This window comes from Streptomyces sp. NPDC041205 (assembly GCF_055591765.1).
Genome location: NZ_JBVIZH010000005.1, coordinates 512,956 through 569,701, shown reverse-complemented (window position 1 = coordinate 569,701; position 56,746 = coordinate 512,956). Strand labels below are relative to the sequence as shown.

The 56,746-nt window shown below is 72.0% G+C and carries 52 protein-coding genes (2 of these 52 running past the window's edge); 23 read left to right on the top strand and 29 right to left on the bottom strand.

Annotated features, from left to right (window positions below; all coding sequences use genetic code 11):
* Positions 1 to 1,101: the 5' portion of a peptidoglycan recognition protein family protein gene (locus ACZ6BG_RS25005; RefSeq protein ID WP_469005164.1), read on the bottom strand. It extends 330 nt beyond the left edge of the window; 1,101 of the gene's 1,431 nt are visible here — the first part of the coding sequence; its start codon is at positions 1,099 to 1,101; the stop codon falls past the left edge of the window.
* A 148-nt stretch (positions 1,102 to 1,249) separates the two neighbouring features.
* Here ACZ6BG_RS25005 and ACZ6BG_RS25000 point away from each other — a divergent pair, with 148 nt between their 5' ends.
* The 4 genes from ACZ6BG_RS25000 to ACZ6BG_RS24985 all read left to right on the top strand — a co-directional run bounded on the left by ACZ6BG_RS25000 (position 1,250) and on the right by ACZ6BG_RS24985 (position 7,561).
* On the top strand, positions 1,250 to 2,008 hold the full coding sequence (locus ACZ6BG_RS25000; RefSeq protein ID WP_469005162.1) for a TIGR03089 family protein: 759 nt from the start codon (positions 1,250 to 1,252) through the stop codon (positions 2,006 to 2,008).
* A gap of 228 nt (positions 2,009 to 2,236) precedes the next feature.
* Positions 2,237 to 3,604 carry an LCP family protein gene (locus tag ACZ6BG_RS24995; protein WP_469005160.1) on the top strand — a complete coding sequence of 456 codons (1,368 nt, stop codon included), beginning with the start codon at positions 2,237 to 2,239 and terminating at the stop codon, positions 3,602 to 3,604.
* A 235-nt stretch (positions 3,605 to 3,839) separates the two neighbouring features.
* Complete coding sequence (locus ACZ6BG_RS24990) at positions 3,840 to 5,663, top strand: LCP family protein (RefSeq protein WP_469005157.1); 1,824 nt, start codon at positions 3,840 to 3,842, stop codon at positions 5,661 to 5,663.
* 140 nt (positions 5,664 to 5,803) lie between these two features.
* Entirely contained in the window at positions 5,804 to 7,561 is a 1,758-nt protein-coding gene (locus ACZ6BG_RS24985; protein WP_469005155.1) for an LCP family protein, read from the top strand.
* A gap of 86 nt (positions 7,562 to 7,647) precedes the next feature.
* On the opposite strand, the gene ACZ6BG_RS24980 is transcribed toward ACZ6BG_RS24985, so the two are convergent.
* Positions 7,648 to 8,667, bottom strand: a complete 1,020-nt coding sequence (locus ACZ6BG_RS24980; protein WP_468459994.1) for a glycosyltransferase family 2 protein — start codon at positions 8,665 to 8,667, stop codon at positions 7,648 to 7,650.
* Positions 8,668 to 8,919: 252 nt separating this feature from the next.
* Here ACZ6BG_RS24980 and ACZ6BG_RS24975 point away from each other — a divergent pair, with 252 nt between their 5' ends.
* Positions 8,920 to 10,419 (top strand): LCP family protein, encoded by a 1,500-nt coding sequence (locus tag ACZ6BG_RS24975; RefSeq protein WP_469005152.1) that lies wholly within the window; start codon positions 8,920 to 8,922, stop codon positions 10,417 to 10,419.
* Positions 10,420 to 10,432: 13 nt separating this feature from the next.
* On the opposite strand, the gene ACZ6BG_RS24970 is transcribed toward ACZ6BG_RS24975, so the two are convergent.
* Together ACZ6BG_RS24970 and ACZ6BG_RS24965 are read right to left on the bottom strand one after the other, a co-directional pair.
* The gene (locus ACZ6BG_RS24970; protein WP_469005150.1) at positions 10,433 to 10,879 is read right to left on the bottom strand and encodes a nuclear transport factor 2 family protein; all 447 of its coding nucleotides are present in this window, start codon (positions 10,877 to 10,879) and stop codon (positions 10,433 to 10,435) included.
* Positions 10,880 to 10,947: 68 nt separating this feature from the next.
* A complete protein-coding gene (locus ACZ6BG_RS24965; RefSeq protein WP_469005147.1) occupies positions 10,948 to 11,490 on the bottom strand; it encodes an acyl-CoA thioesterase in 543 nt (180 codons plus the stop codon).
* Positions 11,491 to 11,661: 171 nt separating this feature from the next.
* Here ACZ6BG_RS24965 and ACZ6BG_RS24960 point away from each other — a divergent pair, with 171 nt between their 5' ends.
* Positions 11,662 to 13,020 (top strand): LCP family protein, encoded by a 1,359-nt coding sequence (locus tag ACZ6BG_RS24960; RefSeq protein WP_469005144.1) that lies wholly within the window; start codon positions 11,662 to 11,664, stop codon positions 13,018 to 13,020.
* Positions 13,021 to 13,310: 290 nt separating this feature from the next.
* The gene (locus tag ACZ6BG_RS24955; protein WP_469005141.1) at positions 13,311 to 14,471 is read left to right on the top strand and encodes a dipeptidase; all 1,161 of its coding nucleotides are present in this window, start codon (positions 13,311 to 13,313) and stop codon (positions 14,469 to 14,471) included.
* Between the two features lie 93 nt (positions 14,472 to 14,564).
* On the opposite strand, the gene ACZ6BG_RS24950 is transcribed toward ACZ6BG_RS24955, so the two are convergent.
* On the bottom strand, positions 14,565 to 14,963 hold the full coding sequence (locus ACZ6BG_RS24950; RefSeq protein WP_469005139.1) for a VOC family protein: 399 nt from the start codon (positions 14,961 to 14,963) through the stop codon (positions 14,565 to 14,567).
* A gap of 99 nt (positions 14,964 to 15,062) precedes the next feature.
* Here ACZ6BG_RS24950 and ACZ6BG_RS24945 point away from each other — a divergent pair, with 99 nt between their 5' ends.
* Entirely contained in the window at positions 15,063 to 15,578 is a 516-nt protein-coding gene (locus ACZ6BG_RS24945; protein ID WP_469005137.1) for a CGNR zinc finger domain-containing protein, read from the top strand.
* 67 nt (positions 15,579 to 15,645) lie between these two features.
* Here ACZ6BG_RS24945 and ACZ6BG_RS24940 read toward each other — a convergent pair whose 3' ends face one another.
* Entirely contained in the window at positions 15,646 to 16,989 is a 1,344-nt protein-coding gene (locus tag ACZ6BG_RS24940) for a UDP-glucose dehydrogenase family protein (protein WP_469005284.1), read from the bottom strand.
* A 189-nt stretch (positions 16,990 to 17,178) separates the two neighbouring features.
* On the opposite strand from ACZ6BG_RS24940, the gene ACZ6BG_RS24935 reads away from it, so the two are divergent.
* Entirely contained in the window at positions 17,179 to 18,336 is a 1,158-nt protein-coding gene (locus ACZ6BG_RS24935; RefSeq protein WP_469005134.1) for an acyl-CoA dehydrogenase family protein, read from the top strand.
* A gap of 287 nt (positions 18,337 to 18,623) precedes the next feature.
* On the opposite strand, the gene ACZ6BG_RS24930 is transcribed toward ACZ6BG_RS24935, so the two are convergent.
* From ACZ6BG_RS24930 to ACZ6BG_RS24890, 9 genes are all read right to left on the bottom strand, one after another.
* Positions 18,624 to 18,866: a hypothetical protein gene (locus ACZ6BG_RS24930; protein WP_469005132.1), complete on the bottom strand. Its 243-nt coding sequence runs from the start codon at positions 18,864 to 18,866 to the stop codon at positions 18,624 to 18,626.
* A 31-nt stretch (positions 18,867 to 18,897) separates the two neighbouring features.
* Positions 18,898 to 19,386 carry a glycine-rich domain-containing protein gene (locus ACZ6BG_RS24925; protein WP_469005129.1) on the bottom strand — a complete coding sequence of 163 codons (489 nt, stop codon included), beginning with the start codon at positions 19,384 to 19,386 and terminating at the stop codon, positions 18,898 to 18,900.
* Positions 19,387 to 19,919: 533 nt separating this feature from the next.
* Positions 19,920 to 20,753 (bottom strand): helix-turn-helix domain-containing protein, encoded by an 834-nt coding sequence (locus ACZ6BG_RS24920; protein ID WP_469005126.1) that lies wholly within the window; start codon positions 20,751 to 20,753, stop codon positions 19,920 to 19,922.
* Positions 20,743 to 21,267: a DUF6879 family protein gene (locus tag ACZ6BG_RS24915; RefSeq protein WP_469005123.1), complete on the bottom strand. Its 525-nt coding sequence runs from the start codon at positions 21,265 to 21,267 to the stop codon at positions 20,743 to 20,745. The genes ACZ6BG_RS24920 and ACZ6BG_RS24915 overlap by 11 nt, the downstream gene beginning before the upstream one ends.
* The gene (locus ACZ6BG_RS24910) at positions 21,251 to 21,460 is read right to left on the bottom strand and encodes a hypothetical protein (RefSeq protein ID WP_469005121.1); all 210 of its coding nucleotides are present in this window, start codon (positions 21,458 to 21,460) and stop codon (positions 21,251 to 21,253) included. Before ACZ6BG_RS24910 ends, ACZ6BG_RS24915 begins: the two co-directional genes overlap by 17 nt.
* 215 nt (positions 21,461 to 21,675) lie before the next feature.
* A complete protein-coding gene (locus ACZ6BG_RS24905) occupies positions 21,676 to 22,587 on the bottom strand; it encodes an alpha/beta fold hydrolase (protein WP_469005118.1) in 912 nt (303 codons plus the stop codon).
* 199 nt (positions 22,588 to 22,786) lie between these two features.
* Entirely contained in the window at positions 22,787 to 23,995 is a 1,209-nt protein-coding gene (locus tag ACZ6BG_RS24900; protein WP_469005116.1) for a dipeptidase, read from the bottom strand.
* 4 nt (positions 23,996 to 23,999) lie between these two features.
* Entirely contained in the window at positions 24,000 to 24,542 is a 543-nt protein-coding gene (gene purE, locus ACZ6BG_RS24895; protein ID WP_289949992.1) for a 5-(carboxyamino)imidazole ribonucleotide mutase, read from the bottom strand.
* A complete protein-coding gene (locus ACZ6BG_RS24890) occupies positions 24,539 to 25,690 on the bottom strand; it encodes a 5-(carboxyamino)imidazole ribonucleotide synthase (RefSeq protein ID WP_469005112.1) in 1,152 nt (383 codons plus the stop codon). Before ACZ6BG_RS24890 ends, purE begins: the two co-directional genes overlap by 4 nt.
* Positions 25,691 to 25,953: 263 nt before the next feature.
* Here ACZ6BG_RS24890 and ACZ6BG_RS24885 point away from each other — a divergent pair, with 263 nt between their 5' ends.
* On the top strand, positions 25,954 to 26,496 hold the full coding sequence (locus ACZ6BG_RS24885; protein ID WP_469005108.1) for a GtrA family protein: 543 nt from the start codon (positions 25,954 to 25,956) through the stop codon (positions 26,494 to 26,496).
* Between the two features lie 67 nt (positions 26,497 to 26,563).
* Here ACZ6BG_RS24885 and ACZ6BG_RS24880 read toward each other — a convergent pair whose 3' ends face one another.
* Positions 26,564 to 27,871, bottom strand: a complete 1,308-nt coding sequence (locus ACZ6BG_RS24880; protein WP_469005106.1) for an ATP-binding protein — start codon at positions 27,869 to 27,871, stop codon at positions 26,564 to 26,566.
* 1,097 nt (positions 27,872 to 28,968) lie between these two features.
* Positions 28,969 to 29,646: a response regulator transcription factor gene (locus tag ACZ6BG_RS24875; RefSeq protein ID WP_469005104.1), complete on the bottom strand. Its 678-nt coding sequence runs from the start codon at positions 29,644 to 29,646 to the stop codon at positions 28,969 to 28,971.
* Between the two features lie 539 nt (positions 29,647 to 30,185).
* Between ACZ6BG_RS24875 and ACZ6BG_RS24870 the strand changes: the two genes are divergently transcribed.
* Entirely contained in the window at positions 30,186 to 31,676 is a 1,491-nt protein-coding gene (locus ACZ6BG_RS24870) for a peptide MFS transporter (RefSeq protein WP_469005102.1), read from the top strand.
* A gap of 108 nt (positions 31,677 to 31,784) precedes the next feature.
* Complete coding sequence (locus ACZ6BG_RS24865; protein ID WP_469005100.1) at positions 31,785 to 32,735, top strand: alpha/beta hydrolase family protein; 951 nt, start codon at positions 31,785 to 31,787, stop codon at positions 32,733 to 32,735.
* A 13-nt stretch (positions 32,736 to 32,748) separates the two neighbouring features.
* Here the strand turns inward: ACZ6BG_RS24865 and ACZ6BG_RS24860 are convergent, their stop codons facing one another.
* The 6 genes from ACZ6BG_RS24860 to ACZ6BG_RS24835 form a co-directional block, all read right to left on the bottom strand.
* Positions 32,749 to 34,122: a hypothetical protein gene (locus ACZ6BG_RS24860; RefSeq protein WP_469005098.1), complete on the bottom strand. Its 1,374-nt coding sequence runs from the start codon at positions 34,120 to 34,122 to the stop codon at positions 32,749 to 32,751.
* 83 nt (positions 34,123 to 34,205) lie between these two features.
* The gene (locus ACZ6BG_RS24855; RefSeq protein ID WP_469005095.1) at positions 34,206 to 35,483 is read right to left on the bottom strand and encodes a hypothetical protein; all 1,278 of its coding nucleotides are present in this window, start codon (positions 35,481 to 35,483) and stop codon (positions 34,206 to 34,208) included.
* Positions 35,476 to 36,483: a COG1470 family protein gene (locus tag ACZ6BG_RS24850; protein ID WP_469005092.1), complete on the bottom strand. Its 1,008-nt coding sequence runs from the start codon at positions 36,481 to 36,483 to the stop codon at positions 35,476 to 35,478. Before ACZ6BG_RS24850 ends, ACZ6BG_RS24855 begins: the two co-directional genes overlap by 8 nt.
* 39 nt (positions 36,484 to 36,522) lie before the next feature.
* Positions 36,523 to 37,281: an LPXTG cell wall anchor domain-containing protein gene (locus ACZ6BG_RS24845; protein WP_469005090.1), complete on the bottom strand. Its 759-nt coding sequence runs from the start codon at positions 37,279 to 37,281 to the stop codon at positions 36,523 to 36,525.
* Positions 37,282 to 37,631: 350 nt separating this feature from the next.
* A complete protein-coding gene (locus ACZ6BG_RS24840) occupies positions 37,632 to 38,141 on the bottom strand; it encodes an ATP-binding protein (RefSeq protein WP_469005088.1) in 510 nt (169 codons plus the stop codon).
* A 281-nt stretch (positions 38,142 to 38,422) separates the two neighbouring features.
* Complete coding sequence (locus ACZ6BG_RS24835) at positions 38,423 to 38,791, bottom strand: STAS domain-containing protein (RefSeq protein WP_469005084.1); 369 nt, start codon at positions 38,789 to 38,791, stop codon at positions 38,423 to 38,425.
* A gap of 260 nt (positions 38,792 to 39,051) precedes the next feature.
* Here ACZ6BG_RS24835 and ACZ6BG_RS24830 point away from each other — a divergent pair, with 260 nt between their 5' ends.
* On the top strand, positions 39,052 to 40,044 hold the full coding sequence (locus ACZ6BG_RS24830) for an RNA polymerase sigma factor SigF (protein WP_469005082.1): 993 nt from the start codon (positions 39,052 to 39,054) through the stop codon (positions 40,042 to 40,044).
* A 125-nt stretch (positions 40,045 to 40,169) separates the two neighbouring features.
* Here ACZ6BG_RS24830 and hutI read toward each other — a convergent pair whose 3' ends face one another.
* The 4 genes from hutI to hutU form a co-directional block, all read right to left on the bottom strand.
* Positions 40,170 to 41,351: an imidazolonepropionase gene (gene hutI, locus ACZ6BG_RS24825; RefSeq protein ID WP_469005080.1), complete on the bottom strand. Its 1,182-nt coding sequence runs from the start codon at positions 41,349 to 41,351 to the stop codon at positions 40,170 to 40,172.
* A gap of 272 nt (positions 41,352 to 41,623) precedes the next feature.
* Complete coding sequence (locus ACZ6BG_RS24820; protein ID WP_469005282.1) at positions 41,624 to 42,979, bottom strand: formimidoylglutamate deiminase; 1,356 nt, start codon at positions 42,977 to 42,979, stop codon at positions 41,624 to 41,626.
* Positions 42,976 to 44,178: an allantoate amidohydrolase gene (locus ACZ6BG_RS24815; RefSeq protein WP_469005078.1), complete on the bottom strand. Its 1,203-nt coding sequence runs from the start codon at positions 44,176 to 44,178 to the stop codon at positions 42,976 to 42,978. Before ACZ6BG_RS24815 ends, ACZ6BG_RS24820 begins: the two co-directional genes overlap by 4 nt.
* A gap of 242 nt (positions 44,179 to 44,420) precedes the next feature.
* Positions 44,421 to 46,094 carry a urocanate hydratase gene (hutU, locus tag ACZ6BG_RS24810; RefSeq protein WP_469005077.1) on the bottom strand — a complete coding sequence of 558 codons (1,674 nt, stop codon included), beginning with the start codon at positions 46,092 to 46,094 and terminating at the stop codon, positions 44,421 to 44,423.
* 131 nt (positions 46,095 to 46,225) lie between these two features.
* Between hutU and ACZ6BG_RS24805 the strand changes: the two genes are divergently transcribed.
* Entirely contained in the window at positions 46,226 to 47,698 is a 1,473-nt protein-coding gene (locus tag ACZ6BG_RS24805) for a type III PLP-dependent enzyme domain-containing protein (protein ID WP_469005076.1), read from the top strand.
* 51 nt (positions 47,699 to 47,749) lie between these two features.
* On the opposite strand, the gene ACZ6BG_RS24800 is transcribed toward ACZ6BG_RS24805, so the two are convergent.
* The gene (locus tag ACZ6BG_RS24800) at positions 47,750 to 48,637 is read right to left on the bottom strand and encodes a LysR family transcriptional regulator (protein ID WP_469005075.1); all 888 of its coding nucleotides are present in this window, start codon (positions 48,635 to 48,637) and stop codon (positions 47,750 to 47,752) included.
* 129 nt (positions 48,638 to 48,766) lie between these two features.
* On the opposite strand from ACZ6BG_RS24800, the gene ACZ6BG_RS24795 reads away from it, so the two are divergent.
* The 9 genes from ACZ6BG_RS24795 (at position 48,767) to ACZ6BG_RS24755 (ending at position 56,215) form a co-directional block, all read left to right on the top strand.
* On the top strand, positions 48,767 to 49,408 hold the full coding sequence (locus ACZ6BG_RS24795) for a hemerythrin domain-containing protein (protein WP_469005072.1): 642 nt from the start codon (positions 48,767 to 48,769) through the stop codon (positions 49,406 to 49,408).
* Positions 49,409 to 49,549: 141 nt separating this feature from the next.
* Positions 49,550 to 50,551 (top strand): GNAT family N-acetyltransferase, encoded by a 1,002-nt coding sequence (locus tag ACZ6BG_RS24790; protein ID WP_469005068.1) that lies wholly within the window; start codon positions 49,550 to 49,552, stop codon positions 50,549 to 50,551.
* Between the two features lie 94 nt (positions 50,552 to 50,645).
* On the top strand, positions 50,646 to 51,068 hold the full coding sequence (locus ACZ6BG_RS24785) for a VOC family protein (protein ID WP_469005066.1): 423 nt from the start codon (positions 50,646 to 50,648) through the stop codon (positions 51,066 to 51,068).
* A gap of 8 nt (positions 51,069 to 51,076) precedes the next feature.
* A complete protein-coding gene (locus ACZ6BG_RS24780) occupies positions 51,077 to 52,279 on the top strand; it encodes a glycosyltransferase (RefSeq protein WP_469005064.1) in 1,203 nt (400 codons plus the stop codon).
* A 180-nt stretch (positions 52,280 to 52,459) separates the two neighbouring features.
* Entirely contained in the window at positions 52,460 to 53,827 is a 1,368-nt protein-coding gene (locus tag ACZ6BG_RS24775; RefSeq protein WP_469005062.1) for an APC family permease, read from the top strand.
* Between the two features lie 235 nt (positions 53,828 to 54,062).
* Positions 54,063 to 54,473, top strand: coding sequence for a hypothetical protein (locus ACZ6BG_RS24770; protein ID WP_469005060.1), 411 nt, complete (start codon positions 54,063 to 54,065; stop codon positions 54,471 to 54,473).
* Positions 54,470 to 55,276: a transcriptional regulator gene (locus ACZ6BG_RS24765; protein ID WP_469005057.1), complete on the top strand. Its 807-nt coding sequence runs from the start codon at positions 54,470 to 54,472 to the stop codon at positions 55,274 to 55,276. The genes ACZ6BG_RS24770 and ACZ6BG_RS24765 overlap by 4 nt, the downstream gene beginning before the upstream one ends.
* An 82-nt stretch (positions 55,277 to 55,358) precedes the next feature.
* Positions 55,359 to 55,775: a roadblock/LC7 domain-containing protein gene (locus ACZ6BG_RS24760; RefSeq protein ID WP_469005055.1), complete on the top strand. Its 417-nt coding sequence runs from the start codon at positions 55,359 to 55,361 to the stop codon at positions 55,773 to 55,775.
* Between the two features lie 65 nt (positions 55,776 to 55,840).
* Complete coding sequence (locus ACZ6BG_RS24755) at positions 55,841 to 56,215, top strand: hypothetical protein (protein ID WP_469005053.1); 375 nt, start codon at positions 55,841 to 55,843, stop codon at positions 56,213 to 56,215.
* Between the two features lie 47 nt (positions 56,216 to 56,262).
* On the opposite strand, the gene ACZ6BG_RS24750 is transcribed toward ACZ6BG_RS24755, so the two are convergent.
* Positions 56,263 to 56,746: the 3' portion of a MurR/RpiR family transcriptional regulator gene (locus ACZ6BG_RS24750; protein ID WP_469005050.1), read on the bottom strand. The gene runs 350 nt beyond the window's last position; only the last 484 of its 834 coding nucleotides appear in the window; the start codon falls outside the window, past its right edge; the stop codon is at positions 56,263 to 56,265.

Here is a 56,746-nt window from a genome sequence, read left to right as displayed (position 1 = left end):
CTTGGCCACTCCCCCGGCACGGCCTTCGTAGATGTTTCCGCACTTGTCGACGGCGAAGTTGTAGCCGAAGTCTCGCCAGCCGCTGCTCTTGACGTGGTAGCGGTAGATACTGCGCAGGACGGAGGGCGCCTGCGAGCAGCTGTAGTTGTTGCCGGTGGCGCTGTGGTGCACGAAGGCCGCCTTGACGGTCCTTGTGTACGCGAAGTTCCGCTCGCGCAGGCTCTCGTCGGCGCCCCAGCCGCGCCGGGTGACGATGCGCGGCCGCGGCCCGATGTACGGCCTGGCCTTGGTGACGTCACCGCCGTGCGCGGCCACGAGGTCCGCCCGCGTGTGGGCCCGGTCGAGCGCGGTGACGGCGGGGGCACCGAGCGGGGCGAGGTCGGCGTTCACGGCGGAGGCGGCCGCGGACTCGGCCGTCATGAGGCCTCCGGCCGCGTCCGGCAGCCCCGCCTGGACGCCGTCGGCCTTCGCCGGGGCTCCCTGCGGCGCCCCGCCCTCGTACAGGTCGGCGGGCGGCGCCGGGTGCTCCCCGGGGTCGACGAGTTCGAGGCGCAGGCCCGCGGGCAGCGTCGCCTCCGTCTCCGGCAGCGCGCGCCCGGCCCGTCCGGTGGCCCGCCCGGCGCCGCCCTCACCGCCATCGAGGGCTGCCCGCACCCGCAGCTCGACCCCGTCGGAGTCCCCGACCCACAGGGGCGCCGTCGAGCCACGAACGCGGCCGGAGTCGCCCTCGGCCGTGCCGGGGTCGGCCGCGTGTTCGTGGTTGTGCGTCTCGACCTCCTGCCATGAGGACCAGCTCGTGGTGCCGGTCGCGCGGGTGCGGACCTGGACCCGGCCGTGCAGTTCGGCGTCCGGGTCGTCCCAGACGACACCCACCAGGGAGAACGGGCGTACGTCGCGGCGGGCGAGCCCCTGGTCGCGCCGCTCGGCGCCGCCCGCGCGGTCGGCGCCGAGCGGTCCCAGGGCCAGCGACTGGGTGCTGCCGGGCAGCGTCGCCGCGGCGGGCCGGGTGACGGCCGCGGTATCGGACGCCGTCAGGGCGAGGGGGAGGGCGAGCGCCGTGGCGCAGGTGACACCGATCGAGGAAGCAAGGAATCCACGCATACAACTGATAGTTGACACACCGGTACATATCTGTCCATCGGGGGACGCCCGGAACTGACGGCCCGTCGGCCCGCCGGTCGCCCGACCGGCGGCCCCAACTGGGCGTCCCGCAGCGGCGACACGCCGTGGCCCGCGTACCCTTGCGGCCGTGAACGCCAACGACCGCACCCCTGCCGACCTGCTGCGATCCGCGCTCGCCGCGGACCCGGCGCGCCCGCTCGTGACGTACTACGACGACGCCACCGGAGAGCGCGTCGAATTGTCCGTGGCCACCTTCGCCAATTGGGTGGCCAAGACCGCCAACCTCCTCCAGGGCGAGCTGTCCGCCGAGCCCGGCGACCGGCTCGCGCTGCTGCTTCCCGCGCACTGGCAGACGGCGGTGTGGCTGCTCGCCTGCTCATCCGTGGGCGTCCTCGCGGACGTCGGCGGCGACCCGGCGGCGGCCGGCCTCGTCGTCAGCGGCCCCGACCCCGACAGCCTGGCCGCGGCGCGGGCCTGCTCCGGCGAGCGCGTGGCCCTCGCCCTGCGCCCCCTCGGCGGCCGCTTCCCCGAGGCCCCGCAGGGCTTCGCGGACTACGCCGTGGAGGTGCCGAGCCAGGGCGACCGCTTCGCCCCGTACGCGCCCGTGGACCCCGACGAGCCCGCGCTCGCCGTCGGCGGCCTGGAGCTGACCGGCGCCGATCTGGTGGCGCGGGCCCGCGCCGACGCCGCCGAGCTGGGCCTCGCCCCGGGCTCCCGGCTGCTCTCCGACCTGCCCTACGGCACCTGGGACGGCCTGAGCGCCGGGCTCTACGCGCCGCTGGCCGCGGGCGGCTCGGTGGTCCTGTGCCGCCACCTCGACCGGCTGGGCGAGGGCGGCCTGGAGAAGCGGATCGAGAGCGAGCGGGTCACAGCGACGGCCCGCTGAGGTGCCACCGAGGTCCCACTGACGCCCCGGCGGGGCACCTCAGGGGCCCCGGCGGCCACCGCCCCGCCCCCACCGGAGCCCCGCCGACGTCCCCCGTTCGGCCCAGCGGAGCCCCTGGCCCGCAGGCCCCCCGGCGCACGCCGGTCCATGGTCGTAAGAGCACGCAGAGCGCACAGAGCGAGCAGAGCGACCGCGCACCGACCGCAGCCATGAGGGGTGGACCGCCACGTGACCGACACCGCGCGCACGCCGTCCGAGCCGGGCGAGGAAGCGGCAGCGGCCGCGTCCGCGCCACGCGAGGCCACGTACGCGCCGGGGGCGGGCGCGAGCCCCGCCGGGTTCGGGCCGCGCCGCCGCAGGCTCCGTTGGCTGCGCCGGGCCGCGCTCGCCACCGCCGTCCTCGTGCTCGCCGCGGGCGGCGTCGGCTGGGCCGCGTACACGAAGCTGAACGGGAACATCACCAAGGACACCGGCGCCGCCGCCGAGCTCGCGCGCTACGACGCGGAGCGGCCGACGCCGCTCGTGCACGACGCCCAGAACATCCTGCTGATCGGCTCCGACTCCCGCTCCGGGCGCGACAACCGCAAGTACGGACGCGACCCGGGCACCCAGCGCTCGGACACGACGATCCTGCTGCACCTGGCCGCGGACCGGCAGAGCGCGACCGCCGTGTCGCTGCCGCGCGACCTGATGGTGGACATCCCGAGCTGCCGCCGCCCGGACGGCTCCCGTACCCGCGCCCAATTCGCCCAGTTCAACTGGGCGTTCGAGTTCGGCGGCACGGCCTGCACGATCCGTACGGTGGAGAAGCTCACCGACATCCGGATCGACCACCACATGGTCGTGGACTTCGCCGGGTTCAAGGACATGGTGGACGCCGTCGACGGGGTGCGGGTCTGCCTGGAGGAGCCCGTCGACGACCGCGCCGCGAAGGTGCGGCTGCCCGCGGGACCGCAGACCCTCGACGGCGAGCAGGCCCTCGGCTACGTACGCGCCCGCAAGTCGCTCGGCAACGGCAGCGACACCGATCGCATGGACCGGCAGCAGGAGTTCCTGGCGGCGCTCGTCAACAAGGTGCGCAGCAATGACGTCCTGCTGAATCCCGTGAAGCTCTATCCCGTTCTGGACGCGGCCACGTCCTCGCTGACGACGGACCCGGGCCTGGCGAGTCTGCGTGGTTTGTACGAACTGGTGCGCGGGGTGCGCAATATCCCCACAGAACGGGTTCAGTTCCTCACCGCGCCACGGCGTTCCTACACCTATGACGCGAATCGCGACGAGCTGGTCGAGCCCGCCGCGGAGGAACTCTTCACACGGCTGCGGAAGGACGAGCCGGTGCGCGTGACGCGCGACGCCGCGGCGGCCACCTACGAGCGGACGGCTTCCACGTCGTACGAGGACGGCTCCGGGAAGTCGTACGACGAAGGCGAATCCGCGTACGAGGACGGCGAATCGGACGAGTACTCCGAAGACTCGGCGGACGCCCCCGGGGGCTACGAAGAAGAGAGCGACGAGAAGCCGGACGACCCGAGTCATACGCCGAGCCCCGCGCCCACATTCCGGGGCAACACGGCCGACCGGACCAGCTGCGAGTAGGACCGACATCGCCGGGAAGGGCACCTCGTCAAAGAAATTGGGTGGATTGCCCAGTTGTAGGCGCCCTGAGGAGGAGTGGAATTTGTCACCGGCGTCGTTGGACGCTGAACTGGGCGGATAGTGTGAGCCGATCCGGTGCCCGGTCTTCGCGACCGCGCACCGTTGTACGACTGACCGAGCGCCTTCTTGAGGGGGGAAAGGCGCCGCGTGGCCCTGACGGAGGACGCAAACAACCGTGGACGCGCAAGGCCGTGGGCGGGCTGATGACATCGACCCCGCAGACCAGTGGGTACTGAACCCGCAGACAGGCGACTACGAACTGCGACTGAGTCCTTCCGCAGGGCAGTCGGCGCCGCCTGGAGTTCCCGGACCCCGGGGTGCCGCGCCCCGGCCGCCGGGGCACGGTTCCGAGCGCCCGGGCGGCCGTGAGCGCGGCCGCGACCAGGGCCGGGACCAAGCACGCGAGCCCGGCCGTGACCACGGACGCCGCCAGGGGTCCGAGCACGGCTCCACCGGCGGCCGGGAGCACGGCCGCGAGCAGGTGCCGGGCCAGCGCAGGCGGCGCGGCGCGCAGCCGGAGCCGGCCGGGCGGCGCAACAGGCGGCCCAAGAAGAAGAACACCGGCAAGAAGATCGCCATCTGGACGGGCGGCACGGTGGCCTTCGTGGTCGTCGTCGCCGCGGTCGGCGGCTATCTCTACTACCAGCACCTCAACGACAACATCACGGCCGTCTCCGACGACGGCGCGGGCACCGGCGGGTTCAGCAAGGACCGCGCCATCAACATCCTGCTCGTCGGCACGGACAAGCGCAGCGGCAGCGGCAACAAGGGCTACGGCGACGAGGGCAGCGTCGGCCACGCGGACACCACCCTCCTGCTGCACGTCTCCAAGGACCGCTCCAACGCGACCGCGTTGAGCATCCCGCGCGACATGATCACGGACATTCCGGACTGCCCCACCAAGCAGGACGACGGCTCCATGAAGACCATCCCCGGCTCGAAGCAGGTCCGCTTCAACGAGAGCCTGGGCCAGAGCGAGCGCACGCCCAGCTGCGTCATGCGCACCGTCACCGAGATCACCGGCATAAAGCTCGACCACTTCATGGTGGCCGACTTCAACGCGGTCAAGACGCTGTCCAGCGCGGTCGACGGCGTGGACGTGTGCCTCGCCAAGGACATCGACGACCCCAAGTCGCATCTGAAGCTGTCCAAGGGCAAGCACACGATCGAGGGCGAGGAGGCGCTCGCGTTCGTGCGCACCCGGCACTCCGTGGGCAACGGCGGCGACCTCAGCCGGATCGAGCTGCAGCAGCAGTTCCTCAGCTCGCTGATGCGCAAGCTCAAGTCCGGGGGCACGCTGACCAGCCCGAAGAAGATGATAAGTCTGGCGGAGGCGGGCACGAAGGCGCTGACCGTCGACTCCAAGATCGCCGACATAATGAAACTCCGTGACCTCGGCATGGAGCTCGGCAAGCTCGACATGAAGAACCTGACCTTCGCGACGACCCCGGTGGACGACAACCCCGCCGAGCCGACGCCCATCACGGTCGTCCTGAACAAGGCCAAGTCCGACAAGCTGTTCTCGATGATGCGCGAGGACGTGTCGCTGACCGAGGTCAAGAAGAAGGAGAAGAAGGAGAAGGCCGCGGTGGCCGCCCGCCTCAAGGGCCCCAAGGCCGACCCCGCCGACGTGCGCGTCGACATCTACAACGGCAGCGGGAAGACGGGCGCCGCTCAGGCCACCCTCGCCTGGCTGCAGAACAACGAGGGCGTGACGAAGTCCAGCCAGCTCGGCAACGCGCCGAAGAACCTGGGCAAGACCACCCTGGAGTACGGCAAGGGCGAGGCCGACCAGGCGCGGCGGCTCGCCCAGCTGATGGGGCTGCCCGGGTCGGCGCTGAAGCCGGGCGAGAGCGAGAAGAACGCGCAGGGGCTGCCCGCGATGGTGCTGACCCTCGGTGCCGACTTCAAGGGCGCGGGGGTGCCCATAAGTGCTCCGTCGAAGGCACCGGACGGCATCCAGAAGGTCGGTGCCGACAAATCTGTGTGTGCCAAGTGACCTGAGACAGTTGTTTGACGTCTCACAGAACGCCACACCTGGCGGCGGGCCGGCGACCGCCGCCAGGTGTGGCGGCGGCACCGCGCCGCAAGTCGCCGTGGGGCGGCCGCACTTGTGAAGCAGGGCGGGGAGGGACAGGGATGGGGCAGCACAGTGTCCGTGGGGAGGGAGCGTCCGGTGGGGCGGGGACGCGGAACACTTCGCCCGACACGGACTCGGGCACGGCGGAGAAATCCGGCACAGGCGACACCGCCGTGGCGGCGGGATCCCGTGCGGTGGGGGCCGACGGGGCGCGGACCGGGGGCGCGGGCGCCAAAGGCGGACGTACCAGGAACGGCACCGTCAAAGGCGGCACCTCGGGCCCGCCCGGCAAGGGCACGCGGGGCGGTGGCGACGGGGGCGGCAAGCCCAGACGCCCCCGCAAGCGCCGCGTCCTGCGCTGGTCGGCGATCATCCTGTCGGTCCTGATACTCGGCACGGCCGGCGCCGGTTACCTCTACTACCAGCACCTGAACAGCAACCTGGAGACGGACGACCTGAACCTGGGCGACCACCGGGCCCCCGAGCCCACGCCCAACTCCGCGGGTCAGACGCCCCTGAACATCCTCCTGATCGGCTCCGACGCCCGGGACTCCAAGGAGAACCAGAAGCTCGGCGGCGCCAAGGAGACCTTCGGCGGCCCGCCCCTGGCCGACGTGCAGATGCTGCTGCACCTGTCGGCGGACCGCAGCAACATGTCCGTCATCAGCATGCCGCGCGACACCCTCCTGACCATCCCCAAGTGCACCGACCCGGACGACGGCAAGGTGTACCCGGAGAGCGGCCCGCGCGCGATGACGAACGAGTCCCTGGGCCGCGGCGGCCCGGGCTGCACGGTCGCCACCTGGGAGAAGCTGACCAACATCCACATCAACCACTTCATGATGGTCGACTTCTCGGGTGTGGTGTCGATGGCCGACGCGATCGGCGGCGTGCCCGTCTGCGTGGACAAGAACATCCACTCGCGCACCAGCGAGGGCAAGGGCTCGGGCCTGAAGCTGGAGAAGGGCACCACGAACATCAAGGGCGAGCAGGCCCTGCAGTGGCTGCGCACCCGCTACGGCTTCGAGGGCGGCACCGACATATCCCGTGCCAAGGCCCAGCACATGTACATGAACTCGCTGGTCCGCACGCTCCGCGAGAACACCGGGCTGACCAGCCCCAACCGGCTGCGCAAGCTCGCCGAGAACGCGACGAGGGCGCTGAAGGTCGACCCCGGCATCGGCTCCCCCTTGAAGCTCATCGGCCTCGGCAACGAGCTGAAGAAGGTCTCGCCGGAGCGCACGACGATGACGACCATGCCGTTCGAGTACTCCGGACCCCGGGTGGTCCCGAAGCCCGGCGACGCCGAGCAGCTCTTCCGGCTGGTACGGGACGACATCCCCCTCGACGGCAAGGGCAAGCGCAAGCCCGCCAAGGAGAAGCTGTCGGACGACCCGGCGGCGCCGGACGGGGAGATCGCCCTGCAGGTGCAGAACGGCACGCGCACGGCCACCGAGCCCGCCGTCGGTGGCCGGGCGAACGCGGTCGCGCAGTCCCTCGCCGGTCTCGGCTTCGTGAAGGCGGCGGCGGACACCTCGGCGTCGGTGACCGAGGCCAAGACGGTCATCCGTTATCCGAGCGTGGACCTGGAGGGTGACGCGCAGCGGGTCGCCAAGTCGCTCGGCATGCGGCTGAGTTCGGTGAAGAAGTCGACGGACGTCTCCGGCGTCACGCTGGTCGTCGGCGCCGACTGGCGCGAGGGCGACAAGCCGAAGAAGGCCGCGAAGCAGGACGACTCGACACCGGATTCGGCGGACGCCCTGAGCGGCTCCGACAAGAAGGCCTGCATGAAGGTGGACCCGAACTTCACCTGGTAGCCCGGGGTCATCGGGGAGGAGCCGCAGAGGCCCAGGAGGCGACTTCCGCCCTCCTGGGCCTCCGGCAAGCTGCCGACTGCCCGGGCTCAGGCCTCCTGGGTCTCCCCGAGCACCGCCGGGCGCCGCGAGGCGATGACGCGCTTGGCCAGCGAGCGCGGGCTGGTGAGGAAGCCCCAGCCCCACGACATGTGCATCGTCGCGAGCGCCACGGGGATCTGCAGCCGCGCCTTCAGGGGCAGGCCCTTGCCCGCGGGGACGGAGCCCGCGGCGATGGCGGCGAGATACCCGCCGGGCACGACGAGGCCCCACGGCGTGAGGGCCGCGCCCACGACGAGACCCGCGGCGATGGCGCAGACGGCGACCGGCGGCGCGAGGTAGCGCAGGTTGATGGAGCCCTGGTGGTAGCGGGCGACGACGTGGCGCCAGCGGCCGTAGTCCTTGTACTGCTTGGCGAGGGCCTTCACGCTCGGGCGCGGGCGGTAGGAGACCTTCAGCTCCGGCGAGAACCAGATGAGGCCCCCGGCCTCCCTGATCCGGAAGTTCAGCTCCCAGTCCTGGGCGCGGATGAACTCGACGTTGTAGCCGCCCTGCTGCTCCAGGGCCTCGCGCCGGAAGACGCCCAGGTAGACCGTCTCGGCCTGCTGGGCGTCGCCGCCGGTGTGGAAGGCGGCGTTGCCCACGCCGATCTTCGAGGTCATGGCGGCGGCGACGGCCTGCTCCCAGGCGTTGGTGCCCTGGGCGTGCATGATGCCGCCGACGTTCATCGCGCCGGTCTCCTCCAGGAGGCGCACGGCGGTCGTGATGTAGCCCGGCGAGAGCGCGGCGTGGCCGTCGACACGTACCACGATCGGATGGCGCGACGCCTTGATCGCGGCGTTCAGGGCCGCGGGCGTACGCCCCGTGGGGTTCGGGACCGTGTGCACCCGCGGGTCTTCCTCGACCAGCTCCGCGGCGATCTCGTCGGTGCGGTCGGTGGAGGGGCCGAGCGCGACCACGACCTCCATCTCGCCCGCGTACTCCTGCTGGAGGATCGCGTGCACGGCTTCACGCAGGTGCCGCTCCTCGTTGAGGACCGGCATGATCACAGAGACAGCGGGGGGATGCACGTCGGACTTCAACTGCGCGGGTTCCTTTTCGTCGCTCGGCCGGGGGTCCGGGGTCGCCCCCGGGAGACACGGCATCGCTCGGCCGGGGAGCCCGGGGGTCGCCCCCGGGAAAGTGGAACATCGGGCGTCACGTTACCGCGAACGGGGGACACCGGCGCGCGCCGTCCGGGTCGCTACCCCGGTCCGCAGATCGTATGGGCCTACGGTTCTGGCGTCCCCCGCCCAGGACCACGACCGCGGAGGTGCCCCGCAGTGCCCACACCGCCCCGCTCCCCCGCCACCCCACCGCGCCCCCCGCGACCACCGCGACCGGCCCCGAAGGGGGGTCCGCAGGCGGGCCCCAGGGCGGGCCGGCGGGTGCGGCGGCCCCGCTGGTCCATGCGGGTCGCGACCACCCTGTCCGTCGGGGTGCTCGCCGCCGCCGGGATCGGGCACTCCGTGGTCTCGGGCCTGGAGACCGGCATCAGCCGCGTCGACGCCTTCAAGGACATGAAGAACAGGCCCGAGGCGGGCAACGGCATGAACGTGCTGCTCGTGGGCACCGACGGCCGCGACAGGATCACCCGCGAGGAGCGCAGGAAGTACCGCCTCGGCGGAGCGCCCTGCCACTGCACGGACACCGTCATGATCGTGCACATCTCGGAGGACCGGGACCGGGCGAGCGTGGTGAGCCTGCCCCGGGACTCGTACGCCGAGATGCCCGAGCACATCGACCAGAACTCCCGCAAGCACCACCGGGCGCACCCCGTGAAGCTGAACGCGGCGTACGCGGAGGGCGGCCCGAATCTGACCGTGCGCACGGTCGAGAACATGACGAAGGTGAAGATCGACCACTATCTGGAGGTCGACTTCACCAGCTTCATGAAGACCGTGGACGTCCTCGGCGGCGTCGAGATCTGCACCACCCGCCCCCTGAAGGACTCCCACACCGGCCTGAACCTGCCCGTCGGCACGCACGAGCTGAACGGCGGCCAGGCCCTGCAGTACGTCCGCTCGCGGTACGTCGACGGGGCCGCCGACCTCGGCCGGATGCAGCGCCAGCAGCGCTTCCTCGCGGCGCTCATCGCGAAGGCGACGAGCAGCGGGGTCCTGCTCAACCCGGTGAAGTTCAACGACGTCACCAAGACGCTCCTGGAGTCGGTGCGGGCCGACAAGGGCTTCGGGACGACCGAGATGCTGACCCTCGGGCGTGCGATGCGGAACTTCTCGCCGTCGTCGTCGGAGTTCACGACGGTGCCGATCGGCAAGATGGGCTTCAAGGTGCCGGGCATCGGCTCCACCTTGAAGTGGGACCCCGTGAAGGCCGGGAAGCTGTTCCAGGCCCTGCGCGAGGACAAGCCGCTCGCCCCGCACCGGGTCAAGCGGAAGGCCGCGATGGTGCCGGTGTCCCCGCAGCAGATCCGGGTGCAGGTGGACAACGGCACGCGCACGCCGGACCTCGGCAAGCGGGTCGACGCGGCGCTGCGCACCACCGGGTTCCGCACCACGCGGACGCCGGGGAGCGCGCTGCCCCCGCCCGGCGCGGAGCCCGTCACGCGCAGCGTGGTCGCCTACGACCCGCGCTGGGACCGCTCGGCGAAGTCCCTGGCCACGGCGCTGCCCGGGTGCGAGATGCGGGTGGTGAAGGGGCAGGGCGCGATGCTGAAGGTCATCGCGGGCAGCGACTTCAAGGGCGTGCGTCCGGTGCGGGCGGAGGACGCGTACCAGGGCGAGTACGGGGCGCTGACCGGGGACCAGGTGGTGTGCCCGTAGGCGGGGCGGGGTCCTAGGGTCCCTCCGGCGGCTCGTCCTCCCGTACGGCGTCGGTGCGCTCGTAGCAGTCGTAGTTGTGCTGCTCGACGATCCTGCCGTCACGGAATGTCAGGAATGTGGCGATGTGGGCGCGCAGGACCTGCCCGGCGGGCAGATCGCCGAGCGGCACGGCGAGGACGCCGGTCCAGGTCACTTCGAGGGCGACCTGGTCGCCCGCCGCGACGGCGTTGAGCACGTCGAAGGACTGCCGGCTGAGCAGGTTGGCGCCCTGTTCGCCCGCCTTGAGGATGGCGGTGAGATCGCGCACCGCACCGTCCGGCAGGAAGGCGTTGGGGTATTCGCGGTGCACTGCCTCGTCGTGGAAGAACCCGGCGAGCTCTTCACCGAGGGCGCCGCGGGCGACGGCCCGGTGGTACCGGATCGCCGTGTCGATGTTCGGGTGCCGCTGCGCATCCGCCATGCCCTCAAGCGTAGGACGGGGCTCCTGGGGCCACCAGATCCCCGGCTCCCGCCGCCGCCCCGTCCGGCTCAGCTCGCGTCGGGCTCCTGGGCGCGCAGCTCCGTGATGGCGCGGCGGCGCGCCAGGCGGTGCGTACGGCGAATTTGAGCCTCCTTGAAGCGGCGCTCGTTGCGCTCGGAGTCCGGCAGGACCGGGGGCACCGTGCGCGGCTTGCCGTCCGCGTCGACGGCGGCGAAGACGAGGTAGGCGGAGCCGACCTGCTGCGCGGGGGTGGACTCGTTCCAGCGCTCGGCCATCACGCGGACGCCGACCTCCATGGAGGTGCGTCCGGTCCAGTTCACTTGCGCGTGTACGTGCACGAGGTCGCCGACGCGGACCGGCGAAAGGAACGCCATCTCGTCCATGGAGGCGGTGACGGCGGGCCCGCCCGAGTGGCGTCCGGCGACGGCGCCCGCCGCGTCGTCCACCAGTTTCATGATCACGCCGCCGTGCACCGTGCCGAGGAGGTTCGTGTCACCCGCGGTCATGATGTGGCTCAGCGTGGTGCGCGAGGCCGAGGTCGGCTTGCCGGAAAGGTCGTCTCCGGCCCCTATCGGGGCGTGATCAGTCATGGAACCAGCGTAAACGCCCGGTACGCGCCATCCACCGGCCAAAAACGATCGCGGGTCCCCGCCAAAGCGCCGAAGTGGCGTGCGGCACATTGCATCAGCTCTGCAACAGCCCTGACCCGAAACAACGCCCTCCCTGTGAGGCACGGGGCGCGGCACTGCACACTAAGCCACATGAGCGATTGGCCAGACGCGCGGAACAGCAACGGTGACCGCCACGGGTACGGCAGCGACGGCGCACAGCCCGAGGGCGCCCGTGTGATGCGCCATGTCCAGCGCGGCGGCCCCTCGGCCCCCGGCCAGCCCGGCTCGGTCCCGCGCCAGCCTCGCCAGGCGCGCCAGCCTTCGTACGACGACAACGTCTACGACGACCTCTACCGCGACCAGCGCGGCCAGGACCCGCACGCCCGTCCCGGCGGACCGGACGGACACGCCCAGGACGGCTACAACACCGGCCAGGTGTACGGCTCGCCGGCCGGCCGCCCCGCCGGTCCCCAGGGCCCCGGTGGTCCCGGCGGCCCGCCCGCGCCGCCCCGCGCGCCCAAGCCGCCGGTCAACTGGAAGAAGCGCATCACCTGGGGTCTGGTCACGTTCCTCGCCCTGCTGATCGTGGTCTCCGTGAGCACGTACTTCTGGGCGGACTCCAAGCTCAAGCGCGAGGTCGACCTGTCCAAGGTCATCGAGCGGCCCGAGGGCGGCAAGGGCACGAACTACCTGATCGTGGGCTCGGACAGCCGCGCCGGGATGTCCGACGAGGAGAAGAAGAAGCTCCACACCGGCTCCGCCGACGGCAAGCGCACCGACTCGATGATGATCCTGCACGTCGCGGACGACGGCGGGAACACGATGATCTCGCTGCCGCGCGACTCGAACGTCACGATCCCCTCCTTCAAGGGCGCCGAGTCCGGCAAGCTCTACCCGGGCACCGGCCGCCAGACGAAGCTGAACGCCGCGTACGCCGAGGACGGCCCCGAGCTGCTCGTGCGTACCGTCGAGGCCAACACGGGCCTGCGCATCGACCACTACGCGGAGATCGGCTTCGGCGGCTTCGCCAAGATCGTGGACGCGGTCGGCGGCGTGGAGATGAACATCCCCAAGGGCTTCAAGGACAAGAAGTCCGGCGCCGACTTCGAGGCGGGCAAGCAGACCCTGAACGGCGAGGAGGCCCTGGCCTTCGTCCGCACCCGCTACGCCCTGCCGGGCAGCGACCTGGACCGCACCAAGAACCAGCAGAAGTTCCTCGCGGCCCTCGCCAACCAGGCGGCGACGCCCGGGACGGTCATGAACCCGTTCAAGCTGTACCCGACGATGGGCGCGGGCCTGGACACCCTGGTCGTCGACAAGGACATGGACCTGATGGACGTGGCCTCCATGTTCTGGGCCATGAAGGGCGTCACCGGCGGCGACGGCAAGTCCATGAACATGCCGATCTCGGGGTTCTCGGGCGGCAACGTCGTCTGGGACAAGCCCAAGGTCAAGGAGCTGGTGTCGCAGCTCAACAACGACGAGAAGGTGACGGTGTCCAGCAAATAGCCGACCCGTCCGGCTCGCCGCTCACGGCGACGGCCCCGGTACCGCGTGCTCGCGCGGCGCCGGGGCCGTCGGCGTTCCCGGGGCATCGGCGTTCCGGGGCCGGGGCTCCGGGAGTCCAGGGGTCCGGGAGTCCAGAGCACCGGCTGTCCTGGACTCCCCGAGTGCGGACTTCCCAGGGGTACGAGCACGGGCGTACCCCGAACGCCTCGTCCGCCGCGAAGCCTCGCGGACCCCGTGGCACGGTGGACCGACCACCACCCAGAAGCCCCACCACCGAGCGGAGCCCTGCCATGGCGGACCTCCAGGACGAACTCGACTCCCCCGCCGAGGCCGGGGCGGACGACGAGCGCACCGCCACCCACGGCGTGCGCCCGGTGCCCGCCCCCACCGACGACGGCCGAACGCCCGAGCCCCCGCCGGAGCCCCTGGAGCCGGAGCTGCGGGACGCGCTGGAGCGGGCCGAGGCCCTGCTCGCCGCGCACCCCGTCGCCGACGGCTACAGCGGCCTGCCCGGCATGCTGCGCGAACTTCCCTGGTACGACCTGGAGTTGGGCGACAGCGGGCTACAGACCGACCTGCCGCGGCTGCGGGCGGGCCGGGTCGGCATGCAGTTCTGGTCGCTCCAGACGCCGGACATGGAGCCCGAGGGCGACCGCGCGGTCAGCTCGGCGCTGGAACAGCTCGACCTGGTCAAACACGTGGTCGCCCGGTACGCGGGCGGGCTGCGGGTGGCCCGGGACGCCTCCGAGACCACCGACGCCCGCAACTGCGGCCGCATCGCCACCCTGATCGGCCCGGCGAGCGCCCGCGCCATCGGCGACTCGCTCGGCGCGCTGCGCTCCCTGCACACGCTGGGCCTCAGCTCCCTCACCCTGGCAGGCACCTCCTGGGCGGGCGCGGACGGGCTGAGCACGTTCGGCGAGGAGGTCGTGCGGGAGATGAACCGGCTCGGCGTCCTCGCGGACCTCTCCGGGGCGTCCGAGGCGACGGCGCACCGGGTCCTCGCCGTCTCCAAGGCGCCCTCGCTCTGGACCCGCTCCGGGGCCCGCGCGCTGCGCGAGCACCCCGCGAACCTCAGCGACGAGCTGCTGGCCGCGGTGGGCGCGGCGAAGGGCCTGTGCCTGGTGCCGCTCGCGGCCGACCGCACGGGGCCGACGCTCGGGGACGTGGCCGACCATCTGGAGCATGTGCGTCGGGTGGCGGGGGTCGAGTGCGTCGGGATCTCCGGGATGTACGACACCAGGTCCGGGCACCCCGGGGAGCTGGCCGACGCCTCGCGCTATCCGCGGCTGGTCGCCGAGCTGTTCAGGCGGGGCTGGACCGAGGCCGATGTCACGGCGCTCACCTGGGGCAATGTGCAGCGCGTGCTGCGCGGCGCGGACTTCACGGCGCGGGCGGCGCGGGAGCGGCGGGGGGCGTCGACGGCGACGATCGGGCGGCTGGACGGCTGAGGGCGTTGCGGGCGGCCGCGGTCGGCTGAGGGCGGCCGCGGGCATCCCGGGGCGGGCGGCCGCGGGTTGCCCGCCCGGGGCGGGTCGGCCCGGTCAGGGCACCAGGCAGAAGCAGAACGGGTGCCCCGCCGGGTCCGCGTACACGCGCCAGTCCCGCTTGCCGCCGCCGTCGTCCAGGTCGAGCGGGCGGGCGCCGAGGGCGAAGGCGCGCTCCTGGGCCGCGTCGATCTCGGCCCAGGTCGAGCCCCCGTCGAAGTCCAGGTGGAACTGCTGGCCGTTGGCGTCGGAGCGCGGCCACTCGGGCGGGGTGTGGCCCTCGGCGCGCTGGAAGGCGAGCCGTACGCGGCCGGGGGCGAGCAGTTCGACCCACTCGCCGTCGCCGTCGTCGTCGTGGATCGTGCCGCCGATGAGCCCGGCGTAGAACTCGGCGAGGGCGTGCGGGTCGGGACAGTCGAGGGCGACAGTGCGCAGGCGGACGACAGGGGTGGCCATGACCTCTCCTCGGTCGAAATCTCCGTTACCGGCAATCGGCGTTCTCCGGTAACCGCTTCGGTTACCCCATAGTGGCCTCTTACGGGTAACGTCGCAACCATGAACGACAGAGCGCCCGCACCGGGGGGCCTCGCGCTGATCCAGGACCTGGTGAACACGCTGGACATCGAGGCGGGCACCGACCAGCTCGACACCGAGGCGGGGCGGGCCCGGTTCGACCTCGCCGCAGCGGACGTGGACGCGGCCCGGGAGCTGCGCGAGTCCCTACGGGCCGTCTGCCTCGCCCACGCCGGACACGCGCCGCACCAGGAGGTGCGCCCGCTCGGCGAACTCCTGGCCGGGGCACCCCTGTTGGTGCGCGTGGAGGAGTCCGGCGGCGCCGCGTCGCTCGCGCCCGCCGACCCCGGCCCGCTGGCGTCCCGGGTGGCGGCGGCCGTCGCAGAGGCCGTCGTGGCGGGCACCTGGTCCCGCCTGAAGGGGTGCGAGGCCGAGACCTGCCGCTGGGCATACTTCGACCGCAGCCCCGGGGGCAGGGGCCGCTGGTGCGACATGGGGGTGTGCGGGGCGCGGGCCAAGATGCGCGCGTACCGGGCGCGCCGGGCAGGCCCTGGCTGACCCGCCCGACAGGCCCTGGGCCTGCCTGACGGGTCGGCGCGGACGCCGCGCCGGGCCGCCCGAGTCCCTAGGCCGCAGGCCGCCCCATCGCCCGGTACGTCCACCCCGCCGCGCGCCACCGCTCCGGGTCCAGCGCGTTGCGGCCGTCCAGGAGGACCCGGCGGCCGACCACCGCGCCGAGGGCCTCGGGGTCGAGGTCCCGGAACTCCTGCCACTCCGTGAGGTGCAGGACGACGTCGGCGCCGCGCACGGCGTCCTCGGCGGTGTCGGCGTAGCCGAGGGTCGGGAAGAGGCGGCGGGCGTTGGCCATGCCCTTGGGGTCGTACACGGTGACCTGGCCGCCCTGGAGGTGGATCTGCCCGGCCACGTTCAGGGCGGGCGAGTCGCGCACGTCGTCGGAGTCGGGCTTGAAGGCGGCGCCGAGGACCGCGACCCGCTTGCCCAGGAAGGACCCGCCGCCGACGGCGTCGCGGGCCAGCTCCACCATGTGGCCGCGGCGCCGCATGTTGATCGAGTCGACCTCGCGCAGGAACGTCAGGGCCTGGTCGGCGCCCAGCTCACCGGCGCGGGCCATGAAGGCGCGGATGTCCTTGGGCAGACAGCCGCCGCCGAAGCCGATCCCGGCGCGCAGGAACTTCTTCCCGATGCGGTCGTCGTGGCCGAGGGCCTCGGCGAGCTTCACCACGTCGCCGCCCGCGGCCTCGCAGACCTCGGCCATGGCGTTGATGAAGGAGATCTTGGTGGCGAGGAAGGAGTTCGCGGAGGTCTTCACCAGTTCGGCGGTGGGGAAGTCGGTGACGATGAAGGGGGAGCCCTCGGCGACCGGCGTCGCGTACACCTCGCGGAGCATCTTCTCGGCGCGCTCGCTGCGGACGCCAACGACGATCCGGTCCGGGTGCAGCGTGTCGCTGACGGCGAGGCCCTCGCGCAGGAACTCCGGGTTCCAGGCCAGCTCGACCTCGCCGCCTGCGGGCGCGAGCTCGGCGAGGCGGGCGGCGATGCGCTCGGCGCTGCCGACCGGCACGGTGGACTTGCCGACGACCAGGGCGGGCTTGGTGAGGTGCTTGGCCAGCGACTCCATGGCGGCGTCGACGTAGCTCATGTCGCAGGCGTACTCGCCGTGCTTCTGCGGGGTGTTCACGCACACGAAGTGCACGTCGCCGAAGTCCGCGGCCTCGGTCCAGTCCATCGTGAAGCGCAGCCGCCCGGTGGAGCCCTCGATGCCCGCGACGTGCTTGCGGAGCAGCTCGTCGAGTCCGGGCTCGTACATCGGGACCTCGCCGCGGCGCAGCGTCTCGATCTTCTCCGGCACCACGTCGAGCCCGATGACCTCGAAGCCGAGCTCGGCCATGGCCGCGGCATGGGTGGCACCGAGGTAGCCGGTGCCGATCACGGTGATCTTGAGGGCCATGCGGTGCTCCAGTGGATCGGGTACGACGGCTGCGCGGTGCCCGAGCATAGTCCTGGCGTAACAGGGGCTCCCACCGGGCACATCTTCCGCTGTCGTCAAGCTCACGTATCCCTCACGTGAGCGGGCCCCTAAAATTCGGGTTACTTAACGGTAATTAGCATCCGTAGCGTGCTTGGAGCGTGAGACACCTTGGCCGGATCGGCTGACTTCGACCTGTACCGCCCGTCCGAGGAGCACGACATGCTCCGCGACGCCATCCGTTCGCTGGCGGAGGCGAAGATCGCCCCGTTCGCCGCCGCGGTGGACGAGGAGGCCCGCTTCCCGCAGGAGGCCCTCGACGCCCTGGTCTCCTCCGACCTGCACGCCGTTCACGTACCGGAGAGCTACGGCGGCGCGGGCGCCGACGCCCTCGCGACCGTCATCGTGATCGAGGAGGTGGCGCGCGTCTGCGCCTCGTCCTCCCTCATCCCGGCCGTGAACAAGCTGGGCTCGCTGCCCGTGATCCTCTCCGGCTCCGAGGACCTGAAGAAGAAGTACATGACGCCGCTGGCCAAGGGCGACGCCATGTTCTCGTACTGCCTCTCCGAGCCGGACGCCGGTTCGGACGCGGCGGGCATGAAGACGCGGGCCGTCCGGGACGGCGACTCCTACGTCCTGAACGGCGTGAAGCGCTGGATCACCAACGCGGGCGTCTCCGAGTACTACACGGTGATGGCCGTGACCGACCCCGAGAAGCGCTCCAAGGGCATCTCAGCCTTCGTCGTCGAGAAGGGCGACGAGGGCGTGTCCTTCGGCGCCCCGGAGAAGAAGCTCGGCATCAAGGGCTCCCCCACCCGCGAGGTCTACCTCGACAACGTCCGCATCCCCGCCGACCGCATGATCGGCGACGAGGGCACCGGCTTCGCCACCGCCATGAAGACCCTGGACCACACCCGCATCACCATCGCGGCCCAGGCCCTCGGCATCGCGCAGGGCGCCCTCGACTACGCCAAGGGCTACGTCCAGGAGCGCAAGCAGTTCGGCAAGCCGATCGGCGACTTCCAGGGCGTGCAGTTCATGCTCGCGGACATGGCCATGAAGATCTCCGCCGCCCGCGCCCTGACGTACCAGGCCGCCGCCGCCTCCGAGCGCGGCGACGCCGACCTCACCTACCTCGGCGCCGCCGCCAAGTGCTTCGCCTCCGACGTCGCCATGGAGGCCACCACGGACGCCGTCCAGCTCCTCGGCGGCTACGGCTACACGCGGGACTACCCGGTGGAGCGGATGATGCGCGACGCGAAGATCACGCAGATTTATGAAGGTACGAACCAGGTGCAGCGGATCGTGATGGCGAGGAACCTGCCGTAACTGGGTTTTCGCAGGTCATCGGCCACTTTCGATGGCTCGCGAGCGGTGATTGACTTCCGGTCCGTTCGGCCCTTTTCGGTCGACCTTGGGCGTCTTGCTGGAGAAATCCTGGGCTGACGCCGGGCCGGAAACCCACTTTCACCCGCACAAAAGCAACGGCCCTCGGCGCAATGCCGGGGGCCGTTCGTCTGGGCTCTGCCCGGCTACTTCCGCCTGTCCTTCGATGGGGCCGGCCACGTCGTTCTCAGGGCACCCGCGTACAGCAGGCACGATCCGTAAGGAAGCGGTCAGTCGTCCTTGGGCGGGATCACGAATCCCCGCATCGGCCCTACCCCCGGCTTCCCCTCCGGGAACTTGGCAACTACTGATGCCAGCGAGTCAGCCGTCACGTCCTGGCGCGTGGCAGGGTCGGCCGTGTCGTACACGCGCCAGGGCCCCGCCTTGTTCTCGGGGTCCTCAGGCGCGACCACGCCGGGAATTCCCAACTTCCTTAGCAAGGCATCAACTTGCCGGGCCTGCTCGGCATCCACGCTTCCCGCCTTCCTTCTGCTTGCGATCAGCCTAGCCACCGCCACCGCCCGAGCAATGCGAAGCACACTTACCCGGATTGATCGGGCCGCAGCCACCGGGCTTGGGAGTGTGGGAGCAGTTCGCTGCCACCGCCACCAGGGCTTTGGTGGGTCCCGTCCACAGTTCGCTGTCCACAGGGTGCCCGGCCTGCTCGATCATGGCGACCGTGCGCGTAAGCGCGTGTTCGTCGTGCCGCTCGGCGTCGGGGCGCTCGGGCCAGTGGTGCACGAACCGCCCAAGGCGCGCGCACAGCTTCTCGTACAGGTTCGTGTGCAGGATCAGGGCGTGCCATCCCTCGTCCACCACGTTGGAAGGCGTGATCCTGACGGTGGAGAACTGCGCTGCGGCATCCATGAACTTGAGTGCTTCCACAACGATCCGCTCGGCCGTAGCCTGCTCCATGCCGGGGTTGTTGTCGACGACAGTTGCGACGACACCCCCGAACGCGGCAGGAGTGAGTAAAGCGCGTACATCGTGCATGTGCGTTCCTCCCTGGTGTGGCACTTCACAGCTCACCCCGGTAGCTCGACTCGCCAAAGTTTCCGCTGCCGGGGTGGGATACGCCGGTGGACCGTCACGGGGACAACGGACGCACCGGAGCTTTCTCAACCCGTTGCACGGAATCCGGCGAGACCAACCACTCAGCGCCTCCGGATTCGGGCCACAAAAACGCGGTCGGGCGCTTACGGCGGTCTTGCGGCAGGTCGGCGGGGTCCTCGAAGTCCGGGATCACGTCACGCAGAATTCCGACCCGGCCCCACGCATCCGTGACGAGGGTCCCGATGTCTCGGGCCGTGACCATCAGTGGCCCTCCGGGGGCCGCCGCCCACTCGGACAAGTTCTCGGATCACTCATGCCGACACTCCTTCGAGCGCGCACGCCGGGAACTTCCAAGTCTCTTCTGCCGATTTCGTCCTGCTCGCCATTCCGACTACCTCCCGCGATCCGTGAGATTCAATGTTCCCCCGGACCTGGGTGGCTTCCTCACTTTATTGGCGTTGTCGGGTAGACGATCACGCTCGGCAGTCTGCGGCCCACTGCCCGAGCAAGGCTCTGACTTCCTCTCCGAACACTGCGTGATGCTCGTACATGCGGAAAACGTCGAGATGTTCCGAGATATCCCTGGCGTCCTGGAAAACGATCCGTCCGGTGAATGTCTCGACTGTTGCTAGCCGTTGGTCATAGACAGTGAAGGTGTTCATTGGCCCACGGCCCACAACTGTCCCCGTAGGGATGACGCCGATACGCACGTTGGGCAGGTGAGAGATTGAGGTGAGCCGATCCATCTGAACGGCCATCGCCGCAGGCGGGACGACGGCCCACCTGACGGCTTGTTCTGTCAGCAGGAAGGTGAAGCTCTTCGTACTGTCGTAGAGGACCGCTTGCCGTTCCAGCTTCCTCGCGACCGTCTTGGTTGTGTCCACTGGGGAGTTGCTGAGGCTGGCCCTGATGTATTCAGGTGTGGCCAGGAGTCCCGTAACCATGGCAGGCAGGAAGTAGCGGAGCGCCGAGGCTTCGGCTTCGAGTCCTGCCAGCTCGGCTTGTCGCTTCTCCAGCCCTCTTCGCCAAGATGCCCGCTTACCCTGCCACTCTGTATTGGCGAGCCGCGCCAGGGCGGTAACTTCGGCCAGGAGTTCCGGGGGTGCATCGAGGGCTCTAAGAATCAACTCAACATCGACAAGGCCGGGGGTGACTCGTCCGGTCTCAATGTTGCTCAGCTTGGTCTGTGAAATATTGCAACGCTGAGCGAGCCAAACCTGTGTACGCCTGGCTCGCTTGCGCATGCTGCGGAGCGTTTCTGCTAGGTCGGCTTTCGACTGGCCTAGCTGGTCGGGGTCAAGCGTCAAGGCCCTTCACGTATTCCTCGAAAGGTACTGCGTGCTCCAGGGCGACCCGCTTCCACTCCCGATAAGGCCCTGCATCACCTTCATATGATTCGCGATTGATCTGCGTTCCGTCCGGACGGAAGTTCAGGTGCGCGACGCGGGAATCATCGAACATCCACCAGTCACGGCCAGAGAGCGGCAACTTGAAATCGTCTCGCGTCACATCCAAGATCCGGATGTCTTCCCCTGCCGCAATGTTTCCAGGGATGCCCCAGGCGAATTGATACCGCTGGTAGTCGGTGAGCGGCTGACGCACGATACGGACACGGCCGACGGCCTTGCCGGATTCGACATACCCGCGTACCCGTTCGTGCCAACGGGCATTGTGGCCGGCAGGCTTGCCCTCGCCGCGCAGGAAACGGGCTACGCTCTCCTGCTCCTTGGGCATGGTGTACGTGGGCTGCGCCTCGAACCGCCATGCTTCGCGCTCGAAGGCGTCGAAGAACCGGCGCCAGTCGTCACCATCCAAGAGCACGGACAGCCTCCCTCAGAATGTGCTCGGGGATCTCCACCAGTCCCTCACCCGAGGGCGGAGTGAACACGTCGGACACATCGCCCTGGACGACGATCGAACCACTCTTGGTCCGGTAGACGTTGGGGCAATCGTCATCGTCGCAGTTGGGTCCGCCGACATTGCCGGTAAGGCGGGTCAGTTCCTCACGCGCCATGGTTCCCCTCCTCGGGTACAGGGGCATTTCCTGCCTCCATGAGGACGGTAGGACGGACCTAGGCACCCGGTCCATGGCACATCACAAATATTCGTGTTGTCGGGTAGATGACCATGAGGGAGCGGAACCCGCCGTAGGTCCGGGGACGCCCCACCGCACGAGACGTCGCCCTCTCCCCGCGCCGGGGAGAGGGCGACGCGCGTGTCCGGGCGGGGTCAGGCGAAGAACTCCATCAGCTCCTTGGTGACCAGTTCCGGCTGCTCCTCCGGCAGGTAGTGGCCCGCGTCCGGGACCGCGCGCACCACCGCGTCCGTGGCGTGCCGGGTGAGGCTCTCGCGCAGGTAGTCGAGGTTGGCCTCGCCGGCGAGGCCGAGCACGGGGGTGCGCACCGGCTCGTACGTCGTGAAGTCGGCGATGTCCTGGCGGAAGGCCTGGTACCAGGCGTTGCCCGCGCGGACGGCGTCCGGGGTGTCGTACGCGGCCGCGTATACGGCGCGGGAGTGGGCGTCGATCGAGGACTGGTCCTTGAGCAGGTAGCCGAAGAGCCAGTCGCTCAGGAGGCCCATGCGGCCGTCGAGCAGTCGCTCCGGGAGGCCCTTGACCTGGTTGAAGGCGAACCACCACAGGTAGACGCCGGGGTCGGTCTCCCAGTCGGTTCCGGCTTCGACCGCGGGGAGCAGGGGGAACTGCCGGAGGTTCTCGTCGGGGTGCGCCACGTCCAGGAGCGCCAGCTTTCCGGTGGCCTCGGGGTGGTTGGCGGCGAAGGCGTACGCGACCATGGCGCCGATGTCGTGCCCGGCGAGGTGGGCGCGGTCGTGGCCGAGGTGGCGGATGAGTTCGTGGACGTCGCGCGCCATCGTCTTCTTGTCGTAGCCGGACTGCGGCTTCGCCGAACCGCCCATGCCGCGCAGGTCCACGGCGATGACGCGGTAGTGGCGGGCCAGGGTCGGCATGATCTTGTGGAACTGCCACCAGGTCTGCGGCCAGCCGCCGAGCAGGACCAGCGGCTCGCCGCTGCCGCCGATGACGTAGTGCAGCGTGGTGCCGTTCACGTCGGCGTGCGCGCTGGTGAAGTCGCCCTCCAGGGAGCGGGCCAGGTCGGCGTCCGTCAGTCGTGCGTCGGTCATGTCGTTCTCCCCCAGCGGAGTTGTGTACTGGTCATCCCAATATCGGGGCGAGCGGGTCCGCGTCACTCCGACACGAGAACGCTAGCCCATTTGGATCGATCAGTCCATAACTTGCCGCGAAGCCGGGGCGCGACCCCAACAGTCGCGCCCCGAAAGCCCGTTGGCCCGCAGTCGGCCCTCAGCCGTCAGCCGTCGGCCCTCAGCCGTCCAACTGCTCCAGCGTCGCGATCGACGGCCCCCGCCGTGACTGCTCGTCCCGCGCCACGTCCTCCGCCGCGCCGAGCACCCGCACCGCGTTCTGCCACGTCAGCTTGGCGAGGTCGGGCTTGGACCAGCCTCGGTCGAGGAGTTCCGCGACGAGGTTCGGATAGCCCGCCACGTCGTCCAGGCCGGCCGGGGTGAACGCCGTGCCGTCGTAGTCGCCGCCGATGCCGATGTGGTCGATGCCCGCGACCTCGCGCATGTGGTCGAGGTGGTCGGCGACCGTGGCGGCGGTGGCGATCGGGCGCGGGGTCGATTCCTCGAAGGCCGCGTGCACCTTCATCGCCTCGGGGGTGGTGTCGAGGTGGTGGAAGCCGTGGGCGCGCATGTTCTCGTCGGCGGCGAGGGTCCAGTCGACCGCCGCCTGGAGCACGAACTTCGGCACGAAGGTGGCCATCGCCACGCCGCCGTTCGCGGGCAGGCGTTCCAGGACGTCGTCCGGGATGTTGCGGGGGTGGTCGCACACCGCGCGGGCGGAGGAGTGCGAGAAGACCACCGGCGCGACCGAGGTGTCCAGGGCCGCCCGCATCGTCGTCGCCGCGACGTGGGAGAGGTCCACGAGCATGCCGACGCGGTTCATCTCCCGGACCACCTCGTGGCCGAACGGGGAGAGCCCGCCGACGCCCGGCTCGTCCGTCGCCGAGTCCGCCCAGGCGATGTTGTCGTTGTGCGTGAGCGTCATGTAGCGCACGCCGAGGGTGTGCAGCGCGCGCAGCGTGGCCAGGGAGTTGTTGATGGAGTGGCCGCCCTCGGCGCCCATCAGGGAGGCGATGCGGCCCTCGGCGCGGGCCGCCTCCATGTCGGCGGCGGTGAGTGCGGCGCGCAGGTCGCCGGGGTAGCGGGCGAGCAACTGCCGTACGCAGTCGATCTGTTCGAGCGTCGCGCTGACCGCCGTGTCGCCCGCCATGTCCGCGCGGACGTACACCGACCAGAACTGCGCGCCGACGCCGCCCGCCCGCAGCCGCCCGATGTCCGTGTGCAGGCGGCCCGTCTGGTCGGCGGCGATGTCGAGGCGGTCGATGTCGTACCCGGCCTTCTCGCGCAGCGCCCACGGCAGGTCGTTGTGACCGTCGACGACGGGGAACTCCGCGAGCAGGGCACGGGCTTCGGCCAGGGATTCGGGCGAGCGTTCGGGCAGCATGGTCATGCGCTCACTTTCCCGAGCCGAAGCCGAAACCGGAACCCGCGCCCTCGACCTTGGCGCGAAGGCGCTTGCCCTTCTCCGTCGCCTGGTCGTTCAGCTCCTGCTGGAACTCCCGCATCCGGCCGAGGAGTTCCTCGTCGTGCGCGGCGAGCATGCGGGCCGCGAGCAGGCCCGCGTTGCGGGCCCCGCCGACCGAGACCGTCGCGACGGGCACGCCCGCGGGCATCTGCACGATGGAGAGGAGGGAGTCCATGCCGTCCAGGTACTTCAGCGGCACCGGGACGCCGATGACGGGCAACGGCGTGACCGAGGCGAGCATGCCGGGCAGATGGGCGGCGCCGCCCGCGCCCGCGATGATCGCCTTCAGGCCCCGGTCCGCGGCCTGCTCGCCGTACGCGACCATCTCGCGCGGCATGCGGTGCGCGGAGACGACGTCGACCTCGTAGGGGATCTCGAACTCGTCGAGGGCCTTCGCGGCGGCCTCCATCACGGGCCAGTCGGAGTCGGAGCCCATGACGATGCCGACAACGGGGGCAACGGGAGAAGTCATTCGGTGATCGTCCCTCTGAGGTAGCCGGCCGCGTGACGGGCGCGGTCAAGGACGGCGTCAAGGTCGTCGCCGTAGGTGTTGACGTGGCCGACCTTGCGGCCGGGCTTCACGTCCTTGCCGTACATGTGGATCTTCAACTGCGGGTCGCGTGCCATGCAGTGCAGGTACGCGGCGTACATGTCGGGGTAGTCGCCGCCGAGGACGTTCGCCATGACCGTCCACTTCGCGCGCGGGCGGGGGTCGCCGAGCGGCAGGTCGAGGACCGCGCGGACGTGGTTGGCGAACTGGGAGGTCACCGCGCCGTCCTGGCTCCAGTGGCCGGAATTGTGCGGTCGCATCGCGAGTTCGTTGACCAGGACGCGGCCGTCGGGGGTCTCGAACAGCTCGACGGCGAGGTGTCCGACGACTCCCAGCTCCTTGGCCACGCGCAGCGCCAGCTCCTGGGCCTGCCCGGCGAGCTCCTCGCTCAGCCCGGGCGCGGGCGCGATCACCGTGTCGCACACGCCGTCCACCTGGCGGGACTCCACGACCGGGTACGCCACGGCCTGCCCGTGCGGCGAGCGGACGACGTTCGCCGCCAGTTCCCGTACGAAGCCGACCATCTCCTCGGCGAGCACCGGGACGCCCGCGCGGAACGGCTCCTCGGCCTGCTCCGGCGAGCGCACGACCCACACGCCCTTGCCGTCGTACCCCCCGCGCACGGTCTTGAGGACGACGGGGAATCCGTCACCCTCCGTGGCCCCCTCGGCCGCGAAGGCCACGACGTCCGCCGGATCCTTCACGATGCGGTGGCGGGGGCAGGGCACCCCGAGCTCGTCCAGCTTCGCGCGCATCACCCCCTTGTCCTGGGCGTGCACCAACGCGTCGGGCCCCGGGCGCACGGGAATGCCGTCCGCCTCCAGGGCCCGTAGATGCTCGGTGGGTACATGTTCGTGATCGAAGGTGATCACGTCGCAGCCCCGCGCGAAGTCACGCAGCGTGTCGAGGTCGCGATAGTCGCCGATGACGACATCGCTGACGACCTGCGCCGCGGAATCCTGCGGGGTGTCACTGAGGAGCTTGAACCTGATGCCGAGCGGGATGCCCGCCTCGTGTGCCATACGAGCGAGCTGCCCCCCGCCGACCATGCCGACTACCGGGAACGTCACACCCACAGGGTATCGGCCATCCGGGAGCGGCCCGATTCCGTGCACGGGCGTCACAGGGGTGCCACGGAGTGACGCCGTCCACGAGCGCCGACAGAGGTCGCTGGTTAGCATGGCTGGGTTGACGCGAACGAAATGACGGATCGGCCGGGAGAGACGACGGATCGACTGGGGAAACCGACCGGCGATGCGGACGCGGACCACCCGCTCGACATCGATCCCGTCGACGGACCACACGCAATCGACGGGGGCTGGGGCGACCAACCATGACGGAGCGCGGCGCACTGAGGGTGCGGTTCGACCGACTCGCACGTGAAGTGGCCAAGTTCGGGGCCGTGGGGGCGGTCGGGACACTGGTCAACTTCGCCGTGTTCAACCTGGTGCGGCACCTCACGGATCTCCAGGTGGTGCGCGCGAGCGTCATCGCCACCGTCGTCGCCATCGCCTTCAACTACGTGGGGTTCCGGTACTTCACCTACCGTGACCGCGACAAGAGCGGCCGCACGAAGGAGCTGACGCTCTTCCTGCTGTTCAGCGCGGTCGGCCTGGTCATCGAGAACGGCGTCCTGTACGTCGCGACGTACGGCTTCGACTGGGACAGCAGGCTCCAGTCCAACGTCTTCAAGTTCGTCGGCATGGGCATCGCGACGCTGTTCCGCTTCTGGTCGTACCGCACCTGGGTGTTCCGTACGCTGCCCGCCCGCGAGGCCGTGGCGCATGCGGAATCGTTCCTGGAGGAGCGGGAGCGCGAGCCGGGCGGCGGCGAGGGCCGGACGAGTACGGCTTCGGGGGCTCGGGGGCGGAGCTGAGGCGTCGCTCGCGCGGGCGGGGCGGCGCGGCTGTGGTGCGCCGCCGTCCCGCGCTGACCGCCCCGGCTCAGCGCACCGTGCCCTCGGACACGTCAGGACCGTCGTAATTCTTGCCGTCCCTGCCGTCCCTGCCGTCCCGATATGACGGCGTACGGGACAGGAACAGCCCGAACACCGGCGGCTTGCCCTGGAGCATCTCCAGGCGACCCCCGTCCGCTTCGGCCAGATCCCGGGCCACCGCGAGGCCGATTCCTGTCGAATTGCGACCGCTGATGGCCCGCTCGAAGATCCGCGCGCCGAGGTCGGCGGGCACGCCCGGGCCGCTGTCCGTGACCTCCACGACGGCCTGGTTGCCGGTGACGCGGGTGCGCAGGGCGACGGTGCCGCCGCCGTGCATCAGCGAGTTCTCGATCAGCGCGGCCAGGACCTGGGCGACCGCGCCCGGGGTGCCGACCGCGTGCAGATGGCGCTTGCCCGAGCTGACGATGGCGCGGCCCGCGCTGCGGTAGGCGGGGCGCCACTCCTCCAACTGCTGCTTGATCACCTCGTCCAGGTCGAAGGTGACGGCGGAGCCGGTGCTGGGGTCGCGGGAGTTGGTGAGCAGCCGCTCGACGACGTCCGTGAGGCGCTCGACCTGCGTGAGGGCGACCGTGGCCTCCTCCTTCACCGTGTCCAGGTCGTCGGTGAGGGTGATCTCCTCCAGGCGCATCGACAGGGCCGTCAGCGGCGTACGCAGTTGGTGCGACGCGTCGGCCGCGAGGCGCCGCTCCGCGGTGAGCATGCGGGCGATGCGTTCGGCGCTGCCGTCCAGGACGTCGGCCACGCGGTCCAGCTCCGGGACGCCGTAGCGGCGGTGGCGGGGGCGGGGGTCGCCGGAGCCGAGGCGCTCCGCGGTCTCCGCGAGGTCGGTGAGGGGGGAGGTCAGGCGGTTGGCCTGGCGTACGGCGAGGAGGACGGCGGCGACGATGGCGAGGAGGGCCACGCCGCCGATGATGAGCAGGGTCCGGCCGACCTCCTGCGTGACGGCCGTCCGGGGCTCCTCGACCGTGACCTTCTCGCCCTCCTCCCCGTCCCGGGCGGCGCGGATCACGTCCCCCGTGGGGCGGGTGCCGACCTCGATGGGGGCGCGGCCCGGGATCTCGATCCGGGCGTAGCGGTCCGTGTCGACCTGCTTGCGCAGCACCTCACCGCTGACGCGCTCGTCGCTCAGCAGCCGGCTGTCCACGATGCCCGCCAGGCGCAGGGCCTCCGAGTCCACCCGCTCCTGGGCGCTGTTGCTGATCGTGCGGGTCTCGACGATCACCAGCGAGACGCCGAAGACGGCGATCACCACGAGTACTACGGCGAGGGTCGAGTTGATGAGGCGACGACGCACGGGGCCCTCCGGCCGGGCAGGGGGACGGACCACCCCAGTGTGCCCCTCACCTGGGGTGCGCTGGGCCACCGCGCCCCCGCGGCAACCCTCCCCGCCGCTCCGCGGCGGTTTCCTCCCACCCGCCCACCCGCACTCTCGGCCCCGGCTCGCCGCCGGGCGCAGGCCTACGCGAACGCCCCCTGACCATGCCCCCGGTCCCTGCCCCTCCCGGGACCCGGCCATCGCACCGCCGCCCGAAGACCCAGCCCCCGGCAACCGCCCCGCCGCTCCGCGGCGGTTCCTCCCACCCACCCACCCGAACTCTCGGACCCGGCTTGCTGCCGGGGCGGGGTGGGGGGGAGCTGTTGGGCCCGGGTGCTCGCGGGGGGGGGCGGGGGCGTTGGGCCCGGGTGTTCGCGGGGCGGGGGCGTTGACCCCCAGCGCTCGCAGGCGGGGCAGGGGCGTTGAGCCCCAGCGCTCGCAGGCGGGGCAGGGGCGTTGACCCCCGGCGCTCGCGGGGCAGGGGCGTTGACCCCCGGCGCTCGCGGGGCAGGGCGTTGGGCCCCGGCGCTCGCGGGGCGGGGGCGTTGACCCCCGGCGCTCGCGGGGCAGGGCGTTGACCCCCGGCGCTCGCGGGGCAGGGGCGTTGACCCCCGGCGCTCGCAGGCGGGGCAGGGGCGTTGAGCCCGGGCATTCACCAGCGAGCCGAGGCCAGGGGCTCCAACCCGGGCGTTCACCGGCGGGCCGGGGTCGGAGGCCCTGCTTGCTCGGGCGGGGCGGGCCGGAGGGCGGGCGATGGTGGCCGTCGCGGAGCGGCGGGCGGTTCGGCGGTCAGCCGGGGACCACAGAAACGGGCGGGCGGGTGGGAGACGGCCGGCCGCGCAGCGGACGGGCAGGGAACTGCCGCCCGAGCGGCACCGACGCCCAGTCAGCACCGACTACCCGGGGGTGACACCGACTGCCCGGAGGCGGCACCGGCGGCACCGGGCCCCCGGCCGGGGCCGGGCCGAGGCCGGGGCCGGGCCGAGGCCGGGGCCGGGCCGAGGCCGGGCCGAGGCCGGGGCCGAGGCCGAGGCCGGGCCGCCCCGGCCCCCGATGGTGGAGGCCCCCGGCCAGGTTCAGCTCTTTTCGAAGCGGAACCCGACCCCCCGCACCGTAGCGATATACCGCGGATTCGCCGCGTCGTCGCCCAGCTTCTTGCGGAGCCACGAGATGTGCATGTCGAGGGTCTTGGTGGAGGACCACCACGTCGTGTCCCAGACCTCGCGCATGAGCTGGTCGCGGGTGACGACGCGGCCGGCGTCGCGGACGAGGACGCGCAGGAGGTCGAACTCCTTGGCGGTGAGCTGGAGTTCCTCCTCGCCCATCCAGGCGCGGTGCGACTCGACGTCGATGCGGACGCCGTGGGTGGCGGGCGGCTGGGCCGGTTCGGTGGCGCCGCGCCGGAGCAGGGCCCGGACCCGGGCGAGGAGTTCGGCGAGGCGGAAGGGCTTGGTGACGTAGTCGTCGGCGCCGGCGTCGAGCCCGACGACGGTGTCCACCTCGTCGGCGCGGGCGGTGAGGATGAGGATCGGCACCGCATGACCCTCGGCGCGGAGCCGGCGGGCGACCTCCAGGCCGTCCATGCCGGGCAGGCCGAGGTCGAGCACGACCAGGTCCACGCTGCCCTGCAGCCCGGCGTCGAGGGCGGCGGGACCGTCCTCGCGCACTTCGACCTCGTAGCCCTCGCGGCGCAGTGCGCGGGCCAGCGGCTCCGAGATGGACGCGTCGTCCTCGGCGAGCAGTACACGGGTCATGGGGTGATGGTAGTCCGCGCCGCACCAGCGCAGCAGGGTGATCGCCGGACGGTCCCGCGCCCCCGGCCGCGCCCACGCTCCCTCAGGACCGGAGGAACACGTTCCACCGTCCACCACATGAGATCCTTGGGGTGGTCTCGCGTACACCTTGGAATGTGGGCTGTTGGTTCCTGCGTCACCTGTGATCCATGTCTCAAGTCCTTCCAAATCCCGCTCTGTCGTGACGTATGGTGGCGAGACGCCTGTAGCACTACTCAAGGACCTTTGGCCCGCTATTGCGCGCCAAGGGTCTCTTCTGTGTGTGGGCCGGTTCTCGCCGGCCTTCGAAAGGAATGACCTGTGGTCGGGCCTCGCACGCGATGACGCGTCGGGGTGTGGATCTCGGTGTCACCCGTCCCTCGTGCCCCACGGACACCGTGGCACTAACCCCTCCTCAGGCGTGCGGGGTGGGCGGTACGACACCGGTGCCGACCGCCCCCCACCGGGCGCGCCCGCGGTCCCCCGCCGCCAGCCGCGTCCCGAACCACGAGGATCGACCCATGGCGTCCAGCCTGACGAAGGACTCGGCCAGCACTCCTGGTTCCGAGAAGACCTTCTTCGGCCACCCCCGCGGCCTGGCCACTCTCTTCATGACCGAGATGTGGGAGCGCTTCAGCTTCTACGGCATGAAGGCCCTGCTTCCCCTCTATCTGGTCGCCCCCGGCGGCATGGACATGGACGCCGCCACGGCGACGGCGATCTTCTCGATCTACATGGCGATGGTGTACCTGCTCGCCATGCCGGGCGGCTGGTTCGCGGACCGGCTGTGGGGCCCGCGCAAGACGATCACGATCGCGGCCCTGGTGATCATGGCCGGTCACATCACCCTGGCGCTGCCCGGCCAGGCGGTGTTCTTCCTCGGCCTGGTCCTGGTGGCCATGGGTTCCGGCCTCCTGAAGGCCAACATCTCCACGATGGTCGGCCACCTCTACGACGGCCCGGACGACCCGCGCCGCGACGGCGGCTTCACCGTCTTCTACATCGGCATCAACCTGGGTGCCTTCTTCGCCCCGCTGGCCATCGGCACCGTCGGCGAGAAGGTCAACTGGCACCTGGGCTTCGCCCTCGCCGCCTTCGGCATGGCCCTCGGCCTGGCCCAGTTCCTGCTCGGCGGCCGCCACCTGAGCGAGCGCAGCAGCGTCGTCCCCAAGCCGGTCGAGCGGCCGGAGCTGATGGGCCTGCTGCGCAAGGCCATGCTGTGGGTCATCGCCGCCGTCGTCTTCTACGGCGTCACGATCGCCACCGGCGTCTACACCCTGAACTGGGCCATCGTCCCGATCACGGTCGCGGGTCTGGTCATCCCGATCTGGGTGCTCGCCCGCATCAAGCGGGACAAGGAGCTCGACCAGGTCGAGCAGTCCAAGATGACGGCCTACATCTGGTTCTTCGTGGCCGCCGCGGTCTTCTGGATGATCTACGACCAGGGCGCCTCCACCGTGGCCCTGTTCGGCAAGAACTCCACGGACACCTCGATCTTCGGCTTCGACTTCCCGGTCTCCTGGTACCAGTCGGTCAACCCGGTCCTGATCATGGCGCTCGCGCCGGTCGCCGCCTTCCTGTGGCTGGCGCTGAACCGCCGCGGCAAGGAGCCGAACACGGTGGTGAAGTTCGCCTCCGGCCTGATCGTCGTCGGCGCCTCGTTCTTCGTCTTCCTGATCCCGCTGACCATGGCGGGCGACGGCGAGAAGGTCGGCGCGTACTGGATGGTCGCGATCTACTTCATGCACACCGTGGGTGAGCTGTGCGTCTCCCCGGTCGGCCTGTCGGTCACCACGAAGATGGCCCCGGCGAAGTACGCCTCGCAGATGCTCGGCGTCTGGTTCCTCGCCGTCACCGCGGGCGACTGCACCACCGGCCTGCTGTCCACGGCCGGCGTGGACCTGAACAAGACCGGCGTGGTCGCCATGGAGGCCGCTCTCGCCGTCATCGCGGGTATCGCCGTGTACATGTACCGCAAGAAGGTCAAGGCGCTCATGGGCGACGTCAACTGACACCCCCCTGAGGCCGTTCGTACGAACTGAGGGCCGCCGCACCACCCGGTGCGGTGGCCCTTGGCGTTTCCCGGGGCGCTCCGACGGCCCCCGGTGGACCATCGCCCCATGACCGTGCGCCATCGCCGCCCGACCGCGCGCCACCGCCGTCCGGCCGTGCGGCACCGCCCCCCGACCGTGCGCCGCGCGCTGCTGACCCTGGGCCTGTGCGGCACGCTGCTGTCCGCCAGCGCCGCCGCCGAGGCCACGCCCGAGGCTCCGCCGCCCGGCAGTGTCTCCTCCGTCTTCTCCTACGGCGAGCACGCGCGCCAGACCGTGACCGTGTACGGCGGCCCGTCCGGCGGCGGCAAACGGCCGTCCCTCGTCGTCCTGCACGGCGGGTCGTGGGCCCGGGACACCGACTGGAGCGGCTGGTCGCGGTGGTTCGCGGCGCGGGGCTTCACCGTGTACGAGGCCGACTACCGGCTCTCGTCGGACGCCGTCTGGCCCGCCCAGCGCACCGACGTCCTCGCCGCCCTGCGCTGGATCGCCCGCCGCGAGGGCCCCGGCGCGGCACGGCCGCTGCTGCTCGGCTCGTCGGCGGGCGGGCATCTCGCGGTGAGCGTGGGCGCGTACCGCGACGGCCGCGCCTCCGTACGCGGGGTCGCCGCCCTCTCCCCCGTCGCCTCGCCCTACCGGGCCTGGCAGGACGGGGCGCGCCCCGGCGCCCCGCCCCGGCAGCGGGCGCTGCGGCAGGCGGCGAAACGTCTCGCCGGATGTGACCCGGACACCGCGGGGCAGCGCTGCCGGGCGCGCTGGGGCGACCTGGCGGCGGCCTCGCACGCGTCGGGCGCCCGGGACGCGCCGCTGTACCTCGTGCACTCGGCCGGTGACTACGTACCGCCCGCGCACTCCACCGAGCTGGCCGCCGCCCAGCGCGGGGCGGGCCTGCGGGACGTGACCGTGCGGACCCTGCCGGGCTCCGCGCACGGCGGCCCGCTCCTGAAGGCGCCCGGGCTCGCCCGGGACGTACTGGCGTGGCTGCGGGCACACTCGGGCACCCGCAGCCGCCAGCCCTAGCTCAGGCCCTGCCTCAGCGCAGCCACCGGCGGCGTCCGCGCGGCAGGAACGTGAACACCGCGCCGCCCAGCAGGATCGCCGTGCCCGCGACCAGGCCGAGCGCCCGCAGCGCTCCGTCGTCCTCGGCGCCGGTGTCGGCGAGGCCGCCGCCCGACGTCGCCGCGCCGCCCGCCGAGCCGGAGGCGGAGCCGCCCGACGTACCGGATCCGCCCGCGGTGCCGCTGCCCGACGTACCGCCGGACGCCCCGCCCGGCTGCGCCGACGTGTCGAGTTCGAGGGACACCTCGGTCTTGGCCGGGGTGCAGGTCGTGGTGGTGCCGAGGGCCTTCACGGTGAGGACGCCCGGGGACAGCGTCGACTTGCCGTCGGCGCCCGGCTTGTACGTGCCCTTGAGGTCGGGGATGGTGATCGGGGCGCCGGACTTGATCGGCTCCTTGTTCGCGGGGCCCTCGACCGGCACCGTGCCCTTGTCGGCGCCGCCCAGCTTGACCTGCATCGACGGGGTGACGGAGTTCGCGGGGATGTCGGCCGGGCTGTCCATGACGGACTTCTTGAACCGCACGGTGAGACCGTAACTCCCGCCGTTCTTCTTGGCGTTGATCTGTACCGGCGAGGTGGCTTCCTTGTCGCCGATGGGGGTCTTGCACTGGTAGGGGATCTGGACTTCCTTGCCGGGGAAGTCGGTCTGGCCGTCACCGCCGCCGGTGGAGCCGCCGGACGTGCCGCCTCCGGAGCTGGATCCTCCGGTGGTCGTACCGCCGCTGTCCCCGCCACCGGACGCCGCACCACCGCTGGAACCACCGGAGTTGCCGCCGGACGTGTTCCCGCCGGAGTTGCTGCCCGAGCTTGTGCCGCCCGAACTTCCGCCGCTCTCGGTCACCTTGATGGTCGCCGCGGCCTTCACGGCCTCCTCGGGCTTGCACTTGGTGTCCGTGGAGATGGGCTTGTTGACGTTGATGTCGTACGCGTCCGGGGTGAGCGTCACCTCGCCCGGCTTGGTCAGCTTCAGCTTGCCCTTCATGTCGGACAGGACCATCGGACTTCCTTTGGGGATCGGCGGGTTGGTCCGGGTCCCCTCCAGCTTCAGGTCGCCGCTCTGCGCGCCGCCGACCTTGATCGTGCCGGTGGGCAGGACGGTGTCCTTGCCGAGGTCGAGGATGTCGGGGTTCTTGGACGCGGCCTCGACGGTCTTCCACACCACCTCGACCTCGTCGCCGACCTTCGCTTCGGCGGGCACCTTCACGTCGGCCTTCGTGGTGCCGTGCACCGGCGGCAGATTGGAGATCGGGGGCGGTACGCACTCGGTCTTGTACGCGACCTCCGCGGCCTGCGCCGGACCGGCGGCGGCGAGCAGGGTCCCGCCCACGAGCCCCGTGCCGCCGAGCATCAGGGCGACGCCTGCCGCGGTCGCTCTCGTACGGGGTGGTGCCGCTCCCGCCGCCCTCGCGCTCCCTTTCCTCCGCGTCCTCCTCATGATTCTCCCTTCGTCGTGGGGCCGTTGTCGGACGGTGCGGAGAGCTGTCCTGCGGGTGCGCCCGGATCGGCGTCCGGGCTGAACCAGGGCAAGTTGGTGGTGGTGGCCGCGGCGGGCGCGGCGGTCTCGCGTTCGGCGGTCACGGCCGACCGCGGCAGGCGCAGCCGCGGCAGGCGTACGGTGAACTCGCCGACGCGGGACGTGCGGTGGCGGCCGGGCGAGCGGCGGGAGCGGGCGGGGCGGAGCCGGCCGACGAGGACCATGCCGACGCGGAAGACGGCCGCGGGCACGACGACGCAGAGCAGGATCCAGAACAGCGTGACGCCCCAGGGGCGGCCCACTCCCCACGGCTGCTCGGCGAGGACCCGGTCGGCGTACCGCAGCGACACCAGATAGTCGCCGTGCGCCCCCGCCGGGAGGTCGACCGACAGCTTGATCCGCGCCTTCCTGCCGGGCGCGATCGTGCCGCGCCACTGCTGCTCCTCCCACTGCGGGGCGAACACGCCGTGCGAGGTGCCGACCTGGAACACCGGGTTCTTGACCGGGGTGGAGCCGACGTTGCCGACGGTGAAGACGAGCCGCCGCGACGGCGGGGCGCCGAACCAGGTGAGGAGCCCGCTCGACCCGTCGAGCCGGGTGTCCGTCAGGACGGACAGCCTGCCGCCGCCCGGCCGCGCGGGCAGCGGCCGCACCGGGTGCCCGGCGACCTTGAACGCCGCGTCCGCCGCGGCCTTCTCACCGGTCACCGTGGCGACGTGCACGACGCACGGGCAGGCCTCCGGAGGCTCGGCCACGGGCAGTGCCTTGCTGAAGGCGCCGTCGCCGTCGGTGGTGACGGCCCGCCCCCGTGCGTTGGCGCAGGAGTTGGTGCCGCCGGGCACGCCGACGGCGGGCGTGGCCTGCCCGCACACGAGCATCATCAGGAGGGCCCTGGGCCGCCAGCCCTTGCCCTTGACGGTGACCGAACCGCCCGTACCGGCTTGGGACTTGGAGAGGGTGAGGGTCGGCTTGTCGGCGGCGCGGGCGGGCGCGGGCGCGGCGAGGGCGGCGCCGAGGGCGGCGCCGAGGGCGGCGAGCAGCAGCCCCAGGGCCAGGGTGGCGCGCAGGAGGGCGGCGGGGGCGCGGAGGGGCACGGCGCGCCGGAGGCGGTGGTCGCCGCGCCGGGTGCGGGCGTACGCGGCGGGCCAGGGGCGGCGGCCGTCCCGCCGACCGCGTCCGGCGGGCCGCGGGGAGTGTGCCGCCGCGTCGCGGCGGGCTCGTGCCGACTCAACCATCACCGCAGACCTCCGCCCGCCGACGCCGACGTACCCAGACAAAGCCCCCCGCGAGGACCGCGGCGCCTCCGAGCGCGCTCCCCACGACCTCGGGCCACGGCACGATCCAGGCGGAGGCGCTCGCCCGCTCCGCCACCCCGCCCGCCGCGGTCACCGTGAGCCGTACGTCCACCGAGTCGAGCGCGGGCACCCCGTCCCAGGGCTCGCTCAGGGACACCCGCCGGCCGGGCGCGAGATCGCGCGGCACCTCCCGCGCCCGCCGGTCGAGCAGCTCGCCGAACAGCCCGTCGGCCCGCACCACGACCTTCGGCGCGAGCACGGTGGTGCCGCGGTTGACCAGGTCGTACGAGATCCGCCGTGCCCCCGCGTCGACGCGCACCCGCTCCACGGTGAGCGCGGCGAGCGCGGGCCCGCTCACCCGCAGCCGCACGGCGACCCGCGCGTCCTGCCCGCCGCCGCGCGCCACGACCTCACCGAGGTGGTCGCCGGGCGCGGCCCCCGAAGGCACCGTCACGGTGAACGGCACCTCGGCCCGTGTCCGCGGCGGCACGGTCACCTCGCGCCGCGCGAACGCGAGCCACTTCCCGGTGCCCGCGGGTCCGGCGCCGCGCAGGGTCACGGTGCGCGGCACGGATCCGGGGTTGGTGACGGACAGGGTGTCCTGGAGTACGGAGCCGGGGCCGCCCTCCGCGTAGAAGCAGGGCCGCCCGTCGGACCGCGCGGGCCGCGAACCGCTGCCCGCGGAGGGCGCGATGGACCAGGCGGGACCGCTGTCGGCCCGGCTTTCGATCCGGCTCTCGCCTCTGCTGTCGGCCCGGCTCTCAGCCCGGCCTTCGGCCCGGCCATGGACCGCGCCGCCGACGGAGCACGCCGGTCCGCCCGCGTCGGCGGCCCGCGCGCCCGGCGCCGGTCCCGCGCACCACGACGCGAGCAGCACGGCGGCACTCGCGCACAGCGCCCGCGCCCCGCGCGTGCTCCACGTCGACGGCATCAGCGGCATCGGCGGCTCCCCGCGTTCGTACCCGGCCTCCGGGACTGGTCAGCGCGACCGCGCCGCCTGGTTGCGCCGGGTCAGCCACAGCACTCCGGCCGCGCCCGCGAGCAGCACGGTGCCGCCGAGGGTGCCGAGGGCGATGGCGGAGTCGGTGGGTCCGGTCTGCGGGAGTTCCTCGCCGCCGGCCTGGTCACCGGAGCCGGTACCGGACCCGGACCCCGAGTCGGAACCGGAGCCGGACGTGGCGCCCGCCCCCGTGTCCTGACCCGTGTCGTCGGAGCCTCCGGAACCGCCGGGGCCCTTGACGTCCAGGGTCAGGGACGGCTTGGGGTTGTTCGCGGGCGTACACGTCGTGGTCGTACCGAGCGCCTTGATCGTCAGCACTCCGGCCGTGAACGTGACCTTCCCCGACTTCTTCGGCGTGTACGTGCCCGACAAGTCACTGATCTTGATGGGGGTGTTGGCCGGGATCGCCGCCGCGTTGGTGGGCCCGGAGACCGCGACCGTGCCGCTCTCGGCGCCGCCCAGCTTGATCACGGCGCTGGGCTTCATCGCGCCCTTGCCGAGTTCGACGGGGCTGGAGGAGACGCCCTTCTGGAAGGACATCGTGAGCTTGTGGCCGCTGCCGCTCTTGACGCTCTTGATCTCGATGGGCGAGACCGCCCCCTTGTTCCCGATGGGCGTCTTGCACTGGTAGTCCACGTCCTGGACCTCGGCCTGGGCGGCGGGTGCGGCAAGGAGCAGAGCCGATCCGGCCATGGCCGTGGCGAGTACGAGCGCGGCCGTCTGTTTCTGGTACGACACCTCGTTTTCCCCTCATGCCGGTGGTGCGGGCGAGTCCGTGCCGCTGTGCGAATTTACTGACGGCACATCAGATTTGGCGCTCAAGGTACGCCGGGGGCCTTGCCGAGGGAAGACAAAGGACGCGCCGGATCCGTGGTGATCCGACGCGTCGGGAAAGCGGGGCGGCGGCCGTTCGGCGACGGCGGCCGGGGGCGCGAGGGCGCCGGGGTGACAGGAGGGGCCCAGGAGGCGGGGGCCGGATGGCCGGAAGCCGGGGGCGGGGTGGGGGGGCGGAGCGAAGGGAGCCGGGGGCGAAGTCGCCCCGGAACCACGAGGGCGGGAGAGGCGGGGGAAGAACTCGGACTGCCGCGCTAGCCCGGCGCGCCCAGCTCCGCCCAGACCGTCTTGCCCGAAGAACCGGGCGTCCGCACGACCCCCCAGTCGAGGCACAGCCGCTGCACGATGAACATCCCGTGCCCGCCGGGCCGTCCCGCGCGGTGCGGGGTGCGGGGTGCGGGCTGGCCCGCGCCGCGGTCGGAGACCTCGACGCGCAGCACCTTGCCGTCGCACGACAGCCACAGCTCCTCGGGGCCCTCCGCGTGCAGGCACGCGTTGGTGACCAGCTCGGAGACGACGAGCAGCACGTCCTCGGCGGCGGCGCGGCGGTCGGCGCCCGCCGCGGGCAGCCAGCCCCAGGCGTGCAGCGCCTCCCGGGTGAAGTCGCGCGAGAGCGGCACGACGCCGCTCGCCCCGTTCAGGCTCAGCCTGCGGACCTGGCGGCCCCCGGACTCCGGGGCGGCCGCGGGCACGGGAGCATCCGCGACGGCGGCGTCCGGCTCCGGGCCGCGGTCGCCCGGCGAGTAAGGCCGGGTGGTGCTCATCAGCACTTCACCTCACCGACAAGAGGACTGGACAAGGGAGGAAGTGCGGCGACCGGCGGACCCCCGCCCGCCCGGCTGCCTTCCCGGCCGCTTGCCGTTCTGACTTTGACTTGATGAATGACTTGATGGATGTGGACGACGGACTCAGGGTGTCTCCTGCCCGGCCGAACCGCCCGGACACCCATGGATTCCGCACGAACCGTGTGACACTGGTAACGCAACGATCACACAGCGACAACTGACGCGTAACTCTTTGCGCCACACGCGAGAATCACCCCGACTCAGTCGACCAGCGCCGCTTCGAGCGTCTCGTGGACGGTGAAGACGGCATCGGCTCCCGTGATCTCGAACACGCGGGCCACCACCGGCAGCATCCCCGCCAGATGGACCCCGCCCCCCACGGCCTCGGCCTTGAGCCGGGCACCGAGGAGCACGTTCAGCCCCGTCGAGTCACAGAATTCGAGTCGTGAGCAGTCGACCACGAGGCGTTTGAAGCCGTCGTCGACACAGGCCTCAAGCGGCTCGCGCAACAGATCGGCGGTGTGGTGATCCAACTCACCCGCCGGGGTCACGACGGCGCTGCGGCCCTCTTTCCGGACTTCGACCAGAAGCCGGCCCCTGTGTGCACTGCCGACCGTCCCGCGGTCCATGCCGTCACTCTCTTCCCGACCGTCGTGGGCTGTTTACCGCGCGCGATGACGCGCGATGACGCCCTTGAACATTACGCCTTCCCTACGGCCTCGGGTAGCCGAACAACCCCCTGAATTCGGACATTTCACTACAGAACGCACTTGCGACTCCGGCGCGGAAGCGGGTAGGGGTAGAAGAGACATCAATCGACACGGACGGCCATGGAGGCGCCGCACACCGCAGTGCACGTAGTGGCATCGGCAGCCATATGCCGAGAACGATGGAGGAGACCATGTCACCCCGGCTCGACGAATCGCGCACTGACCAGGCGACGTCGACACCCCCGCCGAACCTCACCGACACCCGGATCCCGGGTCCCGCCCCCGAGGACGCACGGGCCGCGACGGCCGAGCCCCCGCTCGCCGACACCGCCGCCGACCCCACGCGGCCCGAGAGCGTCGGCGAGAGCCTTTCCGGGCTCCCCGAGATCCCCCCGTACGACGAAGTGGCGCCGCTGGACGCCCGCGCGCTGTCCAAGACCCTCTTCGAGCGGCTCGAGTCCCTCGAGGAAGGCACGCACGAGTACGCGTACGTACGCAACACCCTCGTCGAACTGAACCTCGCCCTGGTGAAGTTCGCGGCCTCCCGGTTCCGCTCCCGCAGCGAGCCGATGGAGGACATCATCCAGGTCGGCACCATCGGCCTGATCAAGGCGATCGACCGCTTCGAGCTCAGCCGCGGCGTCGAGTTCCCCACGTTCGCGATGCCGACGATCGTCGGCGAGATCAAGCGTTTCTTCCGCGACACGTCGTGGTCGGTGCGCGTTCCGCGCCGGCTCCAGGAACTCCGCCTCGACCTCGCCAAGGCGGGCGACGAACTCGCCCAGAAGTTCGACCGCGCGCCGACAGTGGCCGAACTCGCCGAGCGCCTCGGCATCTCGAACGAAGAGGTCGTCGAGGGCATGGCGGCGTCCAACGCCTACACCGCCAGCTCGCTGGACGCCCAGCCGGAGGAGGACGACTCCGAAGGCGCCCTCGCCGACCGCATCGGCTACGAGGACCACGGCCTCGAAGGCATCGAGTACGTCGAGTCCCTGAAGCCGCTGATCGCCGAACTCCCGCCCCGGGACCGGAAGATCCTCTCCCTGCGCTTCGTCGCCAACATGACGCAGTCGGAGATAGGCGAGGAACTGGGCATCTCGCAGATGCACGTGTCGCGGCTCCTCTCGCGCACCCTGGTGCGGCTCCGCAAGGGGCTGACGCTGGAGGAGTGACGGACGTCCGTACGGGACCCGTCCCGACACCGGACACACCAACGGCTTGGGGGCCGCCCTCTTCAGGGCGGCCCCCAAGCCGTTCCCGCGTCTTCGCGTGCTCCCGCGCTCCTGCGCCCGCCCCGTCAGCGCACCCTCGTGCCGCGCTGCCACACGCCCGACACCAGCGGTACGCCCGGCCGGTACGCCAGGTGGACGTGGCTCGGCGCGTCCAGGAGGGCCAGGTCGGCGCGGGCGCCCGGGGTGAGCCGGCCCACGTCCGTGCGGCGCAGGGCCGCCGCGCCGCCCGCCGTGGCCGCCCACAGCGCCTCGTCCGGGGTCATCCCCATGTCCCGTACCGCGAGCGCCACACAGAACGGCACGGACGACGTGAACGACGAGCCGGGGTTGCAGTCCGTGGACAGGGCCACCGTCGCGCCCGCGTCGAGGAGACGGCGGGCGTCCGGCCACTCGGCGCGGGTCGAGAACTCGGCGCCCGGGAGCAGGGTCGCCACCGTGGCGCTGTTCGCCAGGGCGTCGACGTCGGCGTCCGTCAGGTGCGTGCAGTGGTCGGCGCTCGCAGCGTCCAGCTCCACGGCGAGCTGGACGCCCGGGCCGTAGCTGAGCTGGTTGGCGTGCACCCGCGGGTGCAGGCCCTTCGCCTTGCCCGCCGTCAGGATCGCCCGCGCCTGGTCGCCGTCGAACGCGCCCTTCTCGCAGAACACGTCCACCCAACGGGCGTGCGGGGCGCAGGCGTCCAGCATCTCGCCCGTCACCAGCGCCACGTACGCCGCCGGGTCCTCTGCGAAGTCGGGCGACACGATGTGCGCGCCCAGGAACGTGACCTCGTCCGTGTGCCGGGCCGCGATGCGCAGGGCGCGGGCCTCGTCCTCGGTCGTCAGGCCGTACCCCGACTTCGTCTCGAACGTCGTCGTGCCCTGGAGCAGGGCCTCGCGGAGGTAGCGGACGACGTTCGCCTCCAGGTCGGCGTCCGAGGCGGCTCGGGTCGCCGCGACCGTCGTGCGGATGCCGCCCGCCTCGTACGGGCGGCCCTCCATGCGGGCGTTGAACTCCTTGGTGCGGTCGCCTGCGAAGAGGAGGTGGGAGTGGGAGTCCACGAAGCCGGGGATGGCCGCGCGGCCCTGGGCGTCGTACGTCTCGTCCGCCTGCGGGGCCTTGGCGGACGGGCCCACCCAGGCGACGGTCTCTCCGTCGAGGACGACTGCGGCGTCCTCGACGAGGCCGAGAGGGCCCTGGCCGAGGGCGGGGTCGTTGGTGACGAGGCTGGCGATGTTGGTGATGACGGTGGTGGTCGTGGTTGTGGTCATGGTCCTGTCCGGGGAGGGGTGCGGGGCGGGGGCCTTGCCGGGGGCTCCCCAACCCCGCCCCTTCCCGAACTGGGGCTCCGCCCCAGACCCCGCTCCTCAAACGCCGGAGGGGCTGAAAATCTCGCCGGTGCAGCCAGATTCCGGCCCGCCCCGGCCAAGTTCCAGCCCGTCCGGCGATTGAGGACGAGGCGCGGAGCGCCGATCAGCGGGGGTCCAGGGGGCGGCAGCCCCCGGTTTCGGTGAAGGGGCGGGACTGGGGCGCCCCGCGAAGGTCAGTGCAACGCTGCCACCGCCTCCGACAGCGCAGCCGCAACGTCCGGCACCGACGTGTGCGCACCGTCGCGGACGACGTGGCGGCCACCGACGACGGTGTGCCGCACGTCCACCGCGGAGGCGGCGAAGACGGCCACCTCCGCCGCGAGCCGCGGCACGGCCCCGGCCGTCCGGACGGAGTCGAGGGCGACGGTGGCGAAGTCGGCGAGGCCACCGGGTTCGAGGGAACCGGCGTCGGCCCAGCCGAGGGCGGCGTGCCCGTCGGCGGAGGCGGCCCGCAGCAACGCGGCGGCGGTCCAGTGCCCCCGGGTGCGCGAACGGAGGCGTTCGTCGAGCTCCATGGCCCGCGCCTCTTCGAAGAGGTCGATGACGGCGTGGCTGTCGCTGCCGAGGGAGAGGGTGCTGCCCGCGCGCTGGAGGGCGGGGGCGGGCCCGATGCCGTCGGCGAGGTCGCGTTCGGTGGTGGGGCACATGCAGGTGCCGGTGCCGGAGCCACCGATGAGGGCGATGTCGGCGTCGGTGAGGTGGGTGTTGTGGACGCCGGTGGTGCGCGCGCCGAGGACGCCGTGGTCGGCGAGGAGCCGGGTCGGCGTACAGCCGTGGACGGCGAGGCAGGCGTCGTTCTCGGCGGTCTGCTCGGAGAGGTGGACGTGCAGGGGCGCCCCGCGCGAGGCGGCCCACTCGGCGACGGTCCCCAACTGCCGTGCGGGCACGGCCCGTACGGAGTGGATGGCAGCGCCGACGCGCACGTGCTCCCGGCCGCCCTCCTTCAGGAGGGACACCCGCTCGGCCCAGGCCTCGGCCGTGCCGTCTGAGAAGCGCAGCTGGTGGCGGTTGGGCGGCTCGCCCTCCGCCGCGCTGCGCAGCCCCGACGCGACGTACGCAGTGTCGAGGAGCGTGATGCGGATGCCCGCGTCGGCCGCGGCGGCGATCAGGGCCTCGCCCATGGCGTTCGGGTCGGCGTAGCGGGTGCCGCCGGGCGCGTGGTGCAGGTAGTGGAACTCGCCGACGGCCGTGACCCCGGCGAGCGCCATCTCCGCGTACACGGCCCGCGCGAGCGCGTGGTACGTCTCCGGGGTGAGCCGGTCGGCCACGGAGTACATGACCTCGCGCCACGTCCAGAACGTGCCGCTGCCCACCTGCACGGTGGAGCGCAGGGCGCGGTGGAAGGCGTGCGAGTGGGCGTTGGCGAGGCCGGGCAGGGTGAGGCCGCGCAGGACGGTCGCGCCGGGCGGCGGGGTCTCGACGCCGGTGCGGACGGCCGCGATCCGGCCGTCGGCCCCGACGTCGAGCGCCACGCCGGGCTCGACGTTCGGCTCCAGCCAGGCGTGCTCCGCCCAGTAGGTGTGCGTCAGCGGCACGCGAGACCCTCCAGTACGTCGGCCAGTGCGCGCACCCCGGCCAGGCAGTCGTCCTCGGCGGCGTACTCGGCGGGCGAGTGCGAGACGCCCGTGGGGTTGCGCACGAACAGCATGGCGGTCGGGATCGACTCGGACAGGATGCCCGCGTCGTGTCCGGCGCCCGTGCCGAGCACGGGGATCTCCCGGCCGGTGCGCTCCCGCAGGACCGCGCCCAGCTCGTCGCGCAGGGCGTGCTGGAACTCCACGACCGGCGTGAAGGACTCCCGTACGACGTCCAGGTCGATGCCGTGCCGGTCCGCGTACTCGCGGGCCGCCTTCTCGATCGCGGTGACGACGGTGTCGAGGGTGTCCTGGTCGGCGGCGCGCGAGTCCAGCCAGCCGCGGACCAGGGACGGGATGGCGTTGACGCCGTTCGGCTCGACCGCGATCTTGCCGAAGGTGGCGACCGCGCCCGCCAGCTCCGCCTCGCGGCGGGCCGCCAGGACCGTCTCCGCGTACGACAGCATCGGGTCCCTGCGGTCCACCAGGCGGGTGGTGCCCGCGTGGTTGGCCTCGCCGCGGAAGTCGAAGCGCCAGCGGCCGTGGGGCCAGATGGCGCTCGCGATGCCCACGGGGTCGCCGGACAGGTCCAGGGCTCTGCCCTGTTCCACGTGCAGCTCCACGAACGCGCCGATCCGGGCGAGGCGTTCGGGGTCCGCGCCGATCGCCGACGGGTCGTAGCCCGCCGCCTCCATCGCCTCCGGGAGGCTGATGCCGTCCGCGTCGCGCAGTTCGTACGCCGCCTCGCGGGTCAGCTTGCCCGCGGTGAGGCGGGAGCCCACGCAGGCCAGGCCGAAGCGGGCGCCCTCCTCGTCGCCGAAGTTGGTGATGGCGAGGGGCTTGGTGAACTTCGCTCCCCTGGCGCGGAGTTCGTCGAGCGCCGCGAAGGACGACACGACGCCGAGGGGGCCGTCGAAGGCGCCGCCGTCGGGGACGGAGTCCAGGTGGGAGCCGGTGACCACGGCGTCCCCGGCGGCCGGGTCGCCCAGCCAGGCCCACTGGTTGCCGTTGCGGTCCGTCTCGTAGGTCAGGCCTCGGGTCTGTGCCTGTTCCTGGAACCAGGTGCGGCAGTCCGCGTCGGCGCCGGTCCAGGCGTGGCGGCGGTAGCCGTTCGACTCGGGGTCGCGGCCGATGGGGCTCAGGTCGGACCACATCTGGAGGAAGGTGGGCCCTGCCGGGGGCTCCCCAACCCCGCCCCTTCCCGGACCCGGGGCTCCGCCCCGGACCCCGTCGTCGGCGCTCCGCGCCTCGTCCTCAATCGCCGGACGGGCCAGAGGGTGCCGGGGCGGGCTGGAAGTGTGCCGGTGAGTTTCAGCCCCTCCGGCGTTTGAGGAGCGGGGGTCCGGGGGCAGAGCCCCCGGTTCGGGACGGGGCGGGTTGGGGGAGATCTCCTCGTTCACTCGGACTCCCTCATGGGAACGCGCACCCCACGCTCGGCCGCCACAGCCTCGGCGGAGTCGTACCCGGCGTCGACATGCCGGATGACCCCCATCCCGGGGTCGTTCGTCAGCACGCGCCGCACCTTCTCACCGGCGAGCTTCGTCCCGTCCGCCACGGACACCTGCCCCGCGTGGATGGAACGCCCCATGCCGACGCCGCCGCCGTGGTGGAGGGAGACCCAGGAGGCACCCGACGCCACGTTCACCATGGCGTTGAGGAGCGGCCAGTCGGCGATGGCGTCGGAGCCGTCGAGCATGGCCTCGGTCTCGCGGTAGGGCGAGGCGACGGAGCCGCAGTCGAGGTGGTCGCGGCCGATGGCGAGGGGCGCCTGGAGCTCGCCGGAGGCCACCATGTCGTTGAAGCGCTCGCCGGCCTTGTCGCGCTCGCCGTAGCCGAGCCAGCAGATGCGGGCGGGCAGGCCCTGGAAGTGGACGCGCTCGCCGGCCATCTTGATCCAGCGGTGCAGGGACGCGTTTTGAATGGACTCGGCCTCGGGGAAGAGGTCGAGGATCGCCTTGTCGGTCTTGTGGATGTCGGAGGCCTCGCCGGAGAGGGCCGCCCAGCGGAAGGGGCCCTTGCCCTCGCAGAAGAGGGGGCGGATGTAGGCGGGTACGAAGCCGGGGAACGCGAACGCCCTTTCGTAGCCAGCGAGTTGCGCCTCGCCGCGGATGGAGTTGCCGTAGTCGAAGACCTCGGCGCCCGCGTCCATGAAGCCGACCATGGCCTCGACGTGCTTGGCCATGGACTCGCGGGCGCGCTGCGTGAAGCCCGCCGGGTCCTTCTCGGCCGCCGTCGCCATGTCGTCGAAGTCGACGCCGACGGGGAGGTAGGCGAGCGGGTCGTGGGCCGACGTCTGGTCGGTGACGATGTCGATGGGGGCGCCCTCGGCGAGCATCCGCGGGAGCAGTTCGGCGGCGTTGCCGAGGAGGCCGATGGAGAGCGGGCGGCGGGCGTCGCGGGCCTCGACGGCGAGCTGGAGCGCGTGCTCCAGGGAGTCGGCCCGCACGTCCAGGTAGCGGTGCTCGATGCGGCGCTCGATGGCGCGCGGGTCGACGTCGACACAGATCGCGACGCCGTCGTTCATCGTGACGGCGAGCGGCTGGGCGCCGCCCATGCCGCCGAGTCCGGCGGTGAGGGTGATGGTCCCGGCGAGCGTGCCGTTGAACTTCTTCGCGGCCACGGCGGCGAACGTCTCGTACGTGCCCTGGAGGATGCCCTGCGTACCGATGTAGATCCACGAACCGGCCGTCATCTGGCCGTACATGGTGAGGCCGAGCGCCTCCAGGCGGCGGAACTCCTCCCAGTTCGCCCAGTCGCCGACCAGGTTGGAGTTGGCGATGAGCACACGGGGCGCCCACTCGTGGGTCTGCATGACGCCGACCGGGCGGCCGGACTGGACGAGCATCGTCTCGTCCTGCTTGAGGGTCTTCAGGGTGCGCACCATCGCGTCGAAGGAGCGCCAGTCGCGGGCCGCCTTGCCGGTGCCGCCGTAGACGACGAGCTTGTCGGGGTGCTCGGCGACCTCGGGGTCGAGGTTGTTCTGGAGCATGCGGAGGGCGGCCTCCTGCTGCCATCCCAGGGCGCTCAGTTCCGTACCGCGCGGGGCCCGTACGGGGCGGGGTCCTGACATGGCAGTGCCTCCTCGATGCTGTGACGGTTCGATGCTGTGACGCTGATATTCACATCCTGGGCTCGTGAATAGACCTAGTCAATAGCGCAGCGGGGCAGCGGGGGCGGCGCACGGGTGATTGTCTGGATCACATGGGCCTCGACGACAAGATCGACGACAAGGGCGGCAACGGCCGCACGGCGGACCGGCGGGCGGACGACGACGCGACGGACCAGCTCACGCGGGTCCTCGGGCAGGCGGCCCCGCCCCAGGGCGCTCCCGCCGACGCCCCCGCAGGCGACCGCCGCGACCAGGCGGTCCGCGCCGCCGTCGAGCAGGGAATCGTCGGCCCCGACACCCCCCTCGCCGGGCTCCTCGACGTGGCCGGGATCCGCGCGGGCGCCGCCGCCCTGCGTGCCGCGTTCGCCGAGGCCGCCGCGGACGGCACCCGGATCCTGCACGCCTTCGCCGTGAAGGCGACCCCCCTCGTCCCGGTCCTGCGGCTGCTGCACGACGCCGGGATCGGCGCGGAGGTGGCGAGCCCCGGTGAGCTGGCCCTGGCCCGCGCCGCCGGGATACCGCCCGCGCACACCGTCCTCGACTCCCCCGCCAAGACCCCGGCGGAGCTGCGCGAGGCCCTCGCCCTCGGCATCGCCGTCAACGCCGACAACCCGCAGGAACTGGCCCGCCTCGACGCCCTGGTCCAGTCCGCGCCCACCCGCTCCCCGCTCGGGATACGGGTGAACCCGCAGGTCGGCGGCGGCGCGATCGAGGCACTCTCCACGGCGACCGCCACCTCCAAGTTCGGGGTGCCGCTGCGGGACGAGGGCGCCCGGGAGTGGGTCGTGCGCGCGTACCTGGACCGGCCCTGGCTGACCCGGCTGCACACGCACGCCGGGTCGCAGGGCATGCCCCTGGAACTGATGGCCGCCGGTGTCGCGGCCGCGTACGCGCTCGCCGAGGAGATCAACGCCCGTGCGGGCCGCCGCCAGATAGACACCCTCGACATCGGCGGCGGGCTTCCCGTCAACTTCGCCTCGGACGAGCAGACACCGACGTTCGCCCAGTACGCGCGGCTCCTCAAGCGCGAGGTGCCCGGGCTGCTCGACGGGCGCTACGGCCTGGTCACCGAGTTCGGCCGCTCGCTGCTCGCCAAGCACGGGACGCTGCTCGCGCGGGTGGAGTACGTGAAGTCGGCGGGCGGGCGCGGCATCGCGCTGACGCACGCGGGCGTGCAGGCGGCCACGCGCACGGTGTACGCGCCCGAGTCCTGGCCGCTCAGGATCGCGGCGTACGACGCGAAGGGACGCCCCAAGTCGGGCCCCGGCACCGGCCAGGACATCGCGGGCCCGGCCTGCTTCGCGGGCGACCTGCTCGCCCGGGACCGGGAGCTGCCGCCCCTCGAACAGGGCGACTACGTGGCGGTGCTCGACACCGGCGCGTACTACTTCGCCCACCACTACTCGTACAACAGCCTCGCCAGGCCCGCGATCCACGGCTTCGCCGCGGGTCCCCGGGAGGAGGGCGGGGCCGTGCGGTTCTCGGTGGTGCGCGAGCAGCAGCGCGTGGAGGAGATCGTCGCCGAGTCGGGCGGCGGGGCGCGGGACGCGCTGCGCGGGCTCTGAGACCACGGGTCGGCGCGGAGAAGCGCCGGGCGGCTCAGCGGCGGAGCGCCCTCAGAAGCGGAACACGCCGAGGTCGCGCACCGTGGCGGCGAGCGCGCGGATGAGGTCGTTCTCGGCCTCGGTCCGCCAGACCAGGGCGAAGGTCATGGTCGTCAGGTCGGGGACGGGCAGCCAGCGGATGTTCGACATGCCCCAGTACCGGGTGACGTGGCCGGGGAAGCTGTGGATGATCTCGCCCATGCTGACCATGCCGATCAGTTCGTCGGCGTTGTCCGCGGCCGCGACGCGCTCGATCGCCCGGCCCCGCGGGGTGTGGAAGGGCAGATAGCTGTCCTCCCAGTAGTCCGGCAGGGCGAGGGCGGTGCTGTGCGGGAAGTCGGCGAACAGCTCCAGGGGCACGGAGTCCCGCACCGCGAGCGGGTGGTCGGCGGCCACGGCGAGGATCCGGGAGTCGGTGCACAGCGTCGGCCCGACGGTGAAGTCCGGCTCCGCCACCGGCAGCCAGGCGACCACGACGTCCATGGCGCCGCTGCGGAGCTGGCCGAACACGTCGGTGAAGGTGGCCTGGCGGATCTGGAGCCCCCACTGCGGGTGCCGTGCGCGGAACGCCTTCCAGTAGGGGTGCAGATCGACGAGGTTGAAGGGCAGCATGCTGACGCGGAGCTGCGCGGTGATCCCGCGGGCGGCCAGCTGGGCGCGCTCCAGGGACTGGTGCAGGCCCGCGTAGACCGGCTGCAGATCGTCGCGGAACTGGCGGCCGACCTCGGTCAGGCACACCGTGCGGCTGGTGCGGGTGAACAGCTCGGCGCCGATGCGCCGCTCCTGCTTCTTGATGGCCTGGCTGACGCGCGCCTGGGACACGTGCAGCCGCTGCGCGGTCCGGCCGAAGTGCAGTTCCTCGGCGAGGACCAGGAAGATCTCGATGTCCCGCAGTTCCACCGGCCCCCCGGCCCCCTGGCGATAACCCGGCGGTTATCGGACGTCTCGAAAATTCGCATTGATCATACGTGCGGGCCGCAAGAGGGTTGGGGGCATGCCAGTTCACGTACAAAGCCCCGCATTACGCCCATGAGCGACGCCGTCGATCCGACCGCGCTGTACGCGATGCATGACGCCCTGCGCCGGGAACTGGCCCAGTTGGACCGGGTCACCACCACCGCGGACCACGATCCCCGGCACGTCCTTGCCACCGCCGCCGGATGGCAGCTCCTGAAGAAGGCGCTGCGTGCCCACCAGTCGGCGGAGGACGACGCGCTGTGGCCGCCGCTGCGCCACCGTCTCGCCGGACGCCCGAAGGACCTGGTGGTCCTGGAGGTGATGGAGGCCGAACACGCTGCCATCGCCCCGGTGGTCGAGGCCATCGACGCGGCCCTCGCCGATCCGGCAGCCGACCCGCTGCGGGTCGGCCAGCTGACCGACGCGCTGACCAGCGGCCTCGCCGGGCACCTCGACCACGAGGAGGACACCGCGCTGCCGCTGGCCCTGCGGGAGTTGACGGCCGAGCAGTGGGGTCGCTTCGGCCGGGTGCAGGCCCGGCGGATCGGCCGGGACGCGCCCCTGCTGCTGCCGTGGCTCCTCGACGGCGCCGACGAGCCGACGGTGCGCAGGCTCCTCGCTCCGCTGCCCGCGTCCACGTGCGCCGCGTACCTCGCCCGGTGGGCCCCGGCGTACGCCGCTCTGGACCGCTGGAGCGCGGGCACCGCGGCCTGACGCGACCTGATCGCCTCGACCGGCCCGATCACCGCGCCGAGCCGATCACCATGCCGAGCCGATCGACTTGACCGGCCAACCGCCTTGACCGCCTTGACCGCCTCGACCACCTCGACCGCCTCGACCACGGGAGTCACCACCTTGTCCGAGCCCGCCCTGCCCCGCCCGCTCCCGCACGTCACGGCCGCCGACGCAGCCGCCTGGCACCGGGTCGTCGCCGCCTCCATGGCCCACGACCTGCCGGGCGTTCCGCCACCCGGCCCCGAGGCGATCCGCGCCCGGCTCACCAAGCCCGCCCTGGACAGCCACCGGCTGACATGGCTCGCCGCCGGGGCGGACGGCATGCCCGTCGGTGTCGCGAGCCTGCGCCTCTTCGCCTCCGCGGGGCGCGACCACCTGGCCGAGCTGGAACTCCACGTGGACCCCGCGCACCGGCGCCTCGGCACCGGCTCCCGCCTCCTCGCGGCGGCCGTGGCGGCCTGCCGCGCCGAAGGCCGGCGCAGCCTGATCGCCGAAGCCGCCGCCGACGGGCCCGGTGAGGCCTTCAGCGAACAGCGGGGCTTTCGCCGGGCGTTGACACTGGAGCACCTCCTGCTGCGCCTCGACGAGCCGGCCGGGGCCGACCTCCTGAGGGCCGCCGACGCCGAGCACCCCGGCTACCGGCTCACCGGCTGGACCGGAACCGTTCCCGACGACCTCGCCGACGCCTTCGCCACGGCCAAGAACGCGATGAACGACATGCCCGTCGGCGACCTCGACTTCGGCAGCGTGACCTGGGACGCCGACCGCGTCCGCGCCATGGCGAAGGTGGTGGACGACCGCGGGGACACGCTCCTGACGATCGCCGCGATCCACGACGACGGCACCATGGCGGGCTACACCGAGATCCTGATCCCCCAGGGCACACCGCCCCGGGTCCAGCAGTACGACACGGCGGTCGTGCCCGAACACCGCGGCCACGGAATCGGGTTGTGGGTCAAGGCCGCCATGGTGCGCCGACTGCGCGCCGAGCACCCCGACGTCACCGAGGTCGAGACGGACAACGCCGACGACAACGTCCACATGCTCGCGGTCAACCACGCCCTGGGGTTCCGCACCTACCGGCGCACGCGCGAGTTCCAGCTCGACGTGCCCGCCTCCTGATCCCTCTCCCGGCCGATCCCGTGTACCTCGTGATCCCGGCGTTGCCCTTGATCCCCCTGATCCTCATGATCCTCGCAGCCCTCAAGGAGCCCTCATGAACGTATCCGCCTCCACCCTCTCCCTGACCGTCGACGACGTGGACGCCTCCCGCGACTTCCTGTGCACCCACCTCGGCTACCGGGTGGCCATGGCCGACGACGGCTTCGCCTCCCTGACGCGCGGGGACGCCGCCGTCGACGTCGTCCTGCTCCGCCGGGGCCTGGAAGTCCTCCCGCCCGAGCAGCGCGACCAGCGGGCGGCCGGTCTGATCCTGGCGCTCACCGTCACCGACCTCGCGGCGGCGGAGGCCCGGCTGCGCGCGGCGGGCGCCCCCATCACCATGCCGCTGCGCGAGGAGCCGTGGGGCGAGCGGCTGTTCCAGCTGACCGACCCGAACGGGGTCGTCGTCCAGCTCGTCGAGTGGGCGACCGCCCCCGATGCCGCCGACGCCGCCCCGGCCGACAGCGACGCGAGCTGAGGACCGCCATGCGTGTGCTCTTGATGTCGTACGGGTCGCGCGGCGACATCGTGCCGCTGGCCGGGTTCGCGGCGCGGTTGCGGGAACTCGGCGCGGACGTACGGGTGTGCGCGCCCCCGGACGAGGAGTTCGTGGAGCTGCTCGCCGGGGTCGGCGTGGAGCTGGTGCCGTTCGGGCGGCCCGTGCGCGCGCTGGTGACCGGTCCGCCGCCGCCGGACGTGGCCGGGTTCGCGGCCGAGTTGGTCGCGGCGCACTTCGAGACCGTCGCCGCGGCGGCCGAGGGCTGCGACGTGCTGGTGGCGAGCGGGCTGATGCCGGCCGGTGCGCGGTCGGTGGCGGAGAAGCTGGGCATCCGGTACGTGTACGCGTGCTTCCACCCGTTCGAGATGCCGTCGCGGCACTACCGGCCGTCGCCGCGGCCGGGCCCGCAGGCCCCGCCGGAGACGACCGACAACCGGGCGCTGTGGGACCTGGACGCCCAGAAGGTGAACACGTCGTACCGCGCGCCGCTCAACGCCCACCGGGCGGCGCTCGGTCTGCCGCCGGTCGACAACGTCCGCGACCACGTCTTCGGCGACCGGCCGTGGCTGGCGGCGGACCCGGTCCTGGGACCGTGGCGGGAGCTGCCGGACGCCGACGTCGTGCAGACCGGCGCCTGGCTCCTGCCGGACGAACGCCCGCTCCCCGACGACCTGTCGGCGTTCCTGGACGCGGGCACGGCCCCGGTGTTCGTGGGCTTCGGCAGCATGCCCATGCGCGCCGCGACGGATGTCGCCCGGGTGACCGTCGAGGCGGTCCGCGCCCAGGGCCGCCGCGTCCTCGTCTCCCGCGGCTGGGCCGACCTGGGGCTCGTCGACGACTCGGCCGACTGCTTCGCCGTCGGCGAGGTCAACCACCGGGCGCTGTTCCGCCGGGTGGCCGCCGTCGTGCACCACGGCGGCGCGGGCACCACGACGACGGCCGCCCTCGCGGGCGCGCCCCAGGTGGTGGTGGCGCAGTTCGTGGACCAGCCGTACTGGGCCGCCCGGGTCACCGACCTCGGCATCGGCGCCGCACACGACGGGCCGGTCCCGACCTTCGAGTCCCTGTCGGTCGCGCTCAAGACGGCCCTGGCCCCCAAGACCCGCGCGAAGGCGGTCGCGGTGGCCGGCGCGGTCCGCACCGACGGCGCGACGGTGGCCGCGAAGCTGCTGCTCGACGCGGTCGGCTGATGAAAGCTGACGGAACCTGACGAAAGGGGCCGATGAGCGCGGGTGCTGCCGCGCGCACCGACACCAGGTTGTTCCCGAACTCCCGCTTCATCGGCCCCTCCGCCGGGAAGAAGATCCTTCCCAGCCGAAAACGGCACACCGCCGGGCACGGCAACACCGTCACCCTCGGGGGAGGCTCCTGTGACGACGTCAGGAACCAGCGGCACCACCAGCCCACCGTCGGTCGAGGATCCGGGCCTGAAACGGGTGCTCGGCCCCAGGCTGCTCATCCTCTTCGTGATCGGCGACATCCTCGGCACCGGCATCTACGCCACCACCGGCAAGGTCGCGGGAAAGGTCGGCGGCGCGCTGTGGCTGCCGTTCGCGATCGGGTTCGTCGTGGCGATCCTGACGGCGGCCTCGTACGTGGAGCTGGTGGGCAAGTACCCGAAGGCGGCCGGGGCCGCGCTCTACACCCAGAAGGCGTTCAAGGTCCCCTTCCTCACCTTCATCATCGCGTTCATGGTGATGGCGTCGGGCCTGGCGTCGGCGAGCGCGGCGGCGCGGGCCTTCAGCGGCGACTATCTGAGCGAGCTGACCGGGGACGCGCTGCCGCCGACGCTCGTGGCGATCACGTTCATCCTGGTCCTCGCGGCGCTGAACCTGCGCGGCGTCTCGGAGTCCGTGAAGACCAACGTCGTGCTGACCGTGGTCGAGCTGACCGGCCTGCTGATCATCCTCTCGATCGGCGCGTGGGCGGTGCTCAGCGGGGACGGGGAGCCCGCCAGGCTCACCGAGTTCGAGGCGGACGGCACCGGGTACGCCCTGCTGACCGGCGTGCTCGGCGCTACCGCGCTCGGCTTCTTCGCCTTCGTGGGCTTCGAGGACTCGGTGAACATGGCCGAGGAGACGAAGGACCCGACACGTACGTTCCCCAAGGCGATCTTCATCGGTGTCGCCGTCACCGGCACGATCTACGTCCTGGTCGCCCTGGTCTCGTCGCTCCTCGTCGACTACGAGACCCTGTCGGGCTCCAGCGGGCCGCTGCTCGAAGTGGTGAAGGCCGGGGGCGTGGACTTCCCGCACAAACTCTTCGCCCTGATCGCCCTGTTCGCGGTCACCAACTCGGCCCTCATCAACATCATGATGGCCTCCCGGCTCTGCTACGGCATGGCCAACGAACGCATCCTGCCCCGCGCCATGGGCCGCGTCCTGCCCCGCCGCCGCACGCCGATCGTGGGCATCGTCTTCGTCTCGGTCCTGGCCGTCGGCCTGGTGACGACGGGCGAGATCGAGGGCCTCGGCGACACGACCGCCTTCCTGCTCCTGTGCGTGTTCGCCGTCGTCAACATCGCCGTCCTCGTCCTGCGCCGCGACCCGGTGGACCACCCGCACTTCCGCGCCCCCACCGCCCTCCCGGTCCTCGGCGCGATCACCGCCCTGATCCTCGCCAGCCCGCTGGCTGACCGCCCGGCGGACGTCTACATCCGCGCCGGGGTGCTGCTCGCGATCGGCATCGGCCTGTGGGTGGTGAACAAGGTGGTACTGCGGGTGCGCGACGAGGGCTGACCCACCGGCCCGGGGGACGGCTCGATCACTTGCCCGATACACCCGATCAATGACGAGTCGTTCCCGAAACGCCCACCGAACCGATCTCGTCGAGCTCGGGCATGTTCCCGAGGGAAATACCCATTCCTCACGGAACTTCGGCTTCTCTGCGTACTTTCCTCCCACCGGGCGGTTGGGGCCTCCCGGTGGGGTGGTGGGGGCCACCCCTGTTCCACCCTGGGGAAGGGGAAGCCGCGTGCCCGGTATTGACGAGTGTCTGCTCGAGGCGATGACACTGCCCGGCGCGCGGGGAGCAGCGATCGTCGACTGGACCAGCGGGCTCGCCCTTGGTTCAGTCGGCGATTCGCCGAACAAGAACCACGAGGCCACCGCCGCGGAAACCGCCGAGGTGGCGCGCTCGGCGGCCGAGTACCGGGCCTTCGTCGATCTGAACGACGGCTTCCCGGGCGAGGTTCCGCCCGACGAGCGGCTCCCGGTCGAGGATCTCATGCTCAGCACGAGGAACGGGTTCCATGTGATCCGCTTCGTGGAGACGACCTTCGACAGCAGCGTCTTCCTCTACCTCTGGCTCGACCGGCACACCGGCAACCTCGCTCTCGCGCGCATACGGCTGCGGGACCTGTCCGAGCGGCTGGTGCTGATGTGACGGCCGCGTGGGCGAGCGCGCCGGCGCAGGCACCGGCGGCCGCACCCGCCGTCTTCCCGATGCTGATGCGCCTGGCCGACGAGCGCGCCACCGGGGCGTTCCTGCGCGACCAGGGCACCCTCTACCTCGCGGAGGGGCACGTCGTGCACGCCGAGAGCCCTTCGGCTCCCGGCCTCGACGTGCTGCTCACGGTCGGCGGCGCGCTGCCCGCGCAGGGCTGGCAGGAGGCCCTCACCCGGGCCGGGGCCCGGCACGAGGTGGGCCGGGACCTGGTCGGCAGCGGCCGGGTGACCGCGGGCGAGCTGGAGTTGTGCCACCTCGGCGCGCTGTTCGACGCCGCGTTCTTCGTCCTCGGCCCGGCGAGCGGGCCCACCCACTTCCGCTACGGCGTCACGCACTGGTTCGGCCGGGTGCGCCCGGTGCCGACCGCAGCCGTGGAGCGGGAGACGCGGCGGCGGCGGGCGCTCCTGGACAGCGTCTGGCCCTGCCCGGACGTCGACACCGCCCCGGTCGTGCCCCGTCCGACGGCGCCCGGCCAGACGGTCACCGGCCGCCAGCGCGCCGTGCTGCGGCTCGCCGACGGGGTCCGCACGCCGAAGGCGATCGCCTGGGCCCTTGGCCGTCCCACGTTCCACACCCTGGTCGAGATCAGACGCATGGCCGCTGCCGGACTCGTGGAGAGCCCACAGACACGGGCCCCGGACCCGGCCGCGGTCTTCCCCGGGCCCGTCTCGCTGGACTGCGCCGAGCCGGACATCGCCCTGCTGCGCCGGCTCCGCGACGCGCTGGAGGCAACGCTGTGACGCTCCGTACCGCTCGTCGGACCGAGCCCCCGATCCCATGAAGTTCACCGTGCCCTGGAAGCGCGCCGGGAGGAGACAGCTGATGGCTGCCGAAGCCGATGTACTCGGCGAACTGAGACGACTGCGGACCCGGGTACCCCAGCTCAGAGGCGCCCTGACCGCCAGCGTCGACGGGCTCGTGCTGGCCCAGGACACCACCGACATCGAGGCCGAGGGCGTCTGCGCGCTCACCGCGGCGGCGCTCGGGGTGGCCCTGCGGCTGTCCGAGGCCACCCACCAGGGCAGCTTCCGGGAACTGCTGATCCGCGGTGAACAGGGCTATGTGGCCACGTACACAGCGGGTTCCACAGCGGTGCTCACCCTGCTCGCCGAACCCCGCGTCAACGTGGGCCGGCTGCATCTGGAAGGCCGCCGCTCCAGCGTGCTCATCGGCGAGCTGGTCGACGCCGCCACCGGACGGGGCGCCGGCACCGGAGATACGGAGGACGCCGCGCCATGACCCCCACCACACCCTCATCGCCCTCGTCACGGGCATCCAACAGACGGAAAGGAAGTGCAGCACTCATGGCCAACACGGAGACAGCGCTCAAAGAGGCGAGCACGTCGATCGAAGGTGTCATCGGCGCCGCCCTGGTCGACTACACGAGCGGGATGGCACTCGGCACGCTCGGCGGCGGCAAGGACCTGGACCTGGCCGTGGCCGCGGCCGGCAACACGGACGTCGTCCGCGCCAAGCTGCGCACGATGGAACTGCTCGGCCTCAAGGACGAGATCGAGGACATCCTGATCTCGCTCGGCTCCCAGTACCACCTCATCCGTCTCATGAAGGGGCGCAACAACAACGGCCTGTTCCTCTACCTGGCGCTCGACAAGAGCAGGGCCAACCTGGCCATGGCCCGGCACCAGCTCAAGCGCATCGAGTCGAGCCTGGACGTCTGACCGGCCCGGGCGGGCGGACTTCCGGCCCCCCGGTCCCGCCCGCCCGGCTACTCCACGAACAACCCCCGCTCAGCCGCCCCCACATCGAACTCCTCGAGCCGCGCCTGCGCGTCGGGCAGCCCGTCGCACATGGCCTCCAGCAGCACCCGCCCGAGCAGCATCGGCGCGCAGGCCGTGTCGAAGGCGAGCCCCGTCCCGACGGCGGCGGGCAGCAGCAGATCGCTGTGGGCGGCGACGGGCGCGAACGCGGAGTCGGCGACGGTGACCACGGTCAGCCCGGCGGACCGGGCGTAGGCGAGGGCGTCGACGACCTCGCGGGGGTGGCGGGGCAGCGCGAAGCAGAGCAGCGCGGAGGCCCCGGCCCGCACGGCCGCGTCGACGCGGTCGGCCAGCATGGAGCCCCCCTCGTCGAGCAGCCGCACGTCGGGGTGGACCTTCGCCGCGAAGTAGGAGAAGCCGTAGGCCTGGGACGCGGCGGCCCGCAGCCCGAGGACGGGCAGCGGCCGGGAGGAGGCGAGGACGCGCCCGGCC

Excerpts from the sequence above, each read along its gene's own strand:
- ACZ6BG_RS24925 (WP_469005129.1), bottom strand. The coding sequence starts at position 19,386 with ATGCACGATGTACGCGCTTTACTCACTCCTGCCGCGTTCGGGGGTGTC.
- ACZ6BG_RS24885 (WP_469005108.1), top strand. The coding sequence starts at position 25,954 with ATGACGGAGCGCGGCGCACTGAGGGTGCGGTTCGACCGACTCGCACGT.
- ACZ6BG_RS24815 (WP_469005078.1), bottom strand. The coding sequence starts at position 44,178 with ATGTGGTCCGACCTGAGCCCCATCGGCCGCGACCCCGAGTCGAACGGC.
- ACZ6BG_RS24805 (WP_469005076.1), top strand. The coding sequence starts at position 46,226 with ATGGGCCTCGACGACAAGATCGACGACAAGGGCGGCAACGGCCGCACG.
- ACZ6BG_RS24955 (WP_469005141.1), top strand. The coding sequence starts at position 13,311 with ATGGCGGACCTCCAGGACGAACTCGACTCCCCCGCCGAGGCCGGGGCG.
- ACZ6BG_RS24795 (WP_469005072.1), top strand. The coding sequence starts at position 48,767 with ATGAGCGACGCCGTCGATCCGACCGCGCTGTACGCGATGCATGACGCC.
- ACZ6BG_RS24945 (WP_469005137.1), top strand. The coding sequence starts at position 15,063 with ATGAACGACAGAGCGCCCGCACCGGGGGGCCTCGCGCTGATCCAGGAC.
- ACZ6BG_RS24780 (WP_469005064.1), top strand. The coding sequence starts at position 51,077 with ATGCGTGTGCTCTTGATGTCGTACGGGTCGCGCGGCGACATCGTGCCG.
- ACZ6BG_RS24855 (WP_469005095.1), bottom strand. The coding sequence starts at position 35,483 with ATGGTTGAGTCGGCACGAGCCCGCCGCGACGCGGCGGCACACTCCCCG.
- hutU (WP_469005077.1), bottom strand. The coding sequence starts at position 46,094 with ATGTCAGGACCCCGCCCCGTACGGGCCCCGCGCGGTACGGAACTGAGC.
- ACZ6BG_RS24905 (WP_469005118.1), bottom strand. The coding sequence starts at position 22,587 with ATGACCGACGCACGACTGACGGACGCCGACCTGGCCCGCTCCCTGGAG.
- ACZ6BG_RS24910 (WP_469005121.1), bottom strand. The coding sequence starts at position 21,460 with ATGGCGCGTGAGGAACTGACCCGCCTTACCGGCAATGTCGGCGGACCC.
- ACZ6BG_RS24755 (WP_469005053.1), top strand. The coding sequence starts at position 55,841 with ATGGCCAACACGGAGACAGCGCTCAAAGAGGCGAGCACGTCGATCGAA.
- ACZ6BG_RS24985 (WP_469005155.1), top strand. The coding sequence starts at position 5,804 with ATGGGGCAGCACAGTGTCCGTGGGGAGGGAGCGTCCGGTGGGGCGGGG.
- ACZ6BG_RS24835 (WP_469005084.1), bottom strand. The coding sequence starts at position 38,791 with ATGGACCGCGGGACGGTCGGCAGTGCACACAGGGGCCGGCTTCTGGTC.
- purE (WP_289949992.1), bottom strand. The coding sequence starts at position 24,542 with ATGACTTCTCCCGTTGCCCCCGTTGTCGGCATCGTCATGGGCTCCGAC.
- ACZ6BG_RS24940 (WP_469005284.1), bottom strand. The coding sequence starts at position 16,989 with ATGGCCCTCAAGATCACCGTGATCGGCACCGGCTACCTCGGTGCCACC.
- ACZ6BG_RS24785 (WP_469005066.1), top strand. The coding sequence starts at position 50,646 with ATGAACGTATCCGCCTCCACCCTCTCCCTGACCGTCGACGACGTGGAC.
- ACZ6BG_RS24760 (WP_469005055.1), top strand. The coding sequence starts at position 55,359 with ATGGCTGCCGAAGCCGATGTACTCGGCGAACTGAGACGACTGCGGACC.
- ACZ6BG_RS24900 (WP_469005116.1), bottom strand. The coding sequence starts at position 23,995 with ATGACCATGCTGCCCGAACGCTCGCCCGAATCCCTGGCCGAAGCCCGT.
- ACZ6BG_RS24860 (WP_469005098.1), bottom strand. The coding sequence starts at position 34,122 with ATGCTCGGCGGCACGGGGCTCGTGGGCGGGACCCTGCTCGCCGCCGCC.
- ACZ6BG_RS24960 (WP_469005144.1), top strand. The coding sequence starts at position 11,662 with ATGAGCGATTGGCCAGACGCGCGGAACAGCAACGGTGACCGCCACGGG.
- ACZ6BG_RS24850 (WP_469005092.1), bottom strand. The coding sequence starts at position 36,483 with ATGCCGCTGATGCCGTCGACGTGGAGCACGCGCGGGGCGCGGGCGCTG.
- ACZ6BG_RS24965 (WP_469005147.1), bottom strand. The coding sequence starts at position 11,490 with ATGACTGATCACGCCCCGATAGGGGCCGGAGACGACCTTTCCGGCAAG.
- ACZ6BG_RS24950 (WP_469005139.1), bottom strand. The coding sequence starts at position 14,963 with ATGGCCACCCCTGTCGTCCGCCTGCGCACTGTCGCCCTCGACTGTCCC.
- hutI (WP_469005080.1), bottom strand. The coding sequence starts at position 41,351 with ATGACCACAACCACGACCACCACCGTCATCACCAACATCGCCAGCCTC.
- ACZ6BG_RS24865 (WP_469005100.1), top strand. The coding sequence starts at position 31,785 with ATGACCGTGCGCCATCGCCGCCCGACCGCGCGCCACCGCCGTCCGGCC.
- ACZ6BG_RS24840 (WP_469005088.1), bottom strand. The coding sequence starts at position 38,141 with ATGAGCACCACCCGGCCTTACTCGCCGGGCGACCGCGGCCCGGAGCCG.
- ACZ6BG_RS24970 (WP_469005150.1), bottom strand. The coding sequence starts at position 10,879 with ATGGCGGATGCGCAGCGGCACCCGAACATCGACACGGCGATCCGGTAC.
- ACZ6BG_RS24830 (WP_469005082.1), top strand. The coding sequence starts at position 39,052 with ATGGAGGAGACCATGTCACCCCGGCTCGACGAATCGCGCACTGACCAG.
- ACZ6BG_RS24875 (WP_469005104.1), bottom strand. The coding sequence starts at position 29,646 with ATGACCCGTGTACTGCTCGCCGAGGACGACGCGTCCATCTCGGAGCCG.
- ACZ6BG_RS24870 (WP_469005102.1), top strand. The coding sequence starts at position 30,186 with ATGGCGTCCAGCCTGACGAAGGACTCGGCCAGCACTCCTGGTTCCGAG.